This is a genomic window from Pseudomonas sp. P4_C8 (assembly GCF_056401975.1).
On the sequence record NZ_JBFUIH010000038.1, the window covers coordinates 1 to 55,753 of the forward strand.

The window sequence follows — 55,753 nt, forward strand, 5'->3', positions numbered from 1 at the left end:
AAGCTTCACGCGATTTGAGGCGTTCTTCATAAAGCACCTGGCCCAGAGCGTCTTCGCCTGCGACCTGAAAGACCTGCTTGGCAAGATCGACCGCCACTGTCGTACAGGCCGACACATCGGTTGAAGACAGGGACTGTTTAAGCGTCGTATTCTTTTTCATGGACTCGCCCTCGCTGCCGTTGGCTTCTTAGACTGCCACCGTGGCGCATTGACGCCTCGGCGTGGGCGAGTCCATCCAATTACATTGGTTTGGCGGTGGGTCAGTAGCTATCTCAGAAAACCAGACCCATTCGCCGCTCATAACCAATCCGCCCCTTGTACGCTTCACCCCTGTCGACCCAGCCGAACTTTGTGTAAAGCGCGATAGCCGGCTCATTGTCCGCATCCACCGACAATTCCAGCCCCTTTATTTCCGGAAACGCCTGACGCGCGACCTCGGGTAGCGCTTGCAGGCAGGCTTTGCCATACCCTTTGCCTTGAGCGCGTTGGTCGACTTGTAGCGCATGCAGGGTGGCGCTGTGTTCATCGGCCCAGGCCGGCAGCACCGGCGGGCGCTTGAGCAGCAGGAAAGCCACGGGAACGTCCTCGACCAGCAGCGCAAATCCTTTGACACCGGGGCCGGGTTTGGACAACAGGGAGTGCAACGCTCCGTGAATGTCGCCGCTGAATTTTATTTGTTCTTTGTGAACTTCGATGGCCTCGACCTGCTGGCGCTGGCGCGCGTTCAGGCTTTCGTAAGGCACGAGTCGGGTTGTCACTGGAGTGTCCTTTTTCCAACACGAATGAGCCTCGAATTCTAGCGAGTTTGCGTCGATGGATTATTTTTATTTCAGTTGTCGATTTGGTTTTTTGCCGAACGACTAAGGGTGTCTTCACAACAAAAACCACGGAGAACCACCATGAGCGCTACACACGAAATCCAGACCCTGATCGACACCTATCGCCAGGCCGTCATCTCCAAGGATGTCGAAAGAATCATGGCCCTGTACGCCGAGGACATCGTCTCCTACGACGCGGTCAAGGCCTTGCAATTCCGGGGCAAGGCCGCCTACCGCGCGCATTGGCTGGAGTGCATGGAAATGTGCCAGGGCCCGCATAAGTTTGACTTCGACCATATGAACATCGTGGCGGACGAGCACATCGCCTTCGCCCATTGGCTGGCCCATTGCGGTGGCACCAACGACAAGGGCGAAACCCAGGCCTGCTGGATGCGGGTGACCGCCTGCTACCGCCGCGACGCCGGGCAATGGCGCATCGTCCATGAACACTGGTCGGCCCCGTTCGACATGGTCAGCGGTACCACGATCTTCAATCTGGAGCCCTGATCGTCGGGAATTTCGCCAACGCGTCAATCTGCAGCCATAGTTGATTCGTTCGATTCAGGAGAGCCACATGAAATACCTATGCCTGGTCTACAGCAACGAGCACACCTTGCACTCGCTGCCCGAGAGCCCGAACGACGCCGAGTGCATGGCCTACGCTGAGTCGATTCAGAGTGGTGGCCGCATGCTCGCGGCCGAGGCGCTGGAGTCGGTGCAGACCGCCACCACCGTGCGCATGCGTAACGGCAAGATGTCGATCACCGACGGCCCGTTTGCCGAAACCAAGGAGCAATTGGCCGGCTTCTACCTGATCGATGCCAGGGACCTCAATGAAGCGCTCCAGGTCGCCGGCAACATCCCGGCGGCCCGCGTCGGCTGTGTCGAGGTGCGTCCCGTTCGCCAGTTGAATGCTTGAATGACAACGACCAAAAAGGGGGCCTGCATGAGTCCGCAATCGGCTGAAAGAAAGACTGCCAAACTCCAGTTATCCATCAGTCGCTTGATCGAGGAAACACTGGTCACCGAAGGCATGCCGCACTGATGCCTGGCGCCTCGGTGCAGGCCCGGGTCGAGCAGGTTTACCGCGAAGACTCGCGGCGGATTCTCGCGACGCTGATTCGTTTGCTCGGCGATTTTGACCTCGCCGAAGAGGCCCTGCACGAGGCCTTTTTTGTTGCGGTGGAGCGTTGGCAGCGTGACGGCGTGCCGGATAATCCGCGCACCTGGCTGGTGTCCACCGGGCGCTTCAAGGCGATTGATGTGTTGCGCCGGCGCGCGCGATTTGCCGCGTCCCGGCCGCTGCTGATTGCGCAGGCCGAGGCGCTGGAACAGGTCGAATGGAGTGAAGAAGACGTGGAAGACGATCGCCTGCGCCTGATCTTCACCTGCTGTCACCCGGCACTTGCGGCGGACGCTCAAGTGCCACTGACCTTGCGCGAAGTCTGCGACCTGACCACTGAAGAAATCGCCCGGGCGTTTCTCTCGGCGCCCGCCACTATCGCTCAGCGCATCGTGCGGGCGAAGGCGAAAATTCGTGATGCGAAAATCCCTTATCAAGTGCCGACACTGGCGGAATTGCCCGAGCGCCTCGACAGCGTTTTGCGGGTGATTTACCTGGTGTTCAACGAAGGTTACTCGGCGTCCATCGGTGCTGAAGTGACGCGTGAAGATTTGACGCGCGAGGCGATTCGGCTCGGGCGATTGCTGATGGATTTATTGCCGGAATCGGAGGTGAAAGGGCTGCTGGCGTTGATGTTGCTGCATGAGTCTCGGCGCCGGGCGAGGACGTCGCTTGACGGTGAGTTGATTGTATTGGATGAGCAGGACCGTTCGTTGTGGGACGCCGGGATGATTGCCGAAGGGTGTGCGCTGGTGGAATCGGCGCTGACCACTGGACAGTTCGGGCCGTATGGCCTGCAAGCGGCGATTGCGGCCGTGCATGCCGAAGCGCCCTCGGCGGCGGAAACGGACTGGCAGCAGATCGTCGGTTTGTATGACGTGCTGCTGGCGGCAGTGCCTTCGCCGGTGATCGAGTTGAATCGCGCGGCGGCGATCTCCCGAAGGGATGGGCCGTTGGCGGGGCTGACGTTGGTTGAGGCGATTTTGAATCGGGGCGAATTGCTGGAGTACCACTTGGCCCACTCGGCGCGGGCAGAGTTTTGTCGGCAGTTGGGACGGGTGGAGGAAGCGCGGGCGGCGTATGAACGGGCGCTGGAGCTGACGCAGCAAGTGCCGGAGCGGCGGTTTCTCGAAGCACGGATCAAGGCTTTGGAGTGATGTGATCTGACTGGCCTCATCGCGAGCAGGCTCACTCCTACAGGGTTAGCGCCAATCCTGTAGGAGTGAGCCTGCTCGCGATAAGGGCCGAAGGACCTTCATTCCAGCATCTTGCTCAGCAGCCAACTCCCCGCCGGCCCCGGTGGATGCTGGCGCGACCACAGCGCATCGACAAACACCGGTTTCGGCCAGCCGCGCACCTGAAGTTCCTGCAACGAGCCCTTGCCAAACCGCTCCACCAGCCACCGTGGCAACGGCGCCCAGCCGAATCCTCCCTGGGCCATTTCCAGCAACATCAAATAGCTCGGCGCCGACCAGACGCGACCCTTTGCCCGGCTTTCATACGGATTGACGATGGTTGCCAGACGCAGTTCACGGTGCTGTTGCAGTACGTCCTGATCGATATGATCGAGTGTCGCCAATGGATGCGCAGGGGAGGCGAACAGCGCGATGTCCGTGCGTTCGTCGACGGTCGAACTGACCAGATCCGGCGGATAACTGTCCTGCATTTCAGCGAAGGCCACCTGCGCCCGACCCCGTTGCACCAGTGCAATCAAGTCATCGCATTCGGCAATCAGGCATTCGAGTTCCAGGTCCGGGTAGCGTTGCTCGAACGCACCGAGCGCGACTTCGAAGCGATCGGATTGATAGGTGTCGGAAATCGCCACGGTCAGTTTTGGCTCGACGCCTTGTGACAGCTGGCTGGCGGTGATTTCCAGCCGACTGGTGGCGGCCAGAATCTCCTCGGCCCGTTGCAGCATCACATGCCCGGCCGGGGTCAGGCTGGGTTTGCGGCTGCTGCGGTCGAACAGCACAAGGTTCAAATCGATTTCCAGACTGGCCACCGCCGCGCTGATGGTCGACTGGCTGCGCCCCAATTTGCGCGCCGCTGCGGAAAACGAGCCTTGGGTCGCCGCCTGGACAAAGGCCAGCAACACTTCGTGAGAGGCCATGAACTATCGCCTTGATCGATGGTTATTGGTTATGAAGTATCGGTGTGGCGAGGGATCATGGCAACCACAGTCACTCAGAGGAGTCTGGCCATGAGCGTCAAAAAATCCATCACTGAACGTATTTTCCAGGCCGTCGGTTTCGAACTGCTGGCCATCCTGATCTGTACCCCGTTGCTGGCCTGGATCATGGACAAACCGATGCTCGACATGGGCGTCGTCACCATGGCCATCGCGGCCCTGGCCCTGGCCTGGAACGTGGTTTTCAACGGCTTGTTCGACCGCGTGCTCAAGCGCTACGAGATGGCTCACACCGCGTGGGTCCGGGTTATCCATGCGTTGCTGTTTGAGGGTGGTCTGGTCGCGGTCGGTGTGCCGCTGATTGCCTGGTGGCTGAAGATCGGCCTGTGGGAAGCGTTCCTGCTCGACATCGGTGTGCTGCTGTTTTTCCTGCCGTACACGTACATCTACCACTGGGTATACGACGTGGTGCGGGAGCGGATGGTGACGCGCGCTGTTTGCGAAGGATGAACGTGTTGAGCGGGCTGATGATCAGCCCGCGGTTTTCAATTTCCTGTGTCGGGCCGATCAGAACAGTTGGGTGAATAACCAGTACAAGCTGCCCGACAGCAGGATCGCCGCCGGCAAGGTCAGCACCCAGGCCATCAGCAAGTTACGGATGGTCGTCATTTGTAAACCGCCACCGTTGGCAACCATGGTCCCGGCCACACCCGACGACAACACGTGGGTGGTCGACACCGGCAGGCCGAACATATCCGCTGCGCCAATCGTCAACATGGCCACGGTTTCCGCCGAGGCCCCCTGAGCGTAGGTCAGGTGGGATTTGCCAATCTTCTCGCCGACCGTTACCACGATGCGCTTCCAGCCCACCATGGTGCCCAAGCCGAGCGCAATCGCCACGGCGATCTTGACCCACAGCGGAATAAACCGCGTGGAGTTATCGATCTGCTGTTTGAACAATTGCAGCTTGGCACTGGTGTCGGCGTCGAAGTTGCCGACCTTGTTCTTGTCCATCAGGCGAATGGTTTCGCTGGTCAGGTACATGTCGTTACGCACGTTACCCACGGCCTCGGCCGGTACTTGGGACAGCGAGCCGTAACCCTTGACCTGAGCGCCGATGCTACCGGTGAGGGCGGCGAGCGCCGGCACCAGTTGCGGCGTCGCTTCCTTGCTGCGCACGTAGTCAGACAGCACCGGACGCGGGTCGGCCGGGGCCAGTTGCGGCGCAGCCTTGACCAGCGCTTGCTGGGTCACCTCGGCCACCGCCGCAAATTGCAGCGCCTGGTCGGCCGGCATGGCGCGGTTCAGCGCGTAGGCCATGGGCAGTGTGCCGACCAGAATCAACATGATCAGGCCCATGCCTTTCTGGCCATCGTTGGAGCCGTGGGCAAACGACACGCCGGTGCAGGTCACAATCAACATGCCGCGAATCCACCACGGTGGCGGGGTGTTACCTTCGGGGGCCTTGTACAGCGAGCGATTCTTGACGAATGCGCGCAGGGCCAGCAACAGCAAGGCGGCGAAACCAAAACCGACCAGCGGCGAGAGCAGCAACGCATAACCGATCTTGGTTGCCTGTGCCCAGTCCACACCGCTGGTGCCGTCACGGCCGTGCATCAGGGCATTGGCTACGCCGACGCCGATGATCGAGCCGATCAGCGTGTGCGAAGACGAGGCCGGCAAGCCCAGCCACCAGGTGCCGAGGTTCCACAGGATCGCGGCGATCAACAGGGCGAAGATCATGGCGAAACCGGCGGAGGAGCCGACTTGCAGAATCAGTTCCACCGGCAACAGGGCAATGATGCCGAACGCCACCGCGCCGCTGGACAGCAGCACGCCGAGGAAGTTGAAGAACCCGGACCAGGCCACCGCGAAATTCGGCGGCATCGAGTTGGTGTAGATCACCGTCGCCACGGCGTTGGCGGTGTCGTGGAAACCGTTGACGAACTCAAAGCCGAGGGCGATCAGCAGCGCCACGCCCAGCAGCAAATACGGGGTCCAGGTGGTCACCACGGTGCCGATTTCTTTCACGTCGCGCATCAGGCTATAAGCGGTGAACAGCAAGCCGATGGCCAGCACGCCGAAAAAAATCACCAGCGTGAACGCGCTGTGTTTTTTGTCGAACTGTGGCCTGGCGCTGCTGGCGGGTGCCTGAGCTTTGGCGGGGAAGGAAGCAGAAGCCATCACGAACAATCCTGAGGAGGGGGGAATGTCAGTGATGGTCGTTCCTATTTGTTACAGGGGGACTGCTCCAAGTCAGGGTTTTGGGTTTTTCGTTGTCCGCTGATCTGAACCCGGCATCCTTGGGTTGAAATAGGGAGCATCACCTAATGTGGGTGTGCTCAATAATCCTGGCGCTTACGAAAGGCCCAACGTCCCGCAATCACGGTAAACGTTGCGACCAGTGCCACCAGAATCCAGAACCCCTGCGGGTCACCCGACAGCGGCACCCCGCCGACATTCATGCCGAAGAAACCGGCAATGATGTTGATCGGCAGCGCCAACACCGTCACCACCGTCAGGGTGAACAAGGTGCGGTTGCTCTGCTCATTGAGGTTGGCGGCGATTTCTTCCTGCAACAGTTTGATCCGCTCACCCAGCGCCGTGAGGTCGTTGATGATCAACGCAAACTCCTCGGTGGACTTGCGCAGTTCCTTGACGTCCTCCTTCTGCAGCCATTGCGGCGGACGATTGAGCAGGCGCAGCAACGAACCCGGCTCCAGCGCCAATAGGCGTTGCAGACGCACCAGCACTCGACGGTTGGCGCCCAGTTCGGCACGGTTGGTCGACAGTCGCGACGACAACAACTCATCTTCGATCTGATCGACGCTCTGGCTGGTCTTGCGCACGATTTGCGTCAGCACTTCGCCCTGATCGCGTAGCAGATGCACGAGCAACTCCAGCGGCGAGCGAAAACATTCACCGGCCTTCACCGAAGAGCGCAGCTTGTCCACCGAGTGCAGCGGTTGCAGGCGCGCGCTGATGATCAGCCGACTGCGGGCGCACACCCACAGCGTCGAGACATCCGAGGAGATCATGCTGCTGAGGTTGAACACCACATCGTTGACCACCGCCAGCAAGGCCGAATCCACATGCTCGATGCGCGTCGAGCGCGAGCCTTCGTGCAACGCTTCGAAAAACTCGTCCGGCAACTCCAGGTGACTCTTCATCCAGCGCTCGCACGCGGCGTGGGCCAAGTTCAAATGCAGCCAGAGGAATTCGTCGCTGTCGTCGGGTTGTTGCAGGTATTGCAACGCCCTGGCGGAATCAATCTCCCGACCGCGTTCACCGGGGCGAAAAACGAAACCGTACAGCAGGCCAAACAGGTCCGTATCGCGATGGCTTTGGTCGATGCTGTGGTTCATGAGTGCTCGCAAGGGAGGCGCCTGTCGCGGGTTTTACAGGTTCACTTGAGCGGCATCATTGCAAGGATTTTTGACGGTTTTGTGACAGGTTGATGGCGGTGATACAGCGGTTCTACTGACGGCTGCGTGATCCGCTTACTCGGGGCTGCCTGTCATGCGCAGAGAGATGCAAAAAAGCCGCACGATTGGTAAATCGTGCGGCTATTGAGGTGTGTATCAAGTGTCCAGTTTGTTGCTCAGGACTTTGCCTGTAGTGGCATCGAAGTCCACATCAAATTCTTTGCCATCCGGGGTGCGCAGCTCCACTTCATATTCGAAACCGTTGAAGTGGTTGTCCAGATCGGTGTCGGTGATGGTGGCCCCAGGATGCAGTTTCAGCGCTGCCTGGTTCATTTCTTCCAGTGGCTTGATCGTGCCGCTCTTGACCAGCTCAGGGATCTGATCGACGCGAACATCCGCCTGGGCCAGGCCGGCGGTGAGGGTCAGGGCAGCGGCGGTGAACAGGGCAGTCAGGGTTTTCATGAGGTTCTTTCCTTGGATTGATCTGTTTAAGTGGGGCCAGATTAGCGGTGGCAACTTAATTCATCCTTAATTCCCGAAAGCCATCTCTGGCAAGCCCGCTCCTGTAGGAGCATGGCTTGCCAGCGATGGCCGCACCCCGGTCCCGAATCAATACCCATTATTCTGCAGCAACTGCGCAACAGTCCCCGCTGCCGGCCGCTTATAAAACTTCAACAACTCACTGGCCCGATTGGTAAAAATCCCATCCACCCCAGCCTCCATCACCTTCTGGTAATCCACCGCATCATCAATGGTGTACACATGCACCAACAAACCCTGATCGTGGGTGAATTGGTTCATCCACGGTTTCACCAGGTCCGAATAGCTCTGATCGCCGCCCTGGCTCAGCGCGGCGGAAGGGCCGGTGCCGATGGCGCCTTGGGCCTTGGCGTACTCGACCCATTGCTGGAATTCGGCTTTGTCTTTCGGCTCTTGTTTGGCGTAGTAGGTGGCTTTGTCCTTGTCGCCGGACTCGGCGAACGTCACCTTGGATTGCGGCTCAATGCTGCCTTCGCCGACCCACAACAGCAGGACCTTCGGCACTTTCGGCATTTCTTGTTGCAGTAGTTCTAGGCTGCTTTTTTCGAAGGTTTGCAGCACCACTTTGCCTTTGCCCTGACCAACCGCCAGATCACTCTTCGCCAGTTTCGAACCGGCCGGGCTCAGCCAGCCACGGTCCTGCAACTTGTCCTTGAGGTTGCGCTCGATGCCGGGGAATTGCTTCGGCTCCTTGGTCTCGATGTACAAGCCTGGCTTGTGCAGCGGGTTGCCTTGGGCAATGTCGATGATTTCGTCCAGGGTCAGGATTTTCAGACCCGCGTAGGAAGGGCGTGCGCGATCCGGGTAAGCCGTGTTGAACCAACTGCCGGCGTCGAGGGTTTTGAGCTCGGCGATTGTGAATTCGTTGGCCAGGCTGTCCTTGCGATCAGGGAACTTGCTGGCAACGTCGGTTGTGCGTTGCAGGTTGTTGTCGTGCAGGGCAAACAGCACGCCGTCCTTGCTGCGTTGCAAGTCCATCTCCAGATAATCGGCGCCAAGGTCGCGGGCCAGTTTGTAGGCGGCGGCGGTGGATTCCGGTGCATCGAAAGAGGCGCCGCGGTGGGCGATCACCGCCGGGTGCGGAATGCCCAAACGGCTGGCCAGAGCGTTCGGGGCCGGCTCGTTGGCGGCTTGTGCCTGGCCGAGGCCGAGCATCAGGCTCAGCAGCAGGGCGCTTTTGGTGAAGGTAACCGGCATGTCGAGATCCTTTCGCAGAGAGATTTTCAAAGACGTCTCTTTTAACAACTGAGCGTTACCAGCGCTATCGCCAGACCGACATAAACATGTTTAAAGCAGTTTTTTTCAGCGCAGTTGTGCGCTGCTTTGCAGTACTCTTGGTCACGGCAGTTTCCCCGGCAGAGGGAAACCCGCGTCGTTTCCCTTGCGTGTAAACCATCGATCACCGGTCGTTAACGACCTTTTGTGAGGTTTATATGCGCATCACTTCCGAGCTCATCTGCCAGGCCGCCGACCAACTCAACGGCTTTGTCGGCCTCAATCGCAAGACTGGCCATTACATCGTTCGATTCAGCGAAGACGCGTTCGGCATGGACGTGGCCGATGACGGCATTATTCCGGTCAGTGAGTTTGTCTGGGCGCCGGGGCCGGAACAGGCCATGACGCTCAAGCGCGAGATGATTCAGTTGCTGTTGGATCAGAACATTGATGAGCGGATCAACATTACCGAGCCGTTGCGGGTGTATATGCAGCGGCGGGAAGTGCCGGAGATAGCGGCGGTCAGGAGTCTTGTGCGGGGTTGATGGATTTGGGGTGACTGTTTGGCCGCCTTCGCTGGCAAGCCAGCTCCTACATTGGTTTTGTGTACGACGCAGAACCCATGTAGGAGCTGGCTTGCCAGCGAAGGCGGCCGAAAGGACACCGCAATTTTCACAGCTGAAACCGATAATCCCGCTCAACCTTGCAAACCCGCGTATGACACGCCGAATACCAGGTCGAGCGCCCACGCTCACGAATCTCACTGTGCTCGGGATGATGTTTCCACGCCAGAATCGCCGCTTCACTGGCCCAATACGAAACCGTAATCCCGAGCCCATCCTCACCCCGGGCCGACTCCACGCCCAAAAAGCCCGGCTGTTCACGGGCCAGTTCCACCATGCGCGTAGCGGCCTCGGCGTAACCCTGATCACCTTCAGTGCGCAAAGACGTAAAAATCACTGCGTAGTAAGGCGTCGTCGCGATCATGTTGTCTGCCTCACGCAAGCCTTGATGAAGGCGCGGACCAGCGGCGGCAGAATGCCTTTGAGCGCTACGCGTTCCGGCTGGAATAGCGTGGCGACGAAGAACGGATGACCTTTGAGCTCCACCGCCCGCAAATCCCCCTGCGAATCATGGCCAACGGCGCACAGCTGTTGGGTCAATAACTCACGTTTGAACGCGGGGTTCACACCGAAGCGGCAGCGATATCCTTCGCTTATTTCAGTCGTTTCGTACGCGTTGGCGATCAACGAGTCTTCTAGCAGGTGAATGCTGTCGACGGCTTCCACCAGCGAGCAGGCCAGCGGCGTCAGGAGCGCACGCGCGGCATCAGGATGTGTTTCGCCATGTTCGGCATCTTCCCAACCCAAAACATGTCGGGCGAACTCCAATACCGCATGTTGAAACCCGCCACAGGTGCCGAGGAACGGTCGCTGCTGCTCCCGGGAAAAACGGATCGCCCGCAACGCACCGTCCATGTCGCGGTAAGGGCTGGCGGGCACGCACCATAAACCGTCGAAGTCCTCCAGCGCTGCATCCGTGTTGATGTGGTCGGTGGCCAACCATTGGAATTGCACGTTCAGGTTCAGCTGTTCGGCGGCCATGCCGAGGGCGACGGGAATGGCTTGATGGGCGGTGACTTGAGGGTCGAAGTCACCGATCAGGGCGATGCGGATGGCGCTGGTTTCCATGAGTGATCTCGATGCTTGTTGATTCCTGGTACCCACTATAGATTGGCGTTCACGCAATCAATATTGGCGTTATCCCAAGTGATCAATGCAGCTACGCACTATCGGCTCGACTATCCCGACCTGGCCCTGATTCTCGCTTTGGTGCGCGGCGGCTCTCTGGCCCGGGCATCGAGCTTGTTGAAAGTCGACGTTTCCACGGTGTTTCGTGCCGTCCGCCGACTGGAAGCGGCACTGGGTCAGCAACTGTTCGAAAAGAGCCGCGCCGGCTACTTGCCGACCACGCTCGCGCAAACCCTGGCCGAGCAGGCCGAACGCGCGGAACAAGCGTTGGACGCAGCGCGAATTGGTGTGGAACAGGGCGGGGAAGTGATCAGCGGCACCGTGCGCCTGACTTGTACGGACTCGGTCCTGCAAGGCTTACTATTGCCGGCGCTGGCGCAGTTCATGCCGTCATACCCGGCGCTGACCATTGAGTTGAGCACCTCCAACGACTTCGCCAACCTCAGCCGCCGCGATGCCGACATCGCTTTGCGCCTCACTCGTACACCGCCAGAGCACTTGGTCGGTCGACGTCTGGCGGATATTTCCTATCGGGTGTGTGCCAGCGCGGGGTACCTGAACCCTGTTGACCCTGAAGACCTGGCCTCGCTGACCTGGATCGCCCCCGACGATTTTCTCCCCGACCATCCCACCGTCGCCTGGCGGCGTCAGCACTTGCCGGGCGTCACACCGGCCTATCGCTGCAACAGCATGCTGTCGGTGACCGAGCTGGTGCGAGCTGGGTTAGGGGTCGCGGCCTTGCCGGATTTTTTGATCGGCGATACGTTGCAGCCGCTGACCGGTCCGTTGCACGGTTACGACACCGCGCTTTGGTTGCTGACCCGCCCGGACTGCCGTGCGTTGTGTTCGGTGGTGACACTGTTTGATGAGTTGGGGCGGGCACTGCGATTGCCCTGAGCGAATGCTAAGGCTTTGGTGGTTCTTTGCGCACGAAGTGCTGATGCATTTCCGAGGTCAGGTTTTCAATGCGTTCGGTGAGGGTCTTGGTCATCTCGGTGAGCCGGGTGTTCTGTTCGAGCAATTCCATCAGTTGCGCGGTGTTTTTTGCGGCTTCGGCCTGACGTTCGCTGTTGGCCACGGCGATGGCCTCACGGTGCTGCGCATCGGCTTCCGACTGCGCTTTGTCGCGCGCCGCCTGACGGGTCTGGGCCAGCAGAATCAGCGGCGCGGCGTAAGCCGATTGCAGGCTGAACGCCAAGTTGAGCAGGATGAACGGGTAGACGTCGAAATGGGTCACGCCAAAGATATTGAGACACACCCAGAGCACCACGATCAGCGTCTGCGCGCCGAGAAAGGTCGGCGTGCCAAAGAACCGCGCGAAGGCTTCGGCGCGCAGGGCAAATTTGTCGTTGCCGAAGGTGGGTGCCAGGTGGGCGTGAGGGCGGTGAAAGCGCAGGTGGTCGACAGGGGCGGTGGACGTGGTTTCGGTGGTCGGGGTGGTCATGATGCTCTCTGCATGGCGCTGGGACTGAGGCTCACTATAGCCCCAGCGCCAGTTTCATTCTGAAACACATTGCACTGACTTATTCAGAGCTGACCGATGAAGGGTAAGCGGCGGAAATTGTCACTTTTCGCAGACTTGATAACAGGCCAGGAACATATCCAGCGCCGACTCCACCACGGTGGTCTGCATCTCCGGTGACAGGCCCGGCAGCCCCATGGAAATCTGCGGCCAGAACGCAAAGGACTTGAGCATTCCCTGGACCTGTTGGGCGGCAAAGGCGGGATCGACCGGTTTCAATCGACCGTCCAACTGAGCCGCGCGGATCCATACGGTCAGGTCCTCCTCACGCTCGCCCATTCTGGCGACCATGTTCTGCGCGCGCTCGGGAGAATGGATGGTGGCGGCGATGGCCACCCGCGCCAGATCGAGAAAATTGTCATCGCCGAGCATCTGCAATTTCGCCTGAAACATCAGGCGCATCTGATCGCGCAGAGGCAGGTCAGGTCGGTAGGACGTTTCTTGTACTGCCGTCAGCCGTGTCCAAAGTTGATTGAGTATTTCGGCAAACAACTCTTCCTTGCTCGGGAAGTGGTTGTACACCGTGCGCTTCGACACGCCGGCGGTGGCCGCAATCTTGTCCATGCTGGTGATGTCGAAACCGTTGGCACGGAACTCGGCAATCGCCGCTTGAATAATGGCTTCGCGTTTTCGGTCGGTGAGGCGCTGTGGAGCTGTCATAAGTACGCTTCGGCAGGAGGCAGAGGAAAATTACACTCGGTAGTTTACTTGTGATCGGCTTTGATGCAACCTAGAAACTACACTGTGCAGTGTAATGTTATGTTAATCCTGCACAGCGAAAAATAGATCGTCCGGCTGATGCGTGCGTGCTTTGGCCATTTATCGTCCCACCGTGAAAAACCGCAAATTTGCGGTTTTTCTGGAGTCACTCAGTCATGGCCACTTCAACTTCCTCTACGGATAACACCCCTTTGCCTGAAGCTTCCCGTCAGGCAGAAGGGCACTTTCGAAACCATACCCCCGTGCAGCGCGAAGGCGTGCGCAAAATGTTGCGCATCATGTGGAACATGATCTTCCACAAACCACGCAACACCCGCCCGACCGCCCCGGTGCCGGTACAAACACTGACCCAGGCGGCATTGATCGCAGCGCCCAACCACAGCGTTTACCGCCTCGGCCATTCCACCTTACTGCTGAAACTGCGGGACAAATTCTGGATCACCGACCCGGTCTTCGCCGAGCGTGCCTCCCCGGTGCAATGGGCCGGCCCCAAGCGTTTCCACCAGCCGCCGATCAGCCTGGAAGAATTGCCGCCGATTGAAGCGGTGATCCTGTCCCATGATCACTACGACCACCTCGATTATCACGCGGTGCTCAAACTGGCAGACAAGGCCAAGTATTTCCTCACCCCGCTGGGTGTCGGCGACACACTGATCAAGTGGGGCGTCGATGCCAGCAAAGTGCGCCAACTCGATTGGTGGCAGGGCACTGATGTTGATGGCATCCAGTTCATCGCCACCCCGTCGCAACACTTTTCCGGCCGTGGTTTGTTCGACGGCAACAGCACGCTTTGGGCGTCCTGGGTGATGATCGACGGCGACACGCGGATCTTCTTCAGCGGCGACAGTGGCTACTTCGATGGCTTCAAACGCATCGGCGAACAGTACGGCCCCTTCGACCTGACGCTGATGGAAACCGGCGCCTACAACGTTGAGTGGCCCCACGTTCACATGCAGCCGGAGCAAACCCTGCAAGCGCACATCGACCTCAAGGGCCGTTGGTTATTGCCGATTCACAACGGCACCTTCGATTTGTCGATGCACGCCTGGTTCGAGCCCTTCGACCGCATTCTGGCGTTGGCCTGGGAACGCAATGTGTCGATCACCACACCGCAAATGGGTGAGGCGTTCAACGTGATGTACCCGCAACGCGGAAGAGCGTGGTGGCTAGGGATGGAAAGTGAAACCGATCAGGTCACAGCGCAGAACGCTTGATGTCTGATTGCCGGGCCGAAGGAAGCGGCCCGAGCTCTACATCCCGACTAGCTCCGCGTATCGAGCAGCAGACTCAGATATTCCGAGATCTTCGCCACGGTCAAATCGCGAAATTTTCCACGGAGCATTTCATTCAGCTCCTCCTCAGACAGCCCGAGCTTTTGCGCCGCCTCAGTCTTATCCAATCGACCGGTTTCAAGGAGTATCCCAATCTTCATCACGTACTCGGATTTGGCCCGCATTTCACCTGCATCGGGATATCCGAGCGCCTCATAAACGCAGTTGTCACTTCCATCGACATCAATCATCCGCTGACACCTCACTCCACCATCGCATAATCCGCCCGCCCAACCGGGTTCGGCGTCGACCCTTTCACATTCATCCCTCGACCCGGCGCAAACCCCGGGAAAAACACCAACCCCTGCGCCTCAAAGCAATAAGCCAACGCCAACCGGGTGACATCCAGCACATCGCGCTTAGCCTCGAATCGCTCGATGGCCTCTACCGAAACCCCGGATTCCCGAGCCAGCTCATCAACACTCCAGCCCAGCATCGCTCGAGCTTGGGCGCAGTGGGCCGGGGTGAATTGGAAGAGGGCGATACGTTCCAGGGTGATTTTCATCGCATGAGAGGCCATGGTGTTCTCCGGGCTCGAGAGTGCTGATTCAAAATGTACTGTGTTTTTGTACAGTTGTTTTGCGCCCGGATCAAACTCATTTTTTGATTTGTTCTATTTCGAGGCTTGCATCCAGACGGACGGTGGCTGCCCCAGTACGCGACGAAACATGGTCGAGAACGCCGCTGGGCTGACATAACCGAAATCCAGCGCGATGCGCGTTACCGCAGTCCCCGACGCCAACCGCGCCAGGGCCAGCACCACGCACGCTCGCTGCCGCCATTGGCTGAAACTCAGGTCGGTTTGTTGTCGAAACAATCGATTAAACGTTCGCAAGCTGATGTGCAATTGATCGGCCCAGTCCTGCGGCGGCTGGTGAGCATTCGGTTGCCGGAGAAACGCCTGACACAACCCCAGCAACCGCGTATCCACGGGCAGCGGAATGTGCAACGGCAGGTGAGTGCTGCGCGCCAGTTCGTGCAGCAGCAAATCGATCAGGGCACCGTCACGCCCGGCCTCGTCATACGCCAGCGGGATCTCCACCGCCTCCATCAACAAATGCCGCATCAACGGCGACACACTGATCACTTGGCAGCGATCCCCCAGATCAACCGCCGCCGGTTCGATATACACACTGCGCGTACTCACCCCGAGCATCAGCACCTCATGCGCCATGCCCGGCGGAATCCACACCGCCCGCTGTGGCGGCACCACCCAATTGCCGTCATGCGTGCTGACCTGCATCACCCCGGTGGCGCCATACAACAACTGCGCCCGCCGGTGTGTATGACGAGGCAACAAATGGCCGTGGGAATAATCCGTCCCGATCGCCACCACCGGGCGAGGCGTGTCATCCAGCAGATCAATCGGAACATTGCGCATATGGCGGCTTCCAGCAGTTGGCGTAAACGCGAACATTATTGGCTGAGTTGCTGAAGCAGGCCAAGACGCATCGCTCTATCGTCGACCGCTCCCAACCAATGGACGACACGCAATGTTCTATTTCCTGCTGGCACTCTTTGGCTGCATGACCGGTATCACGGCGGTGCTGTTTGGCTTCGGCGGCGGCTTCGTCGTCGTGCCATTGCTCTACCGCATGCTCACCGCCAGCCATGGCGTCGATGACCCCGTCGGGCAAGCGGCGATGCACATTGCGGTGGCGACTTCGACCTGCGTGATGATCGTCAACGCGCTGATCGCCACCGGCAAACACCGGCGTGCCGGGAACCTCATTCGCCATTACCTGTGGCCGTTGGGCGGGTTTATCGGGGTGGGCGCTATCGTCGGTGCCATGGCGGCGATGTGGGTGAGTGGCGAGGTGATTCGTTATGCGTTCATCGCGTACCTGGGCGTGACCATTGTGGATTGCCTGTTCCGGCGTGGTTTTCTTACGCAGTCTGACGCTGGAGTCCCACGCCGATTGGGGAGGGCGGAAGTGTCTGGTGGTGGCGTAGGAATTGGCGCTATCGCGACGTTTCTCGGCGTGGGTGGCAGCGTCATGACTGTGCCGCTGTTGCGGCGTTGCGGGTTGAGCATGAGTCAGGCGACGTCCATGGCCAATCCGTTGAGCTTGCCGGTCGCGGTGGCCGGGACGGTGACTTACGTGGCCATGGCGGGATTCAGCGAATTTGACTTGGGGGCGTGGTTTATCGGCTATGTGGATCTGCTGGCGTTTGCGGTTTTGACGATGGGATCGTTGCTGGGGATTCGATTGGCCACACCTTGGATCGGGCGGATTCCGGATCGATTACACGCTGGGATCTATATTGGATTGTTGGTTATCGTGATGCTGAGCCTATCGTTGCCGTAAGTTGTCGCACGGCATTGCTCAAAATCTAGTACAGGAGGGGGCCATGTCGATATCCGAAAGTGACTGGAAGAAATACAAAGAACTCTACGAACTGGCGCTGGATCGCTTCTGCCAAGGCGTTCTTGTTGATGCCCAGACTATCGCGCAAAACGATGCTCTATCAGCTCATGCGCGATATCTTACGCTCTACCGCCTCATGCGAAATCGGGACAAGGACCTAGCGATGGCATTCGACGGACTTCGACGCTCAGAAGCATCGTTATCTTTAAGGTTGATGATTGCGTATGACTTGCTCAGTGATGAGGAATTGTCGGGGTTGAGTGAGGAGTTCCGTGAAAGAGTTTCTGACGCCGTTCGCCAGCCTTATGAAATTGAATGGGTTAAGGACTGAAAGCATTTTTCTAGCATCTAAACAGAGAATCAGGATGTTGATCTTTAACTGCACCGAAGCGGCCAGCAACTTCTTCAGCCGTGTGCACAAGGGTAAGAAAATCACTCCGGTGGAAAAACCGCCATCACCGGTTATCGAGGATGATGAGGCAGTCGAGTTCACCGAACAGTGGCTGGTCCACGCCATCACCGTCCAACGCAAGCACGTGTTATTTGTCATCCATGTGCAAACCCGTTATTGCATGATTTTCGCGGACGCGAAAAAAGCGGATATCGAAGGTTTCGTTCAACGTTTTACCGAACGCTGGATAAACGGCTTGATCCGCCATGCAGGGCAGCACGACATCCTTCGCTGGATCGATGACGAGCCGATGATGGACCGTTTCCAGGAGAGTTGCCGCGAATACGTGTTTTACAAACGCGGTCATCGCGGAGCGCAAAAACACCTCAATGACATCGCCTGGGTATTTGAGGACTGTGCCGCCGAATGGGGCACTTTGCCCTCGGACGAGTTCTCGGCTGCGCGCTTCGATGGCGATATGAACGACACCCCGAGGAGTAGCAAAGGGCACAAGGACTATTACTACCCCGACGAGGAAATGATTGCTCACTGGTTGCGCCGTTATGGTGGCTTGGATGAGCCGGCAGTCGAGGCGGCCTGTGAGCGGCGCATGGAAGTGAAACGGGAGATATGGGCACTCGAAACGCAGCTTAATGCCGAAGCGCAATGAGCCGTCGCAGTAGCACCGTGGCCCGGTCTACTAACCCTGCAACCCCGGCGCTTCTCGAATAATGAAGTGATCCAGGTTCTCGATATTCGCACTGAACACCCCGAACGTCTGCTCGGGGTTTTTCTTGCTCGGCACCTGCTTCAACTCCGGCGTCACGCCATAAAAGAAGCAATACAAATTCTTCCCGCTCTCGATGGCGTGCTTGATCTCTTCCAGAAACGCTTTGCGCTTGCGGTAGTTGTCGATCAGTTTCTTGCTCAAGTAAACATTGACCGAATAAGGCTTCTTCTTCGCCTCATCCGCCTGCTTGAACCAGACCTTCTGTTCGAAATCGATGCGAAAGCTCTGGGTGTAATCCTTGATCTCCTTGATCTTGCCCCAGTAAATCAGCCCCTTGTTGTCTTGCAAGTACTCGATCTTCTTGAAGAACGACCCGTACGGCGCCGTGTGCTCACCAATCTTCAGCGGCATGCGCTTGAGCAGCTCCTTGTCCTCGAAGTTCGACACAAAACACTCCACAGGATGGGCGAAGACGCTGGTCTTGTCCGGCGCTGATTCTTGGCTCGTGTGCTCTGCCTGGCTGTCCGCCGGCGTTGTTTTTGGGACATCCTGCATTACATCCGCTGCGACCTCAGGGTTCGACGCCTTACGCACATACTGACGCCGAGTCAGCAACAACTCCGACGGGAAGTGCTCCTCGCGGCTGTCATCCGTTTCCGCACCATCCGCGTCCACACCGGACACCGACGCCTTGAGGCTGACATAAGGACAATCCGCCACATGCCGGGTGCTGGGCGTGTTCTTGAAGTGCGGGGTGCGGACGTAATTTACGTTTTTGGCGTTGAACGTCGTCAACACATTCGCCGCATCGAACGCTAAACGGCAGGCGTCGTTGGGGCACTGGAAGTGCTCTTTGGCGGAATCGAACGCCATGGTTTCGTCGAAATTCAAATCGCGTACGTCATAGATCGACAGCTTGTCGTCGAGGCTGAGGCAGTAGGCGAGGTCGAATTTCATGACGGGCTCGGGTCCTTGAGTGGGGAAGGGTATTAATAGCGGGAGGCGGGGCGGGTTGCACTGACTGTTTTCAACACACCGAAAAATCTGCGGCAACACACCAAACCTTGTAGGAGTGAGCCTGCTCGCGATTCCCAGCACCAACTCGGTCTAAATTCCTCGTGCTGACCCAGTGGCAACACAACTCACCGTGGCGAGGGAGCTTGCTCCCGCTGGGCTGCGCAGCAGCCCCAAAACAGGCAAACGCGGTCAGTCGGACAGATCGCAGAGGTGGTGACGAAAGATTTACTCCTCTTCTAGCCGTGCCACTTTCTTATAAAGCGAAGCAGTGAATTCCACCCTGTCGCTCGAGTGGTGACAACGTTGATGACAGTTTGGACACAGCGCCACAACATTGGACGGAAGATCCGAACCATCTTGCGACAGATGCTTTACGTGATGCACTTCAAGAAAGGGGTGACCATCCTTTTCAAACGGAGCGGGGTTGCCACAGCCTTCGCATTTGCCTTCAGCCTGCTGACGAACCCAAGCCCTCAACTCGGGATCACGAAAGTAAGACTTTCTGTTGGACTCAGTCTGTATGGGATTTTTTATCCCTTTGGGGACATAAAGAAATGGTTGCCGCTCAAGTTTGGCCGCTCGTTTCTCCAGTGTTGCTTCGTCCGCTGTCGGAACAAAATCCTCAGGTGTCAAAATGCTGGAAGCGTCGAGCGCCCTACGAATGCTACGTGCAACATTAGCGCCGACATTTTTGGCAGGTTTGTATCCTTCAATGCGATTTCGACTCAGTTCGACCAGAACGGTAGATATGTTCTGCATCCGAAATTCGACAGAGCCTTTAGTCCGACCGGCTAAGGGGCCCTCTCGCAGGATACGATTCTCCTCAGTCTTGACGAATTTTTGACCGGCCTGCTCGCGTGACAGCATATTGAGATAGGCGTCGACCGCAGCCTGAATCTCCGCATCACTCCAATCGCTGTTGCTTTTTTTCGTGTCCATACAATCGCCGAGGGTTGAAAACCCTCGGACGATACTGAGTGGCCATTACCGATGTCTACGAAAACTCCTACAAAAAATAGCGACGAATCTCGCAATCGATCCTACAAGCGAGTCAACTAACCCATCGAGTGATTCGACGACTGAAACACCTGCGCCACTCTTCGCCACCAAGGCTTAACCACTGTCGTCCGTCGTTGCGGCTGATCGTGCAGCAGGTAAGGCATGTCCCGGAGCCGAATCCAACCTTCATCCTGCCACTGCAGCAAACTCAACGACATTTCCGGCCAATCCAACAAACTCAGCATAGGGCGATCTGAATGTCCCGAATGTTCTGCGTCGCGCAAGGCCGGCACCACCTGATGAGTCAACCACTCACGCAACAATCGATTCCCCGGAACGTAGTGATACACCAGCAATGCATACACGCCGGATTCGCTGAGCATCAGTTGCTTGTCGGGTTGCCGGAAATACTCAATCCCCAAAACGCGACGCTGATCCTTGTCGAGTTTGTTGACCATGCGTTCGCTCAGATGGATACCCATCAAACGACCGATATCGCGGGCGCAAAACCAGGGCTGGTTTTCAAGAAGGAGGGCGTGGAGAGGGAGATTGTGACGAGAGAAAACTGTTACAGAAAAAGGATCGGACATAACCATGACCTCTACGTTTAGATTTTGGAGGGCCTGACCCCAACGTAGAGTGGACTTAAGAAATCCCAACGAGCAGTGCAATCACTCAGACGATCTATGAATCACCAAGGGTAATTCCGAGTCTATGTAATCGACCATGCTTTCTACGTTGGGTGTTTCTTAGGCACCTGCCGTAAAGATTAGAGGCACCGGTGGTGGGCTTCAATGCAGAAGCGGCTGTAAGTGCTGTAGGAGATTTAGCGTTGTCGCGTAGGGATGGAAAAGGACTACTCATCGTCCAACAAAAAAGCCCCGATCAGATCGGGGCTTTTGCTTTTTCGACTCAACGACTCAGACTGCAATCGTCAAATTGCGGCGAGCTCGGAAATCAATCCCAGCTCAACGCCCCACCAGTCTGATACTCAATAACCCGCGTCTCAAAGAAATTCTTCTCTTTCTTCAAGTCCATAATCTCGCTCATCCAAGGGAACGGGTTCGTAGTCCCTGGATACTCTTCCTTCAACCCAATCTGCGACAGACGACGGTTAGCAATAAACTTGAGGTAATCCTCCATCATCGCCGCATTCATCCCCAGCACCCCACGAGGCATGGTATCCCGAGCGTATTCAATCTCCAGCTGAGTGCCCTGCAGAATCATCTGCGAAGCTTCTTCCTTCATCTCAGCATCCCACAAGTGCGGGTTTTCGATTTTGATCTGGTTGATCACGTCGATGCCGAAGTTCAGGTGCATGGATTCGTCGCGCAGGATGTACTGGAACTGCTCGGCGACGCCGGTCATTTTGTTGCGGCGGCCCATGGAGAGGATCTGGGTGAAGCCGCAGTAGAAGAAGATGCCTTCCAGAACGCAGTAGTAGGCGATCAGGTTGCGCAGCAATTCTTTGTCGGTTTCGACGGTGCCGGTTTCGAACTTCGGATCGGAGATCGAACGGGTGTATTTGAGGCCCCAGGTGGCTTTTTTCGCGACCGATGGGATCTCGTGGTACATGTTGAAGATCTCGCCTTCATCCATGGCCAACGATTCGATGCAGTACTGGTAGGCGTGGGTGTGGATCGCCTCTTCGAACGCCTGGCGCAGGATGTACTGGCGGCATTCCGGGTTGGTGATCAGGCGGTACACGGCCAGGACCAGGTTGTTGGCAACCAGGGAGTCGGCGGTGGAGAAGAAGCCGAGGTTGCGCATGACGATGCGGCGCTCGTCGTCGGTCAGGCCTTCCGGGTCTTTCCAGAGGGCGATGTCGGCGGTCATGTTGACTTCTTGCGGCATCCAGTGGTTTGCGCAACCGTCCAGGTACTTCTGCCAGGCCCAGTCGTACTTGAATGGCACGAGTTGGTTGAGGTCGGCGCGGCAGTTGATCATGCGCTTTTCGTCGACAGCGACGCGGGCGGAGGCGCCTTCGAGTTCGGCGAGGCCTTCGGCGACGTCGAGGGTGTCCAGGGCAGCTTTGGCACGGGCGATTGCGGCAGAGTCGTTCGCGGTAACGGCGCGAGCTTCTTGAGCGGCGACACCACCAGCGGTGTCGAGTCGGTCCATGTTGGCTTCGGTCGCGTGGCCGGCGTTAGCGCCTTTTACCACGGCTTCGCCGCTGTCTTCTTTGTCGAATTCGTCCCAGCTCAGCATGACGTGTCGTCTCCTGCGTGAGGGCCAGATGCCCGTGTGATGGTTGTTCACACGGTCGCTCTGACCGCGTTGGATCTAAAGGAATCGTTTTTTGCAGCCGAGGCAGGCAATAAAACAGAATTTTGTACGGGGTTCCGAGAGCCACTGATGGGCGCAACCAGCGTTAAACGCTACTGCGGGGCTTCAGACTGGCGTTCCATCCCTGTAAGGGAATATTGCAGGCCCGTTAAGGCGGCATTATAGGGAAATTTTCACCGGCGTGGTGCGGCGAATCGGCTCATGGAATGGCCGGAAGGGCGGGTTTTTCGGGCAAACCGAGGGAATACAGGGCTTTGGCCGGTGTAGATTTTTTTTCGTAAATTTTGACGCTGGATTGTTTCTGCTCAAAAAATAGCCAAAAAGGCTGTTTTTCACTACATGTTGTGTTTCGTAGCGGTTTTCGCCGTCTGCAAACACAACTGAGCCCGACCGGAGCCGGGCTGGAATAGACCTTCAACGATCAGCTGAAATGATCCGATTCGGTACAGTCGAGATCAGCCGTTAGAGCAGCCGTTACCCATCACGCTGTAGTTAAGAATATGGCGTTGGCCCTTGGAGTCTTCGTATTCCATTTTCATCGGGACAACTTCACACACGTTCGGTACTTCGCTCATGGAAACAACTTTGGCGATGTCCAGGTGAGTGGCGTAAGTGTATTGCTCAACGGCCGGTTGTTGCTGTGCGACATCAGTCGGGGCCTCGTCTGCCATGGCGGTTGCGCACAAGCTGCTGAGGGCCAGAACTAATAAAGCTTTCATTTCAGATTTACCTTTTAGAGGTCGAATGGGGTCACGCAACCTTTGTGGGGTTGCGTGTGGAGCTTGGGTGTCGGGGTATTTGATTAACTGCCTTCGTGGGGGCTGCAACTCGGTTAATCAGGTTGCCTTGTTGGCGGGGCAGATTTTAGGCGTGGAGTTTTCATTCATATAGGCGTGGTTTTGATAAACACCTTTGACGGAATTCGTAACAATCTTCGATTAACGTTGTAAGAGGCGGTTGGCTGGCGATCTTGGTGATGGAGTTACTTCAGGTGGACCGCGTTATCGTTCTTCGCGGGCAAGCCTCGCTCCTACAGGGGGGCGGTGTGTTTGGGACGTGTGTTCCAAGCTTGTTTTGGGCTTTTCAGGGCATTTTGTAGGGGCTTGTTACTACCATCGTCGAATGGTTCTATAGGGCCGGCCCGGCTAAAACGGTGTCATACAAAAACAACTATTCCACCGAGGTAAGAAAGATGAGTGCGGCTTCTCTGTATCCCGTTCGTCCCGAGGTCCTGGCTAACACGCTGACTGACGAGGCGACCTACAAGGCCATGTACCAGCAGTCGGTCGTCAACCCGGACGGCTTCTGGCGCGAGCAAGCCAAGCGCCTCGACTGGATCAAGCCTTTCACCACGGTGAAACAGACGTCTTTCGACGATCACCATGTCGACATCAAATGGTTCGCCGACGGCACGCTGAACGTTTCCTACAACTGCCTCGACCGTCATCTGGCCGAGCGCGGCGATCAAATCGCGATCATTTGGGAAGGGGATGATCCTTCCGAAAGCCGCAACATCACCTACCGTGAGCTGCACGAGCAAGTCTGCAAGTTCGCCAACGCCTTGCGCGGCCAGGATGTGCACCGCGGCGACGTGGTGACTATCTATATGCCGATGATCCCCGAAGCCGTGGTCGCCATGCTGGCGTGCACCCGGATCGGTGCGATTCACTCGGTGGTGTTCGGTGGTTTCTCGCCGGAAGCCCTGGCAGGTCGCATCATCGACTGCAAATCCAAAGTGGTGATCACCGCGGACGAAGGTATTCGTGCCGGCAAGAAGATTCCGCTCAAGGCCAACGTCGACGACGCGCTGACCAACCCGGAAACCAGCAGCATTCAGAAAGTCATCGTGTGCCAACGCACCGGTGGCGAGATCAAGTGGAACCAGCATCGCGACATCTGGTACGAAGACCTGATGAAAGTGGCCGGCACTGTCTGCGCGCCGAAAGAGATGGGCGCCGAAGAAGCGCTGTTCATCCTTTACACCTCCGGTTCGACCGGCAAGCCGAAGGGCGTGCAGCACACCACCGGCGGTTACCTGCTGTATGCGGCCATGACCCATGAGCGCGTGTTCGACTACCGCCCGGGCGAAATCTACTGGTGCACCGCCGACGTCGGTTGGGTCACCGGCCACACTTATATCGTCTACGGCCCGTTGGCCAATGGCGCGACCACGCTGCTGTTCGAAGGCGTACCGAACTATCCGGACATCACCCGGGTGGCGAAGATCGTCGACAAGCACAAGGTCAACATCCTCTACACCGCTCCGACCGCGATCCGCGCGATGATGGCATCGGGCACCGCTGCCGTTGAAGGCGCGGATGGCAGCAGCCTGCGTCTGTTGGGTTCGGTCGGTGAGCCGATCAACCCGGAAGCGTGGGATTGGTACTACAAGAACGTCGGCCAATCCCGTTGCCCGATTGTCGATACCTGGTGGCAGACCGAAACCGGCGCAACCTTGATGAGCCCGTTGCCGGGGGCTCATGGCCTCAAGCCGGGTTCGGCGGCGCGTCCGTTCTTCGGCGTGGTGCCGGCCTTGGTCGACAACCTGGGCAACATCATCGAAGGCGTTGCCGAGGGCAACCTGGTGATTCTCGATTCGTGGCCAGGTCAGGCGCGCACGCTGTACGGTGACCATGACCGCTTCGTCGATACCTATTTCAAGACGTTCCGCGGCATGTATTTCACCGGTGACGGTGCGCGTCGTGATGCGGATGGCTACTACTGGATCACCGGTCGCGTGGATGACGTGCTCAACGTCTCCGGCCACCGCATGGGCACCGCCGAAATTGAAAGCGCGATGGTCGCTCACCCGAAAGTCGCCGAAGCGGCGGTGGTCGGTGTGCCGCACGACATCAAGGGGCAGGGCATTTATGTCTACGTCACCCTGAACGGCGGCGAAGAGCCGAGCGAGCAACTGCGCCTGGAACTGAAAAACTGGGTGCGTAAGGAGATCGGCCCGATTGCTTCGCCGGATGTGATCCAGTGGGCGCCGGGGCTGCCGAAAACCCGTTCGGGCAAGATCATGCGCCGGATTCTGCGCAAGATTGCGACGGCTGAATACGATGGGTTGGGGGATATCTCCACCCTGGCCGATCCGGGTGTGGTGCAGCATTTGATTGATACGCACAAGACCATGAACGTTGCTTAAGTAGCGGTTCTTGAGTCATCGAAACCCTGCCAGGTGTTGAGCCTGGTGGGGTTTTTTTGTGCTCTGGGTTTTTGTGTGGGCAGTTCGGGCTTCTTCGCGGGCAAGCCTTGCTCCTACAGGATTTGGGTAGATCGCCACATTTGCGGATGACCTCGATCCGTAGGAGCAAGGCTTGCCCGCGATGACAATCTGTCAGACACCTCATAAACAACGGCCAATAAATATCGACTCTGTTCGTAGTCCGCTTCCCACTGTTACCCATCACCTTTCAAGTAACTGAATGTGTAACCGCCCGCGCCGATCCGGGGCATTGGGAAACGCCAAACCCCATTACCGGGCCTACTCAGTCCCCCTGAAAAATAAGACATAACGCCAAGCTTGCCGGATTAGAAGGGTTTGCCAATAATAGGCCCGCAATTTGCAATATAGATCGGTTCACTGTCTTTTGCTCCCGCATGAATTTGCAGGGCTGTCAACGCGCTCAGGCGGCTTTCTCGGTGCTTCTGTAATTAGTTGTCGCATTGAAGAAATATCGGCTTCGGGCCTGTCGTTAGAATGCCGATCACTCGCTCGTTGTGGCTCGCGTTGAAAAAAGCGCGCGATTCCTACAGCGCAGCATCGCTTTGTGGTTCTACTCACTCGCATATTGGGCTGTCGCTCACTCTGCCGTTTTTGCCCTTTACCGATGGAGTCCCAAGATGAAGAAACTCGTGCTGCTTGGCGCCCTGGCACTGTCCGTGCTGTCCTTGCCAACCTTCGCCGATGAAAAGCCTCTGAAAATTGGCATCGAAGCGGCTTACCCTCCGTTCGCTTCGAAAGCGCCGGACGGCAGCATCGTGGGTTTCGACTATGACATCGGCAACGCCCTGTGCGAGCAGATGCAGGTCAAGTGCGTGTGGGTCGAGCAAGAGTTCGACGGTCTGATCCCGGCACTGAAAGTGCGCAAGATCGACGCGATCCTGTCGTCGATGTCGATCACTGAAGATCGCAAGAAGTCGGTCGACTTCACCAACAAGTACTACAACACTCCGGCGCGCCTGGTCATGAAGGCTGGCACTCAAGTCAGCGAAGGCCTGACTGAATTGAAGGGCAAGAACATCGGCGTGCAACGTGGTTCGATCCACGAGCGTTTCGCCCGCGAAGTCCTGGCCCCGCTGGGTGCCGAGGTCAAGCCTTACGGTTCGCAGAACGAAATTTACCTCGATGTGGCCGCTGGCCGCCTCGATGGCACCGTGGCAGACGCTACGCTGTTGAATGACGGCTTCTTGAAAACCGACGCAGGCAAAGGTTTCGCGTTCGTGGGCCCGGCCTTCACCGACATCAAATACTTCGGCGACGGCGTAGGTATTGCTGTTCGCAAAGGTGACACGGCTGAGCTGGAGAAGCTCAACGCAGCCATCGCCGCCATTCGTGAGAACGGCAAGTACAAGCAAATCCAGGACAAGTACTTCGACTTCGACATTTACGGCAAGTAAATACGTCGCAACGAAAAGTCCGAAATGGCGCAAGCAACAGGATCTCTGAGGTTTGCGCCATTTTTTCATCCCAACTTTCGAGGACCTGAATCATGTTGAAAGGCTACGGGGCTGTCATCCTCGATGGCGCATGGCTGACGCTTCAGCTCGCCTTGTCGTCCATGGTCCTGGCCATCGTTCTGGGGCTGATCGGCGTGGCGCTGCGTCTGTCGCCGATTCGCTGGCTGGCCTGGCTGGGCGATCTGTATTCCACGGTGATCCGCGGTATTCCCGATCTGGTGCTGATCCTGCTGATTTTCTACGGCGGCCAGGACCTGCTCAACCGCGTCGCACCGCTGCTCGGTTTTGACGACTACATCGACCTGAACCCGTTGGCCGCCGGTATCGGCACCCTGGGTTTTATCTTCGGTGCGTACCTGTCGGAAACTTTCCGTGGCGCCTTTATGGCGATTCCGAAAGGGCAGGCAGAGGCCGGCATGGCGTACGGCATGAGCAGCTTTCAGGTGTTCTTCCGGGTATTGGTGCCTCAGATGATTCGCTTGGCGATTCCGGGCTTTACCAACAACTGGCTGGTGTTGACCAAAGCTACTGCGCTGATTTCGGTAGTGGGGCTGCAAGACATGATGTTCAAGGCCAAGCAGGCGGCAGATGCCACCCGCGAGCCTTTCACCTTCTTCCTCGCGGTGGCGGCAATGTACCTGGTGATCACCAGTGTCTCGTTGCTGGCATTGCGTCACCTTGAGAAGCGCTACTCGGTAGGCGTAAGGGCGGCTGATCTATGATCTTCGACTACAACGTCATTTGGGAGGCCTTGCCGCTGTACCTCGGCGGCTTGGTGACTACCCTCAAATTGCTCGCGCTGTCGCTGTTTTTCGGCCTGTTGTGCGCATTGCCACTAGGCCTGATGCGTGTCTCGAAGAACGCGGCCGTAAACATGTCCGCCTGGCTCTACACCTACGTGATCCGCGGCACGCCGATGCTGGTGCAGCTGTTTTTGATCTACTACGGGTTGGCGCAATTCGAAGCGGTACGTGAAAGCTTCCTCTGGCCGTGGCTGTCCAGTGCAACGTTCTGTGCGTGCCTGGCCTTTGCGATCAACACCAGCGCCTACACCGCCGAGATCATCGCCGGCAGCCTGCGTGCCACGCCGAACGGCGAGATCGAAGCCGCCAAGGCGATGGGCATGTCGCGCTACAAATTGTACAAGCGCATCCTGCTGCCATCGGCCCTGCGCCGGGCGCTGCCGCAGTACAGCAACGAAGTGATCATGATGCTGCAAACCACCAGTCTGGCGTCCATCGTGACCCTGATCGACATCACCGGTGCCGCGCGCACGGTCAACGCCCAGTTCTACCTGCCGTTCGAGGCCTACATCACCGCCGGCGTGTTCTACCTGTGCCTGACCTTCATTCTGGTGAAGCTGTTCAAAATGGCCGAGCGTCGCTGGCTGGGCTATCTGGCCCCGCGGAAGCACTGATATGGAACGCATCGATCATGCATTGCCGTGGAGCCACCTGGGCAGCGAACGCCAGATTTCGGTGTTCCGCTTCGGTAGTGGCGAGCGCAAGGCCTACATTCAGGCCAGCCTGCACGCCGATGAGCTGCCGGGGATGCGCACGGCTTGGGAGCTGAAAAAGCGCCTGGCCGAGCTCGAAGCCCAAGGCTTGCTCAACGGTGTGATCGAGTTGGTGCCGGTGGCCAACCCGATGGGCCTCGGTCAACTGCTTCAAGGCAATCATCAAGGGCGTTTCGAGGCGGGCAGCGGCAAGAATTTCAATCGCGATTTCGTCGAGCTGAGCGCGCCGGTTGCGGCTGCGTTGGCAGAAAGCCTGGGTGACGATCCGCACGCCAATATTCGCCTGATCCGTCAGGCAATGGCTGATCATCTGGCCGTATTGCCAGAGGCGAGTAGCCAGTTGCAAGGCATGCAGCGCATCTTGCTCAGCCACGCCTGCACCGCCGATGTTGTGCTGGATTTGCACTGCGATGCTGAAGCGGCGCTGCACATGTACGCCTTGCCGCAACACTGGCCGCAGTGGCGTTCGTTGGCCGCGCACTTGAATGTGCGGGTCGGTCTGCTGGCGGAAGATTCCGGCGGCAGTTCTTTTGACGAAGCCTGCTCGCTGCCATGGCTGCGTCTGTCGCGCCTGTTCCCTGATGCACAGATTCCGCTGGCCTGTCTGGCGACTACCATTGAATTAGGTGGTCAGGCCGATACCGGTCGTCTTGAGTCTGAGGCTCACGCCGAAGGCATTCTGGCGTTCCTCGCCGAGCAAGGCTTGATCAGCGGCGAATGGCCCAAACCTGCGCAAGAAGCGTGCGAAGGCCTGCCGTTCGACGGCACCGAATTGCTGTTTGCACCGCACCCTGGTGTGGTGAGTTTTCTGCGTAAACCCGGTGAGTGGATCGAAGCCGGTGACGAGATTTTTGAAGTGATCGATCCGTTGTCGGATCGGGTCAGCACGGTGTGTGCTGGTACGTCCGGGGTGCTGTTTGCCATTGAACGGCTGCGTTATGCCCAACCCGGTTTCTGGCTGGCCAAGGTGGCGGGGCGCGAAGCGCTGCGTCACGGGCGCTTGCTCAACGACTGACTGACTGTTTTTGTGAGAACCGACCGCATGTACAAACTTGAAGTCCAAGACCTGCATAAACGCTATGGCAGTCACGAAGTGCTCAAGGGCGTGTCCCTGAAAGCGGCGGCTGGCGATGTGATCAGCATCATCGGCTCCAGTGGCTCCGGCAAAAGTACCTTCCTGCGCTGCATAAACCTGCTGGAGCAGCCGCACGCGGGCAAGATCCTGCTCAACAACGAAGAGCTGAAACTGGTCGCCAACAAGGACGGCGCGCTGAAGGCGGCCGACCCGAAACAGCTGCAACGCATGCGTTCGCGCCTGTCGATGGTGTTCCAGCATTTCAACCTGTGGTCGCACATGACCGCGCTGGAAAACATCATGGAAGCACCGGTTCACGTACTGGGCATGTCCAAGGCCGAAGCCCGCGAAAAAGCCGAGCACTACCTGAATAAAGTAGGCGTGGGCCACCGTAAAGACGCCTACCCTGGCCACATGTCCGGCGGCGAGCAGCAGCGTGTGGCCATTGCCCGTGCGCTGGCGATGGAACCCGAGGTAATGCTGTTTGACGAACCGACGTCGGCACTCGACCCGGAACTGGTCGGCGACGTGCTGAAAGTCATGCAGGCCCTGGCCCAGGAAGGCCGGACCATGGTGGTGGTGACGCACGAAATGGGCTTTGCTCGTGAAGTGTCGAACCAGTTGGTATTCCTGCACAAAGGTGTCGTTGAAGAAAGTGGCAACCCGCGTGAAGTGCTGGTTAATCCGCAGTCTGAACGTTTGCAACAATTCCTCTCGGGCAGCCTCAAGTAATAGCTCCCGTTACGCACCAAATTAGGTCATGCTGCGCACCGCGCGCCAGATGGTCTAATTTGGTTGCAGCCGCTTTCGGCTTCTAACACTGTTCTCGTTTCGGATTGCCCGCCATGACTGCCCATCGAATTGGTTTCCTGATTTGGCCCAGCACTAAAGCCCTGACGCTTGCGCTGGCTGAGGAGGCCTTGCGTGTTGCCCAGCGTGTGCATCCGGATGTGGTTTACGAACTGTCGTTTTTGCAGGCCGAACCGCCGACCGAAGGCGCCTGGCAATTGCCGGGTGAACCGTGGGTCGGCAAGCTCGAAAACTTCCAGAAACTGTTTCTGCTCGCCGATGAGCCGCCGACCGCACTCGCGCCGGCGCTCAGCAGTGCGTTGAAACAATTGGTCCGGGCCGGTTGTGTGATTGGCGGCTTGTCGGCCGGTGTGTACCCGCTGGCGCAATTGGGTTTGCTCGACGGCTATCGCGCTGCCGTGCATTGGCGCTGGCAGGACGATTTCGCCGAACGCTTCCCGAAAGTCATCGCCACTAGTCACCTGTTCGATTGGGATCGCGATCGACTGACCGCGTGTGGCGGCCTGTCGGTACTCGATTTGCTGTTGGCAGTATTGGCCCGTGATCACGGCGCAGAACTGGCCGGTGCCGTGTCCGAAGAACTGGTGGTCGAACGTATCCGCGAGGGCGGCGAGCGTCAACGTATCCCGCTGCAAAACCGTCTCGGTTCCAGCCATCCGAAGCTCACCCAAGCGGTGTTGCTGATGGAAGCCAACATCGAAGAGCCGCTGACCACCGACGAAATCGCCCAGCATGTGTGCGTGTCCCGTCGGCAGTTGGAGCGGATCTTCAAGCAATACCTCAATCGTGTGCCGAGCCAGTACTACCTGGAATTACGCCTGAACAAGGCCCGGCAAATGTTGATGCAAACCAGCAAGTCGATCATCCAGATCGGCTTGTCGTGTGGCTTCTCTTCGGGGCCGCATTTCTCCAGCGCCTACCGCAATTTCTTCGGTGCCACACCGCGGGAAGATCGCAACCAGCGGCGCAGCAGCAGTCCGTTCGAGTTGTCGTCGGTGCCGTCCGAGCGCGGCTGAGTTACTCGTCGACCTCGGAGCCTTCAGAGGTGGACATTTGCACTTCACCTCGATCGATGACTTCGTCCACGCCGAAATCTGCTCCCGTGCGTTCGTAGTAACTGATCAGCCGTAACAGGCTTTCCTCCGACAACGGGTTGCCTCGCAACGTAATGTTCTCTGCCGTTTCCACTGGCAGTTCCATCAAGTCGCTGGGCAGTTCGGTGATCGCATTGGCGCTCAGGTCTACCCAGTCCAGATCGGTCAGATGAAGCAGGCCGTTTGGTATTTCGGTGATGCCAGTGTTGTCGAGCAGGAGGGTCGACAGGTCCGGCATCTGGCTGAGATCAACGGTTTGTCCCAGTGGGTTGGAGCCTAGGTCTAGGTAATCGAGCTGTTCCATTCCGGCCAATGCGTTCGCTGACTCTACTGACAGTCTGACGCGGCAAGCGGGAAGTGAAAGGGATCGCAATTGGCCCATGTTGAACACGGCTTCTGGAATGTTGCCCAGCGTGCAGTCGCGCAGCCGCAGGCTTTTGAGGCTGGGGAAGGACTCCAGGAAGCGACCGATATATGTCACGCCACTGGCACTCTGAATCTCCAGCGCTGAAACATGGCTGAAGTCTGCATTCAGTGTAGGTAATTGTCCGTTGATGACCGAGCGGACAGTAAGTTCGTAGGTGGGCGTTATACCGTCGTTGAAATCATCCAGTTCGGATTCATGCTGCCAGCATTGCTCCAGCGCCTGCTTGAGCTCGTCACGGTTGGCTTGTTCGACAAAGAGTTCGGCGGCGGTGAAAGGCTGACCCGTCAGCGGGTGTCGAGCGGGAAGGTCGGCGGTCCAGGTAGACAGATCAGTTCTCAAACGAGTCAGCTCCGCTTCCAGGCGCGTCAGTTCTGCCCGACCATCCTCCAGCGTGCCCGGCAACTCGTAGACAAACTCGCTCGCTTGCTCGACCTCCATGCCTGGGTACAGCGTTTTAACGCGATCAATGTCCGCCTCGGGTGCATAGACGCCCATGTCGTAGGCACTGTCGAAGTGATGTTGTTTGACGAGTTCCCGTGAACGGTTGGAAATCGGGTTGTGCGTCAGGTGCACACCGCGCTTGTCGTACAGTGAGCTCTCGAATAACTCGACAGGTAATTCACTGATCTTGTTGTTCATCAGCAGGAGTGTGTCGAGCTTTGGATGTTGCAGGGCTCCGGTCGGAATATCGGTCAGATTGGTGTCGCTTAGATCAAGGTGAACCAGCTCATTCATCGAGTCGATGCGAGGTACGATTTCGAACGGGTTTTTGTACAGGTCCAGCATGACCAGTTTGTCTAATGCAGTCACTTTCGACCACGTGGCTGTGTTCATCCTGATACCGCAATTACTTAACACCAGCGCATCGAGGTTCGGCATTCGGGTGATGGCCTCGGGGAGGGTGGTCAAGGCGAAACGGCGCAGCTCCAGGCGACGAAGCCCACTAAATCGGTTCAGGAACTCCGACACACCCTGCGCAGCATGATTGCCTTCCAGAGAAAGCAGCGACACATGACTGAAGCCAGCGGTCAGCGACGGCAAGTCGCCCAGGATCGGTTCTGCAAACCTCAGTACATACTGCTCGCTGCCATCGGGCGCATCGAAATCGCGCTCGGATTGGCGGCGCCAGCTGCGCTGGATTTCCTGGGCAAGCTGGGTGCGATTGCGACGCGCGATCTCGCGGTCCAGGTCGCTCAATGCAAGTCGGGTTTGCGGGTGGACGGTCGGGGCGTCGTTTATCCAGCGCCCCAGATCCTGGTGCAGACGGGCCAACTCGTTTGCCAGCCGTGAAAGTTCTACACGGGCGCCACTGGGATGACGCTGCAGCATGAGAACCATGGACTGGATTTCGTCCTCGGAGAGGCTTGGGTAAACCTCGCGCACCCTTTCGTTGAGCGTTGGAGTTGCGGGACCAATGTGCGGGTAACCTTCCGTACCTCCGGGCAGGCGCATGGTCGTTGGGTCATAGAAGGGTTTTCGATGGGGGTTTTTCGCAAAGAGTGCACGTAGCTTTGGGTGGTCCAGAGCCTGCTCGGCAATGCGTTGTTTGAGCATTTGTCCTTCCCCAATGGAAAAGCCCAATGTGGTGCGCTCGGTATCCGGCAGTGCTTGAAGGATGGCCTGATAAAAATCGCCCGAGAACTGCTGAGTTTGCTTGTCATCAAGTACTTGATAAGCGCCGTCTTCACTGCGCACCAGCGTTTTTCGGATCGATGCGTCGACTGGGCCAATGCTGTTGCGCACGGTCCCGTCATGGGCAAAGTCCCTCACCTCGATGCGCACGTTGGCAGGCCATCCGGGTAGCAAATCCAGGCTGTGCAAGGCGAGCGTGTGGGTGTCTGCGGTCACCAGGGCGTCAGAAAAGAGGCCTTCATAAGCTCGGGATGCGCGCACAGCCTCCAGGGCTTTCCTTGCGACGTCTTTCAGGCGTTGAGGTGTGGCCCCGTTGTGCAATTGCCTCAGTTCGTTGCCCGACGCATTGCTCACTAGCTCTTGAGCGATATCGGTGGGTAATCCCTCAAAGTCGGCAAGCAGCTGTTGGGTAGCTGGATCGGCAGTCATTTCCTGTTCGCGATAGCGAAGCTCGAACAGCGACTTGCGGTAGTTTCGGGCGATATCCGCGGTCTGCTTTCGCAAGGCTGGTGTCTGGGCTCCCGGTTCCGGCAGGGCAGTATCGACAGGCCATGAGTCGAATCGGGTCAGCAACTGATGCTGCATGAGCGGATCAGCCTTGCGGTATTGCTCAGACTGGTCGCTGCCAATCTGTTCGATAAACGTCTGAATATCCCGGTCGATCCTGAAACGCTTGATCGTGTCGGTCAGCAGCGATGGCGGGCGATGGTTTTCGACATGGGTTTCTCGCAGCACGTTGTCGTGAAAACCACTGATTCGCAGAATCTGTTCACGCTCGGCGCTGGAAAACGATTCGACACTGTGCCCTAGACGCCGCATGACGGTTTCCCGGTCCCAATGCAGGGGTTGCTCCAGTTCTGTTTGCCAGGCGCCATGACCGTTGTGCTGCAATGACGGCTTATAACTGTCGACGCGGCTTGGGTGTTCAATCTGAAACTGACCGGTATCGCGAGTTGGCCGTACGGCATACAGCTTTCCTTCAAGGGGCAGAAGCATTTTGCCCTCGTGGCGGTACAGGCCCAGGAGATCGGGGTTTTTCTCTGCCGGCAGTTCGATGGTTTGTTCGTACGGCGCCAGATCCGGCTTCCAGTATTTGGTTTTGCCCTCTGGTGTGGGTACGGGTTTTAGCGGCGCGATCAGTGCCGCCGTTTCGCGGGATAGGAGGCGACTGAAGGTGCCGGCGGCGATGGCGCCGCCCACCGCGAAGGTTCCCACTTGCACCGCCGTTTCGACGATGCCGATCAAGTGCTCGAACGCTTGTTTTTTCAGCCCTTGCGCCCAGTCAATGATCCCTTCAAAGGTCTCGTCGAGGAGCTGGTAGGCCATATAGGCCAGCATCAACTCGCCCAGAAACGGCACAAAGGGCAGGGCAACAAACGTCGCTACTTCAAGGATCGTGGAGGCAATTTTGCTGAACGCGTCCCACAGCGCCCATCGCGCAGTTTGATCGGCACGAGCGGTGGAGACGGCGAGTGTGCTCGCGTCATTGATGATTTTGTTTAGTTGTCGCTGGTACAGGTGATTCCACAGGCCCGCTCTGAACGGCGTCATCGAAAATTGCAGGTTAGGCTTGTCGATGGGCGTTTCGCGCCAGCTTGGCAGTGGATCGCCGTGAGTGTGTTGATGCCATGTCACTGTTCGCAAGCGACTGTTGAGGTCGGCAAAAAAATGCCCTCGTTCCGCGTGATCGACGAAGCGGCTGAAGAAGGTTTGATAAGCGGGCGAACGCAGCTTGCGGGTCAGTTCGGTCATGAACGCCACTGTGTCGGCGTACAGCTTGAGCGGATGCTGCGGGTCATCCGGAATGTAGGCAATGATGCGGGTAGCCTTGGTTGCCCGGCTCGATTTTGCACCAAAAATCACAATGCCGGTCAGCGATGAAGACATCATCGTCAGGTCGTGACAATGCAGGGGGTGGCCATCCCAAAGCATCGCCGAGCGTCCTTCCAGTACGCGGTAGATCGCGTTAAAGGCGTCGCTATCAATGTCCTGGCGCGTGTGGGCCAGGTGCAACGCCGAGCGCAGTGCCGCTTTGTTCGCGCTCATGACATTCGGTTTCAAGACGGCCCCGGCCACCGGGTTGGTCAACCCCAGGTTTTCTTTAAGGTAGGCGTTGTACTGGCCGCCGATGTCCAGCTCCCGGCACAACCGGATAAAACCCTGAATCGTGATTTTCCGGGTGACCTGCGGCAGGGTATCGAACTGCCCTATAGGCGACGGTTCGGTGATAAAGGTCGACGCCGGCTCGTAGGCATCCGCTTCAGTCTCTGACGCCTGGAAGTTGTGTAGCGCGGCATCAAGCAGCGATACCGTCCATGTGCGGGCGGCGCCGGTCTTGATCGCGAAAAAGGGCGTGGCCTGAGGGATGTACAGACGCAGGAATGTGGTTTTTACGTCTATGTCCAGGTCGAAACGGGCTTTCAGGGCCGGACCCAGTATCGATTCGGCAAAATCCCGGGCGTTTTGCAGTTTTGCCAGCATCGAGCCCAGTCGGTTTCGCTGGGCCAAGTGAGTCTGGCCTGAGGCTTTCAGCACCTGATGTTGCAGTCGAGTCGCGGTGCGGTGCCAGTGTGGCACCTCAAGGTTGGCGTTCTTCAGGGCGCTGCGGGTTTCGACTGAAGACTCCAATACCCACGAGGGCAGGTTTCGGTAAGCGTGATGAAAGTGGGTGTCCGGTTGTGTGCCGAACTCAAAATCGTCTTGGTTCATGCGCTATTCCCTTAGCGTTTGGTTTGAGCCCAAGCAAAACAGACGACGATGCACAGCGTGCGGTACATATTTACCGCACCGTTCATCAAGCCTGCCTATAACCTGTGCCGGCGGTTTAAACTGCGCCTTTGCGACGCTATATGTCGCATTGCCGTAAACCCGGCTGAAACCGGGGTTTGCGCTATAAGAAGTTGTCGCTTGGCGGCAAGGCCGGGCTGAAAACTGTCCTTACAATCCCCCCATCGCTCGCCAGTTTCAGGCGAGTGTTTTCTCTTCAGGAGACTCCGATGTCCGTTGAGCACGCTGCGGTACAACGCGCCGATTTCGATCAGGTAATGGTTCCCAACTACGCGCCTGCCGCATTCATCCCTGTGCGCGGTGCCGGTTCCCGCGTTTGGGACCAGTCTGGCCGCGAGCTGATCGACTTCGCTGGCGGGATTGCCGTTAACGTATTGGGCCACGCACACCCTGCGCTGGTCGGTGCCTTGACCGAGCAGGCGAACAAGTTGTGGCACGTGTCCAACGTGTTCACCAATGAGCCGGCCTTGCGCCTGGCGCATAAGCTGATCGACGCCACCTTTGCCGACCGCGCCTTCTTCTGTAACTCCGGCGCCGAAGCCAACGAGGCCGCCTTCAAGTTGGCCCGTCGTGTCGGTTTCGACCGTTTCGGCAGCGAGAAGTACGAAATCATCGCCGCGCTCAACAGCTTCCACGGCCGTACCCTGTTCACCGTCAACGTCGGTGGCCAGTCGAAGTACTCCGACGGCTTCGGTCCGAAAATCACCGGTATCACCCACGTGCCGTACAACGATCTGGCCGCGCTGAAAGCCGCCATTTCCGACAAGACTTGCGCAGTGGTGCTGGAGCCGATTCAGGGCGAAAGCGGTGTGATCCCGGCCGAACTCGAATACCTGCAAGGCGCCCGCGAACTTTGCACCGCGCACAACGCGCTGCTGATCTTCGACGAAGTGCAAACCGGCATGGGCCGTACCGGCCATCTGTTTGCCTACCAGCATTACGGCGTGATCCCGGACATCCTGACCAGCGCCAAGAGCCTGGGCGGCGGTTTCCCGATCGCGGCGATGCTGACCACCGAAGACCTGGCCAAACACCTGGTCGTCGGTACCCACGGCACCACCTATGGCGGCAACCCGCTGGCGTGTGCGGTCGCGGAAGCGGTGATCGACGTGGTCAACACTCCTGAAGTGCTGGCTGGCGTCAACGCCAAGCACGACAAGTTCAAGGCGCGCCTTGAGCAGATCGGCGAGAAGTACGGCCTGTTCACCAAGGTCCGTGGCATGGGCCTGTTGATCGGCTGCGTGCTGAGCGATGCCTGGAAAGGCAAGGCCAAGGACATTTTCAACGCCGCCGAACGTGAAGGCCTGATGATTCTGCAAGCCGGCCCGGACGTGGTGCGTTTTGCGCCTAGCCTGGTGGTTGAAGATGCGGACATCGATGCCGGCCTGGACCGTTTCGAACGTGCTGCTGCAAAACTGACGCAAGCCTGATAGGCCCTTCGGCGCCTGAGTTTCAGGCGTCGAACCCAATTTTTATGCTGGGCCTGCCTGAAGCGTTTACCCATTGTAGGAGCTGGCTTGCCAGCGAAGAGGCCCGAAAGCCTTGCGGCGATCAACCGGCCGTCTTCGCTGGCAAGCCAGCTCCTACAGGGACACGATGCCTTGCAATCCCGGTATTTTTTTCCTGTCGATCATTCGGGTCGACCTGTTTCTTGATTAAGGAGTGACACCATGCTGGTGATGCGCCCCGCGCAAATGGCTGATCTGGGCGAGGTACAGCGTCTGGCTGCGGATAGCCCGATTGGTGTCACTTCCTTGCCGGATGACGTTGAACGCCTGAGCGACAAGATCGCCGCAAGCGAAGCCTCGTTTGCTGCCGAAGTCAGCTTCAATGGTGAAGAGAGCTATTTCTTCGTCCTCGAAGACACGACCACCGGCAAACTGGCCGGTTGCTCGGCCATCGTGGCCTCGGCGGGTTATTCCGAGCCGTTCTACAGCTTCCGTAATGAAACCTTCGTGCACGCTTCTCGCGAGCTGAAGATTCATAACAAGATCCACGTGCTCTCCCAGTGCCACGACCTGACCGGCAACAGTTTGCTGACCAGTTTCTACGTACAGCGCGAGCTGGTGGGGTCGCCTTGGGCCGAGCTCAATTCCCGTGGTCGCTTGCTGTTCGTGGCCAGCCATCCGGAGCGCTTTGCCGATTCCGTGGTGACCGAGATCGTGGGCTACAGCGATGAAAACGGTGACTCGCCATTCTGGGATGCCATCGGCCGCAACTTTTTCGACCTCAACTACGCTGAAGCCGAACGTCTGTGCGGTCTGAAGAGCCGCACGTTCCTGGCCGAACTGATGCCGCATTACCCGATTTATGTGCCGCTGCTGCCGGACTCTGCTCAAGAGGCGATGGGCCAGGTGCACCCACGGGCGCAGATCACTTTCGACATCCTGATGCGCGAAGGTTTTGAAACCGATCACTACATCGACATTTTCGACGGCGGCCCGACCTTGCACGCACGTGTGACGGGGATCCGCTCGATCGCCCAGAGCCGCGTTGTGCCGGTGAAAATCGGTGAGCCGGTCAAAGGTGCCGGTCGTCAGTACCTGGTGGCCAATGCCCAGTTGCAGGATTACCGCGCCGTGTTGCTTGAGCTCGATTATGCGCCAGGCAAACCAGTGACCCTGGATCTGGAAGCGGCCGAAGCCTTGGGCGTCGGTGAAGGTGCCAGCGTGCGCCTGGTGGCGGTTTAACGCCGGCTTCGATTTCCAGAAAGAAATGCCTGGAAAGCAGCGAAATTTCACGGGTGGCGCAAGCGACCCGTTTGAGGAGATAGCATGATCGTTCGTCCCGTACGCAGCAGCGATTTACCCGCTCTGATCGACCTGGCCCGCAGCACTGGCACCGGCCTGACCACTTTGCCGGCCAACGAAGAACGTCTGGCCCATCGGGTCGGCTGGGCCGAGAAGACCTTTCGCGGCGAAGCCGGGCGCGCTGATGCGGACTACCTGTTCGTACTCGAAGACGACACGGGTCGTGTGGTGGGCATTTCCGCCATCGCCGGTGCGGTCGGCCTGCGCGAGCCCTGGTACAACTTCCGGGTCGGCCTGACGGTCAGCGCTTCGCAAGAGCTGAACATCTACCGCGAGATCCCGACGCTGTTCCTGGCCAATGACCTGACCGGTAACTCGGAATTGTGCTCGTTGTTCCTGCACGCCGATTACCGCACCGGCCTTAATGGCCGCATGCTGGCCAAGGCGCGGATGCTGTTCATTGCCGAGTTCCCGCAACTATTCGGCAACAAGATCATAGCCGAGATGCGCGGTGTGTCCGACGAAGCCGGGCGCTCGCCGTTCTGGGAAAGCCTGGGCCGTCACTTCTTCAAGATGGAATTCAGCCAGGCCGATTACCTGACCGGCGTGGGCAACAAGGCGTTCATCGCCGAACTGATGCCGAAGTTTCCGCTGTACACCTGCTTCCTGTCGCCAGACGCGCGCAACGTCATCGGCCAGGTGCACCCGGACACCGAGCCGGCGCTGGCCATGCTCAAGAGCGAAGGTTTCAGCTACCAGGGTTACGTCGACATCTTCGACGCCGGCCCGGCCGTCGAGTGCGAAACCAGCAAGATCCGCGCGGTACGTGACAGCGAGGCGCTGGTGTTGGCCATCGGCACGCCAGGTGACGACGCGACGCCTTTCCTGATTCACAACCGCAAGCGCGAAGACTGCCGGATGACTGCCGCGCCAGCACGCCTCGCCGCCGGCACGCTTGTGGTTGATCCGCTGACCGCTAAACGCCTTCAACTCAACGCTGGTGATCAAGTGCGCGCCGTTCCGTTGTCCGCTGCTCGGGAGTCGAAATAATGAATTCGCTATACATCGCAGGTGAATGGCTGGCCGGCCAGGGTGAATCCTTCCAGTCGCTGAACCCGGTGACCCAGCAAGTGCTATGGTCCGGCGAAGGCGCTACGGCTGCTCAGGTTGAATCCGCCGTGCAAGCCGCGCGTCAGGCATTCCCCGGCTGGGCCCGTCGTACGCTGGACGAGCGCATTGCCGTGCTTGAGGCCTTTGCTGCGGCACTGAAAAGCAAGGCTGACGAGCTGGCGCACTGCATCGGTGAGGAAACCGGCAAACCACTGTGGGAGTCGGCGACTGAAGTGACCAGCATGGTCAACAAGATCGCGATTTCGGTGCAGAGCTACCGCGAACGTACCGGCGAGAAGAGCGGCCCTCTGGGCGACGCCACTGCGGTACTGCGTCACAAGCCTCATGGCGTAGTGGCGGTGTTTGGTCCTTACAATTTCCCTGGCCACTTGCCAAACGGTCACATCGTGCCAGCGCTGCTGGCCGGTAATAGTGTGTTGTTCAAGCCGAGCGAACTGACTCCGAAAGTCGCCGAGCTGACGGTTAAATGCTGGATCGAAGCCGGTCTGCCAGCAGGTGTATTGAACCTGCTGCAAGGCGCTCGCGAAACCGGTATCGCCCTGGCGGCGAACCCGGGCATCGACGGCCTGTTTTTCACCGGTTCCAGCCGCACGGGCAACCATTTGCATCAGCAATTCGCTGGTCGTCCAGACAAGATCCTTGCGCTGGAAATGGGCGGCAACAACCCGCTGGTGGTCGACGAAGTGGCGGACCTCGATGCCGCCGTTTACACCATCATTCAGTCGGCTTTCATTTCTGCCGGTCAGCGTTGCACCTGTGCTCGCCGTCTGCTGGTGCCGCAGGGTGCCTGGGGCGACACGCTGCTGGCGCGTCTGGTGGCGGTCTGCGCGACGATCGAAGTCGGTGCATTTGATCAACAACCGGCACCGTTCATGGGTTCGGTCATCTCCCTCGGTGCTGCGAAAGCGCTGATGGATGCGCAAGAACACTTGCTGGCCAATGGCGCAGTGGCCTTGCTGGAAATGACCCAGCCGCAGGCGCAAGCCGCGTTGCTGACCCCAGGTATTCTGGACGTGACAGCCGTGGCTGATCGTCCTGACGAAGAGTTGTTCGGCCCGTTGCTGCAAGTGATCCGCTACGCTGATTTTGAAGCCGCGATCGCCGAAGCCAACGACACCGACTATGGCCTGGCGGCAGGTCTGCTGTCGGATTCCGAAGCGCGTTATCAGCAGTTCTGGCTGGAAAGCCGTGCCGGTATCGTCAACTGGAACAAGCAACTGACCGGTGCGGCAAGCAGCGCGCCATTCGGCGGTGTCGGCGCCTCGGGCAACCATCGCGCAAGCGCCTACTACGCAGCAGATTACTGCGCGTATCCGGTGGCGTCGCTGGAAACCCCGAGCCTGGTGTTGCCTGCGGCCCTGACACCAGGCGTGAAGATGGCGTGATGCCCATCGCCAGCAGGCTGGCTCCCACAGGTTCGGTGGTGTTCACACATTTTGTGTACGGCTCAATCACTGTGGGAGCCAGCCTGCTGGCGATGGCCGCGCCTCGGTCTAAAAGAACAGTTACTTGAAGCCTATAACAACAGATTCTCGTGGAGCCTCGCTATGAAATCCTATGAAGTCAATTTTGACGGTCTAGTGGGGCCGACCCATAACTACGGCGGTTTGTCCTACGGTAACGTCGCGTCCCAGAGCAACAGCCAGCAGTCCTCGAACCCGAAGGAAGCCGCGCTGCAAGGCCTGGCGAAGATGAAAGCGTTGATGGAAATGGGCTTTCAGCAGGGCGTGCTGGCGCCGCAAGAGCGCCCGGACGTAGCCGCACTGCGCCGTTTGGGTTTCAGCGGTACCGATGCTCAAGTGATCGAGCAAGCAGCTAAAGACGCTATGCCGTTGCTGGTCGCCAGTTGCTCGGCGTCGAGCATGTGGGTGGCTAACGCCGCCACAGTCAGCCCAAGTGCCGACACGGCGGATGGCCGCGTGCATTTCACCGCTGCCAACCTCAACTGCAAATACCACCGCAGCATCGAACACCCGACCACCAGTCGCGTGCTGGGCGCCATGTTCGCCGATCAGAAGCACTTTGCTCACCACGCCGCGCTGCCGGCCGTGGCGCAGTTCGGTGACGAAGGCGCCGCCAACCACACCCGTTTCTGCCGTGAATACGGTGAAGCGGGCGTCGAGTTCTTCGTTTTCGGTCGCAGCGCCTTCGACACCCGTTACCCCGCACCGCAGAAATACCCGGCGCGCCAGACACTGGAAGCGTCCCAGGCCGTTGTCCGCCTGCACGGTTTGAGCGAAGACGGCGTGGTCTACGCGCAGCAAAATCCGTCGGTGATCGATCAGGGCGTATTCCACAACGACGTGATCGCAGTGGGTAACGGTGAGGTGTTGTTCTATCACGAGGACGCCTTCCTCGACACCGAACAGATGCTCGCCGAACTGCAAAGCAAACTTGCCAAAGTCGGCGGGAAATTTCAGTCGGTCTGCGTACCGCGTTCCGCAGTAACCGTGGAAGACGCCGTTCGTTCCTACTTGTTCAATAGCCAACTACTGTCGCGTCCTGACGGCTCGATGCTGTTGATCGTGCCGGAAGAGTGCCGTGGCAATGAGCGTGTCTGGCAATACCTGCAAGGTTTGACCAGCTCCGGCGGCCTGATCCGCGAAGTGAAAGTGTTCGATCTGAAACAAAGTATGCAGAACGGTGGTGGCCCGGCTTGCCTGCGGCTGCGCGTCGCACTGAATGAAACCGAACTGGCAGCCGTCAATCCAGGGGTTATCATGACGGCACCGTTGTACGGCACGTTGACCGAATGGGTCGACAAGCACTACCGCGACCGCATGACTGAAAACGATCTTGCGGACCCGCAATTGCTGCTTGAGTGCCGGACGGCACTGGATGAACTGACGCAAATCCTTAAACTGGGCGCGGTTTATCCATTCCAGATCAATTGAAAGTCTCAAACGAGAGCGTAAAAAACATGAGCGATACCCTGCAGCTGATCCTTGAAGACACCGACGGCACGCAACTGGAAACTTCCTGCACCCGCGTCGCGGTCATGTGGCAAGGCAAAGAGCTGTGGATCCAGCACGATGGCCGCGGCCAACTGCTGATCGGTGTGGACGTTGAAGAAGGCGATGCTGAATACGCTAACCTGCTGCTGCGCCCATTGGCGACTAATCTGGTAAGTCTGCAACTGGAAATGGAACCGGCTGAAGTCGGTGACGAAGACCACGAGCACGGCCCGGATTGCGCACACGACCACTAAGGAAACCGCTCTATGCTCGCCCTCGGCAAACTGCTTGAACTGACCCTCGCCGGCCGCGAACCGGCGGAGAAGACTCAACTGACTGTCGAAGGCGTGCGGATGCGCTGGTTGAGCGAAGGTGCGCTGGAAGTCCGGCCACCTGAAGCTCGCGACAATGGCCTGGACCTGCTGCTGTCGGCCGGTATCCACGGCAACGAAACAGCGCCGATCGAGTTGCTTGATCGCCTGTTGCATGACATCGCTCGTGGCGACTTGAAGCCACGCGCACGAATTCTGTTTCTGTTCGGTAACCCCGACGCGATCCGTAAAGGCGAGCGCTTCATCGAACAGGACGTCAATCGGCTGTTCAATGGCCGGCACGAACAGAGCAGCGGCTCAGAAGCCTTGCGCGCTTGTGAGCTGGAGCGGCTGGCGGCGGTTTTCTTCAGCCTGCCGGATCGCCAGCGTCTGCACTACGACCTGCACACCGCGATTCGCGGCTCGAAAATCGAGCAGTTCGCCTTGTACCCCTGGAAGGAAGGTCGCCAGCATTCGCGTCAGGAACTGGCGCGCCTGCGTGCTGCCGGCATGGAGGCGGTGCTGTTGCAGAACAAGCCATCCATCGTCTTCAGTTCCTACACCTACGACAAGCTGGGCGCCGAGTCCTTCACCCTCGAACTGGGCAAGGCGCGGCCGTTCGGGCAAAACGCCGGGGTCAATGTTTCCCTGCTGGAAACCCGCCTGAAACAGATCATCGAAGGCACCGAACCGGAACTGACCGAATCGGCGCTGGACGGTTTGCAGCTGTACAGCGTGGCGCGGGAAATCATCAAGCACAGCGATAGCTTCCGCTTGAACCTTCCGGCGGACATCGAGAACTTTTCTGAGTTGGACGTGGGTTACCTGCTGGCGGAAGACATCGCCAATACCCGATGGATCATCGAAGAAGAGGGCGCCCGGATCATCTTCCCGAACCCCAAGGTGAAGAATGGCTTGCGCGCCGGCATCCTGGTCGTGCCAGCCACCGACGAAAACCTGGCCTGACAAACAATCTCTGTAGGAGCCGGCTTGCCGGCGAAGGCGGAGTGTCAGTCACATCAATGCTGGATGTTCCGCCGTCTTCGCTGGCAAGCCAGCTCCTACAGGGTTTGCGTTAAACGGCCACTGCGCGCGGCTCACTACGACGCAACGCCCGCATCTTGTGCAGCGTATCCGCGCACGTTTTCGCCGCTTCCTGACCTTTATGCACAAAATGCTCGAAGAAGAATTTCTGATGTTCTTCGCCGGCATGGAAGTGGTGCGGGGTCAAAACCACCGAGAACACTGGCACTTCGGTTTCCAGCTGGACCTGCATCAGGCCGCTGATCACCGACTGCGCCACGAATTCGTGACGGTAGATCCCGCCATCGACCACCAGGCCTGCGGCGACGATACCGGCGTAACGACCGGACTTGGCCAGCAGCTTGGCGTGCAACGGGATTTCAAAGGCGCCGCCGACTTCGAAGAAATCGATTTCCGATTCCTGATAACCCTGAGCAATCATTTCGGCCACGAAGCCTTTGCGGCTCTGGTCGACGATTTCTTTGTGCCAGCAGGCCTGGATGAACGCAACGCGCTCGCCCTGATGGTTTTTGCTTTTGCTATCGATTGCGGTGGGTTGCATGTTCTGACTCCTGTTTATGTATAAAACAGGGCATATGAATCGAATGGGATTTCAGGGTGCGCACGCTTGCACGAATGCTTGCGTACGGCCCTTTGGCGTCAATCCCGTTCTCTCTTCATCCGGACTATGACCGTCGGCCCCGGGATCACACCGGGTCTGCTGACCTTGTCGTCATACACAGCCATTTGCCGTGCCTGTCGCCAAGCGCTCGCGGGCTATGCGCGTTGCGCGCAATTACCGCCGGTGGGGAGTTGCACCCCGCCCTGAGAACGTTTTGCCGTCAGAATGTCTGGCAGCGCAGCGTTTTTAACACATATTTCAGAGCCGCGCATCGCTGCTATCCGATGATTGCAATCGACTTTTTCGCTGGCTTGAGAGGCCTTTTCCCGCTCAAGGGTTGATTATTCGTTGCCATGCCCGCAGTAATTCCTACCTGGAAGGGATATCCCCTGCTTACCGAGGCCAGATTCATGAGTGTTATCGATCTTCGCAGCGACACCGTCACCCAACCCTCTGTCGGGATGCTCGACGCGATGGCCAAAGCGGCCACCGGTGATGACGTTTATGGTGAGGACCCAACGGTCAACGGTCTGGAAGCCGAACTGGCAAAACGCCTTGGTTTCGCCGCAGCGCTGTTCGTACCGACGGGAACCATGAGCAACTTGCTGGGTTTGATGGCGCATTGCGAACGCGGTGATGAATATATTGTTGGCCAGCAGGCTCACACCTATAAGTACGAAGGCGGTGGGGCGGCGGTGCTTGGTTCGATCCAGCCGCAGCCGCTGGAAGTGCAGGCCGACGGCTCGCTGGACTTGGCTCATGTTGCCGCCGCGATTAAACCGGACGATTTCCACTTTGCCCGTACCCGTTTGCTGGCGCTGGAAAACACCATGCAAGGCAAAGTGCTGCCGCTTGAGTATCTGGCGCGGGCCCGAAGCTTTACTCGTGAACATGGGTTGCAGCTGCACCTGGACGGCGCGCGGCTATACAACGCAGCCGTCAAACTGGGGGTTGATGCCAGGGAAATCACACAGCACTTCGATTCCGTTTCGGTCTGCCTGTCCAAAGGCCTGGGCGCGCCAGTCGGTTCAGTGTTGTGCGGCTCTGCCGAGTTGATCGGCAAGGCGCGCCGTTTGCGCAAAATGGTCGGGGGCGGCATGCGACAGGCCGGGCTTCTGGCCGCGGCGGGTTTGTATGCCCTGAACAACAACGTCCAGCGTCTGGCCGATGACCATGCCAATGCACAATTCCTGGCCGAAGGCTTGCGTGCGGCGGGTTACGACGTCGAGCCGGTGCAGACCAACATGGTTTACGTGCAGATGGGCGAAAAGGCTGAAGCAATCAAGACATTCGCCGCCGAGCGCGGGATCAAGTTGAGCGCGGCGGGGCGTCTGCGTATGGTCACGCACATGGACGTCAGTCGTGAGCAAATCGAGCAGGTCGTCGCGGCATTCGTCGACTTTTCGCGCAAGTGATAGCGTTAGCGCTCCAATTGACTGTTTCTATCGTATAAACACGCTGTACCCCGCGCGCAGGGCCGATATAATGCGGCCCTTTGCCGTCGCTTCGTCTGTTGACGTTTCGAACAGGCCTTTGGCCGCAGCCTCCGTGGAAGAACCTAATGAAAAGCGCAGAAATCCGTGAAGCCTTCCTTCGCTTCTTCGAAGAGCAAGGCCACACCCGTGTAGCCTCCAGCTCTTTGATTCCGGGCAACGACCCAACCCTGCTGTTCACTAACGCGGGGATGAACCAGTTCAAGGACTGCTTCCTGGGCCAGGAAAAACGCGCGTACACCCGCGCGGTCAGCAGCCAGAAATGCGTGCGCGCCGGCGGCAAGCACAACGACCTGGAAAACGTCGGTTATACCGCCCGTCACCACACCTTCTTCGAAATGCTGGGCAACTTCAGCTTCGGTGATTATTTCAAGCGTGACGCCATCACCTACGCCTGGAACTTCTTGACGTCCGACCAGTGGCTGAACCTGCCAAAGGAAAAGCTCTGGGTCACTGTCTACGCCAGCGATGACGAGGCGTACGACATCTGGACCAAGGAAATCGGTGTGCCAGCCGAGCGTATGGTTCGTATCGGCGACAACAAAGGCGCGCCGTACGCGTCCGACAACTTCTGGACCATGGGCGATACCGGCCCGTGCGGCCCTTGCACCGAGATTTTCTACGATCACGGCGCCGACATCTGGGGCGGCCCACCGGGTTCGCCGGAAGAAGACGGTGACCGTTACATCGAAATCTGGAACAACGTGTTCATGCAGTTCAACCGCACCGCCGATGGCGTGTTGCACCCGCTGCCAGCACCGTCGGTCGACACCGGCATGGGCCTGGAGCGGATCAGTGCAGTGCTGCAGCACGTTCACTCGAACTATGAAATCGACCTGTTCCAGAGCCTGCTGATCGCTTCGGCCAAGGCCATCGGTTGCACCAACGATGCTCAGGCTTCCCTGAAAGTCGTGGCGGACCACATCCGCTCCTGCGGCTTCCTGATTGCCGACGGTGTGCTGCCGTCCAACGAAGGTCGCGGCTATGTACTGCGCCGGATCATTCGTCGCGCTTGCCGTCACGGCAACAAGCTGGGGGCCAAGGGCAGCTTCTTCTACCAGATCGTTGCGGCCCTGGTCGCCGAGATGGGCGAAGCCTTCCCGGAACTGAAATCCCAGCAGGCGCATATTGAACGCGTTCTGAAAGCCGAAGAAGAGCAGTTCGCCAAAACCCTGGAGCAGGGCCTGAAAATCCTCGAGCAGGATCTGGCTGATCTCAAAGGCGACGTGGTGCCGGGCGACGTAGTGTTCAAACTCTACGACACCTACGGCTTTCCGATGGACCTGACCGGCGACATCGCTCGCGAGCGCAGCCTGACCATCGACGAAGAAGGTTTTGAACGTGAAATGGAAGCCCAGCGCGTCCGTGCCCGTTCTGCCAGCTCCTTCGGCATGGACTACAACAGCCTGGTCAAGGTTGATGTGGCCACCGAATTTACCGGTTACAAAGCGACCAGCGGTTCGGCGAAAGTGGTTGGTCTGTATAAAGATGGTCAAGCGGTCGACGTATTGAGTGAAGGTGAAGAGGGCGTGATCGTCCTGAACCAGACACCTTTCTACGCTGAGTCGGGTGGTCAGGTCGGTGACTGCGGTTACTTGCAGGCCGGCGCTTCGCGTTTCGACGTGCGTGACACCACCAAGACTGGTGGCGCGTTCCTGCACCACGGCGTGCAGGCTTCGGGCAGCTTGTTGATCGGCGCTCCAGTGGAAGCTCACGTTGAAGCCGACGTGCGGCACGCGACTTCGCTGAACCACTCGGCGACTCACTTGCTGCACGCTGCATTGCGTCAGGTGCTGGGCGATCACGTTCAGCAGAAAGGCTCGTTGGTCGACAGTCAGCGCCTGCGCTTTGACTTCAGCCACTTCGAAGCCATCAAGCCTGAGCAGTTGAAGGCGCTGGAAGACATCGTCAACGCAGAGATTCGCAAGAACTCCACCGTTGAAACCGAGGAAACCGACATCGAGACCGCCAAGAAAAAAGGCGCCATGGCGCTGTTCGGCGAGAAGTACGGCGACAGCGTGCGCGTGCTGAGCATGGGCGGTGATTTCTCGGTTGAGCTGTGTGGTGGTATCCACGTCAACCGTACCGGCGACATCGGCCTGCTGAAAATCATCAGCGAAGGCGGTGTGGCGTCGGGCGTACGTCGTATTGAGGCAGTCACCGGTGCGCAAGCGCTGGCCTACTTGAACGCTGCTGAAGAACAACTCAAGGAAGCGGCCAACCTGGTAAAAGGTAGCCGCGACAACCTGATCGACAAGCTGTCGGCTGTGCTGGAGCGCAACCGTCTGCTGGAGAAGCAACTCGAGCAGTTGCAAGCCAAGGCTGCCAGTGCGGCGGGCGACGATTTGTCGGCCTCTGCGCTGGACGTCAAAGGCGTGAAAGTGCTGGCCGTGCGTCTGGACGGTCAGGATGGCAAGGCGCTGCTGGCGCTGGTCGATCAACTGAAAAACAAACTCGGCCGCGCAGTGATCCTGCTCGGCAGTGTCCATGAGGAAAAGGTCGTGCTGGTTGCAGGCGTGACCAAAGACCTGACTGGCCAACTCAAAGCCGGTGATTTGATGAAGCAAGCCGCTGCGGCAGTGGGCGGGAAGGGCGGTGGTCGTCCAGACATGGCGCAGGGCGGCGGTACAGACGCCGGCGCTCTGGATGCAGCATTGGCCCTGACCGTTCCATTTGTAGAGCAGGGTTTATAAGGCAGTGCTTCTGGCCCGCGGTCTAGTCGCGGGCCAGAACGCTGTTTGAGTGATAATTTGGGCGCCCTTCATGGGCAGAGGCGGCTTTGAAATGGCTTTGATCGTACAGAAATTTGGAGGCACCTCGGTCGGCACTGTCGAGAGAATCGAGCAGGTCGCCGACAAGGTTAAGAAATTCCGCGATGCCGGCGATGACCTGGTGGTTGTGCTGTCTGCAATGAGCGGCGAAACCAACCGTCTGATCGATCTGGCCAAGCAAATCAGTGGCGGCGACCAGCCGGTTCCTCGCGAGCTGGATGTGATCGTCTCCACCGGTGAGCAGGTGACGATTGCGCTGTTGGCCATGGCGCTGATCAAGCGCGGCGTGCCAGCGGTGTCCTACACCGGTAATCAGGTACGGATTCTGACGGACAGCGCGCACAATAAAGCGCGTATCTTGCAGATTGATGACCAGAAGATTCGTGGTGATCTGAAAGCTGGTCGCGTGGTGGTTGTCGCCGGTTTCCAGGGCGTCGACGAGCACGGCAACATTACCACCCTCGGTCGTGGTGGTTCCGATACTACCGGCGTGGCGCTGGCAGCAGCCTTGAAGGCTGATGAATGCCAGATCTACACCGACGTCGATGGTGTCTACACCACCGACCCGCGTGTGGTGTCCGTGGCCCAGCGCCTGGACAAGATTACCTTTGAAGAGATGCTGGAAATGGCCAGCCTCGGTTCCAAGGTATTGCAGATCCGTGCGGTCGAGTTCGCCGGCAAGTACAACGTTCCGCTGCGCGTACTGCACAGCTTCAAGGAGGGTCCGGGCACCCTCATTACTATTGATGAAGAGGAAACCATGGAACAGCCGATCATTTCCGGTATCGCTTTCAACCGCGATGAAGCCAAGCTGACCATCCGTGGCGTGCCAGACATCCCGGGCGTTGCCTTCAAGATTCTCGGCCCGATCAGTGCCGCGAACATCGAAGTCGACATGATCGTGCAGAACGTTGCGCACGATAACACCACCGACTTCACCTTCACCGTGCACCGCAACGACTACCAGGCGGCGCAAACCGTGCTGGAAAAAACCGCTGGCGAGCTGGGTGCCCGTGAAGTCATCGGCGACACCAAGATCGCCAAGGTATCGATTGTCGGCGTTGGTATGCGCTCCCACGCAGGCGTCGCCAGCCGCATGTTCGAAGCACTGGCCAAGGAAACCATCAACATCCAGATGATCTCGACGTCGGAAATCAAAGTCTCCGTCGTGATCGAAGAGAAGTACCTGGAACTGGCTGTGCGCGCTCTGCACACGGCTTTCGAACTGGACGCGCCGGCCCGACAGGGCGAGTGATGCGTTTGCCGAAGGGCGCGGTCTGACCGCGCCTTTTGTTTTTTGAATAGCGCGACCCAAGACTGTTCTTTTGCTCGCGCTGGTCAATACTCAGGCATGTAGGGCTGCGATCATTCTGGTTGTGGGTCGAGTGCCCTTTTTTTTGCAGACTGTTGTCCCTGAAATGAAATGCGTTAGGAGAAAGGTATGCTGATTCTGACCCGGCGGTGCGCTGAAAGCCTGATTATTGGTGATGGCGAAATCACCGTGACCGTGCTCGGCGTCAAAGGAAATCAAGTGCGTATCGGTGTCAACGCCCCGAAAGAGGTTGCTGTGCACCGTGAAGAAATTTACCTGCGTATAAAGAAAGAGAAGGACGAAGAACCAAGCCATTAATTTTTATCGTTTTTTATGTTTGCAAACGGGGAAAAGGTTGGTTAAGATACGCCCCGTGTTGCGGAGAGCTGGCCGAGTGGCCGAAGGCGCTCCCCTGCTAAGGGAGTACACCTCAAAAGGGTGTCGGGGGTTCGAATCCCCCGTTCTCCGCCATTATTTGCGTAGTACGTTGTAATCTGGCTTCTTCGGTAAGTTGTTGAAATTACTAGAAAAAGTGTTTGACATAGAGATTAGACGGCCTATAATGCGCGGCAACAAATGCACTCGTAGCTCAGCTGGATAGAGTACTCGGCTACGAACCGAGCGGTCACAGGTTCGAATCCTGTCGAGTGCACCATTTAAGAGTTGTTTGCAGTGATGCGAGCAACTTTGCTTCAGCCAGTTGTGGTCTGGTTTAAAAACACAAAATGCACTCGTAGCTCAGCTGGATAGAGTACTCGGCTACGAACCGAGCGGTCACAGGTTCGAATCCTGTCGAGTGCACCAAACACCAAAAAGCCCGCGTTTAACGCGGGCTTTTTGCCGTCTGGGATTTGGCTTTTCCTTTCGTACATCCTTTCTCATCAAATTCGACATGTGCGCTACGGCCTCGCTTGGCGTCGTAGCGGTAACTCGTTGATGAATTCCTGATACTGATCTTGTCTGGCTTGCCAAGGGCACTCTCGACGTCCTGCTGGCTCATGCCGGCGACGACACGTTGATTGATGATCGCTGTGCGTCGCTCCTTGGCGTTGATCAGATTCCCGCATTTGTCCTCGGCCTGACCCACGATGGTCGGCGCTCTCCTTTGGTTTTTTATACCTGATGTTTCGCCAATGTTGGCTTCTGGCATGAGCGCCATCGTGCTGCCGGGTGTGAACGTGTGTACATCCTGCAAAGACAGGCGCTCTCCGGCCGTGCAGCTCAAGGTGGTGAAGGTGACCTGTCCGTTGGGGGCTTCGCATCGGTGAACAGTCCCTGCCTGCAGTCGAGGCGGCAGGCAGAGCAGGGCGGTCAGCAAAAAATAGCGCGCAATCGATGGCATTTGACGTCCTCCATGACGGTCGATATCAAGGGTAGCTGCTACATTTTTTGAGGGTGGTGTGTTTTCTTTTCAGAATGAGTCGTCGCAATTGGATAGATAGGGTGGCGCTCAGGTTTGTCTTGCAAGCGCTTGTTTCAGCCACGATTTTTTAACGTTTAAAACCGTTGGGCGGTGTATCATTGCGCCCGTCAGCCCCGCCGGGGCTTGTGGAATACCTCCATGGACTTACCCAGTAGTTACTCAGTACCCCGTTTTACCAATCATGAATTGACTGATTGATCCTTCCGGCGTGCCCCGCTGCTGGGAGTGGAGTTCGCCTATGTCTGAAGTTGAAGTAAAGAAAACGCAAGAAAGCCTGCAGGACCGCCTCGCTCAAGTTGTTGAGCTGTTGCAGCGTCAGCGGGTCATCGAAGACCTGACTCATCGCCAGGAAGGTCCGCATCACGACCGGGTCGAGAACCTGGTTCACCGGCAAAATCTCGTCGAGCTGCAACGCAAGCTCGATGATCTGCACTCCGCAGACGTCGCCTACATACTTGAAGCGCTGCCGCTGCACGATCGTCTGACGCTTTGGCAATTGGTCAAGGCGGATCGCGACGGCGACATCCTGCTTGAAGTATCCGATTCGGTCCGCGAAACCCTGATCGCCGACATGGACGATCACGAGCTCCTGGCTGCGGCCAAGGACATGGACGCTGACGAACTGGCTGACCTGGCTTCCGAGTTGCCGCGAGACGTCGTCCACGAGCTGATGGAAACCCTCGATGGTCAACAGCGTGAGCGCGTTCGCTCTGCGTTGTCCTATGACGAGGAGCAGGTCGGTGCGCTGATGGACTTCGAGATGGTGACCATCCGTGAGGATGTCAGTCTCGAAGTGGTTCTGCGTTACCTGCGTCGCCTCAAGGAGTTGCCGAGCCATACCGACAAATTGTTTGTGGTCGACTATGACGGCGTGCTCAAGGGTGTGCTGCCGATCAAGCGCCTGCTGGTCAACGATCCGGAAAAACAGGTTTCGGAGGTCATGGCCAGTGATCCGGTGAGTTTTCACCCGGACGAGGACGCCTATGACGCTGCTCAGGCGTTCGAACGTTACGACTTGATCTCGGCGCCCGTGGTCGACAAAAACGGCAAGCTGATCGGTCGTCTGACCATCGATGAAATGGTCGACCTGATTCGTGAAGAGAGCGAAAACGAAGTTCTCAACATGGCAGGTCTGCGCGAAGAGGAAGATATTTTTGCGTCAGTCTGGAAATCCCTGCGCAACCGTTGGGCCTGGCTGGCGGTAAACCTGATTACCGCGTTTATTGCCTCCCGAGTGATCGGCCTGTTTGAAGGCTCCATCGAAAAACTGGTCGCACTGGCGGCGTTGATGCCGATCGTGGCCGGTATCGGTGGCAACTCCGGTAACCAGACCATCACCATGATTGTTCGAGCCATGGCGCTGGATCAGGTGAGTACCGGTAATACTTCGCGACTGATGCGCAAAGAGTTGGCGGTCGGTTTGATCAATGGTCTGGTCTGGGGTGGGGTGATTGGGGCGGTGGCCTACATGCTGTACGGCAGTTGGTCCCTTGGCGTGGTCATGACTGCCGCCATGACGCTCAACCTGTTGCTGGCGGCATTGATGGGCGTGTTGATTCCGATGACCCTGGCGCGGCTTGGACGCGATCCGGCGATGGGCGCGAGTGTGATGATCACCGCCATGACCGACAGCGGCGGCTTCTTCATCTTCCTCGGGCTGGCGACGATTTTCCTGCTCTGAATTGCCCGCTGTTAGAAACCCGCCATCGGCGGGTTTTTTTTCGCCAAATTTCAGGCAAAAAAAAGCCAGCGATTATGCTGGCTTGAGCTTTCGGGGTGAATCAGGAAGCGTCTGCGGTCAATTCAGCGTCATGGGCGATCAGCGAAACAAGTGCGTTTTGCTGACGGTGGGAGAGTTGACGGAAACGTTGCAGTAATTCGCGTTCGTGCAATGACAGCTCCGGGCTGTCCAGGCGCATGCTCAGCTCTTCGCCCAGAGCGCCTTCCTGAATAAGGCTCTGCTCAAGGCGCGCAATGATTTCGGAGTTCATGCTGCGATGATGATTGCGAGCCACTTCGGCAATGCGTTCACGCATTCCGTCTGGCAGACGTACGACGAACTTGTCAGCCGTACGGCTGGAATAAATTGCCTGTTTCAATGGGCGCATATATTTAACCGGGTTAGTTCAGGGGAGCGGTTCTCGGGATTGGCCGCAGGATGTCTGTTAGGACAAGCGCTCTGGCCAAATGTTCAACCTGAATTGAAGAGGCGCGCATCATGCCTCAAAGCAGCCAGATCATTGGCGTCAATTCTGTGACAAATATTGAACCGGGTAACGGCGTTATGCCAGCACCTGTATTCAGAAATGCGGACTGGTTGGAAAAGTTTGTCCATTGCCATATCTATGACCGCGCCGTCTGCCCAGCAGGTGATGTCTCAAGTCGCCCGAAGGTGCATGCTATGCGGATTCGATCTTTGATCCTTATCTGATACAGGATAGTGGCAAATGGCCGATTTACTAGGGGCGGACACGCAGTGGGGGATGATTCAAGATGGATGGCAGGCTGATTTATTTGATGGGGCCTTCCGGATCCGGTAAAGACAGCCTCATCGAAGCGGCTCGAGAACCTTTACGCTCCATGAACGGGGAAGTGGTGCGGCGAGTCATCACGCGCTCCGCAGAAAGTGTGGGCGAGGATGCCATCGGTGTATCCCGCGAAGATTTCCAGCGTCGCAAAGAAGAGGGTGAATTCGCATTGTCCTGGCATGCTAATGGTCTGGATTATGGTATTCCGATTCAAATTGATCAGTGGCTCAAGGACGGCCGACCTGTATTGATCAACGGTTCTCGCGGTCATCTTGCCGAGGCCCTGCATCGCTACCCGGCGCTTTTGCCGGTACTGTTGACCGTCAAGGATGAAGTGTTGCGTGAACGCTTGGTGCGGCGGGGCCGTGAGAGTCTTGCGGAGATTGAAGCGCGACTGAGCCGCAATGGGCAATTCACCGCGGGCGATTTGCCTGGTGATAGGCAGATCCAGCGACTCGATAACTCCGGCGAGCTCGCCGTAACCGTTGCCCATCTACTCAATCTGCTGAAACTTAACGCAGAACCGGATCAAACTTGATTTTTCGCCTGGCAATCAGCGCAAACACAAAAAACACGCCAAAAACGCCGCAAGCAATCAGGGGCAGGGTGATAACTGCCTCCTGCACCAACGCCACATGAAGAATGCCGCTCAGTAAGGCAAGGATCAAAAATCCTGCAGCTGATTTGGACATGCTGTGCTCCTGATAGGGGGTAATTCAAAATACCAAGCGTTCTGAAGACTGCGACTCCGGTCTTACTTCCTGGCGAATCAAGCCGCGCTGATCGTTCATGACCGCCAATTGCGGGGCTTTTTGCAGTTGAAGGTAATGCGGTATGCGTTGAGCGACCTGCACCGCGCTGCTCTCGGGGGCAAAATGAAAACCCGCCAGGACTGCAAGGGCGATCGCATTCGAGAGTAAAAAGGCGCGGTTCATGAGGCTCACCTCAGTTGTTCTGAGAACAGCTGAAGCAGCCCGCGCGCCAAGAGTTTAACGGCTATTAATTCCTTTAAAAACAACGAATTACCTTATATTTGGCAAAGCTCT

54 protein-coding genes, 3 tRNA genes, 1 pseudogene and 1 riboswitch are annotated in these 55,753 nt (G+C 57.9%); of the genes and pseudogenes, 33 read left to right on the forward strand and 25 right to left on the reverse strand.

Annotation, left to right across the window (positions count from 1 at the left end):
• Both AC1DWM_RS22165 and AC1DWM_RS22170 read right to left on the reverse strand, forming a co-directional pair.
• Positions 1-115, reverse strand: a pseudogene (locus AC1DWM_RS22165) (IS110 family transposase); the annotation flags it as partial.
• Between the two features lie 157 nt (positions 116-272).
• Positions 273-758 carry a GNAT family N-acetyltransferase gene (locus AC1DWM_RS22170; protein WP_223519453.1) on the reverse strand — a complete coding sequence of 162 codons (486 nt, stop codon included), beginning with the start codon at positions 756-758 and terminating at the stop codon, positions 273-275.
• 141 nt (positions 759-899) lie between these two features.
• On the opposite strand from AC1DWM_RS22170, the gene AC1DWM_RS22175 reads away from it, so the two are divergent.
• The 3 genes from AC1DWM_RS22175 (at position 900) to AC1DWM_RS22185 (ending at position 3,098) form a co-directional block, all read left to right on the forward strand.
• Positions 900-1,325, forward strand: a complete 426-nt coding sequence (locus tag AC1DWM_RS22175; protein WP_477796111.1) for a YybH family protein — start codon at positions 900-902, stop codon at positions 1,323-1,325.
• A gap of 67 nt (positions 1,326-1,392) precedes the next feature.
• On the forward strand, positions 1,393-1,737 hold the full coding sequence (locus AC1DWM_RS22180; protein WP_007945386.1) for a YciI family protein: 345 nt from the start codon (positions 1,393-1,395) through the stop codon (positions 1,735-1,737).
• Positions 1,738-1,862: 125 nt separating this feature from the next.
• Complete coding sequence (locus AC1DWM_RS22185; protein WP_477796112.1) at positions 1,863-3,098, forward strand: RNA polymerase sigma factor; 1,236 nt, start codon at positions 1,863-1,865, stop codon at positions 3,096-3,098.
• Positions 3,099-3,196: 98 nt separating this feature from the next.
• Here AC1DWM_RS22185 and AC1DWM_RS22190 read toward each other — a convergent pair whose 3' ends face one another.
• Positions 3,197-4,051 carry a LysR family transcriptional regulator gene (locus AC1DWM_RS22190; protein ID WP_223519459.1) on the reverse strand — a complete coding sequence of 285 codons (855 nt, stop codon included), beginning with the start codon at positions 4,049-4,051 and terminating at the stop codon, positions 3,197-3,199.
• 90 nt (positions 4,052-4,141) lie between these two features.
• Here AC1DWM_RS22190 and AC1DWM_RS22195 point away from each other — a divergent pair, with 90 nt between their 5' ends.
• Positions 4,142-4,579: a multidrug/biocide efflux PACE transporter gene (locus tag AC1DWM_RS22195; RefSeq protein ID WP_477796113.1), complete on the forward strand. Its 438-nt coding sequence runs from the start codon at positions 4,142-4,144 to the stop codon at positions 4,577-4,579.
• Positions 4,580-4,636: 57 nt separating this feature from the next.
• On the opposite strand, the gene AC1DWM_RS22200 is transcribed toward AC1DWM_RS22195, so the two are convergent.
• From AC1DWM_RS22200 to AC1DWM_RS22215, 4 genes are all read right to left on the reverse strand, one after another.
• A complete protein-coding gene (locus AC1DWM_RS22200; protein ID WP_477796114.1) occupies positions 4,637-6,253 on the reverse strand; it encodes an inorganic phosphate transporter in 1,617 nt (538 codons plus the stop codon).
• 158 nt (positions 6,254-6,411) lie between these two features.
• A complete protein-coding gene (locus AC1DWM_RS22205; RefSeq protein ID WP_477796115.1) occupies positions 6,412-7,434 on the reverse strand; it encodes a transporter in 1,023 nt (340 codons plus the stop codon).
• A gap of 216 nt (positions 7,435-7,650) precedes the next feature.
• On the reverse strand, positions 7,651-7,956 hold the full coding sequence (locus tag AC1DWM_RS22210; RefSeq protein ID WP_477796116.1) for a PepSY domain-containing protein: 306 nt from the start codon (positions 7,954-7,956) through the stop codon (positions 7,651-7,653).
• A gap of 147 nt (positions 7,957-8,103) precedes the next feature.
• Positions 8,104-9,231, reverse strand: coding sequence for a glycerophosphodiester phosphodiesterase (locus AC1DWM_RS22215; protein ID WP_477796117.1), 1,128 nt, complete (start codon positions 9,229-9,231; stop codon positions 8,104-8,106).
• 236 nt (positions 9,232-9,467) lie between these two features.
• Between AC1DWM_RS22215 and AC1DWM_RS22220 the strand changes: the two genes are divergently transcribed.
• The gene (locus tag AC1DWM_RS22220; protein WP_477796118.1) at positions 9,468-9,794 is read left to right on the forward strand and encodes a DUF2025 family protein; all 327 of its coding nucleotides are present in this window, start codon (positions 9,468-9,470) and stop codon (positions 9,792-9,794) included.
• 127 nt (positions 9,795-9,921) lie between these two features.
• On the opposite strand, the gene AC1DWM_RS22225 is transcribed toward AC1DWM_RS22220, so the two are convergent.
• Both AC1DWM_RS22225 and AC1DWM_RS22230 read right to left on the reverse strand, forming a co-directional pair.
• Positions 9,922-10,236, reverse strand: coding sequence for an antibiotic biosynthesis monooxygenase family protein (locus tag AC1DWM_RS22225; protein WP_477796119.1), 315 nt, complete (start codon positions 10,234-10,236; stop codon positions 9,922-9,924).
• Positions 10,233-10,940, reverse strand: a complete 708-nt coding sequence (locus tag AC1DWM_RS22230) for a CTP synthase C-terminal region-related (seleno)protein (protein ID WP_477796120.1) — start codon at positions 10,938-10,940, stop codon at positions 10,233-10,235. The genes AC1DWM_RS22225 and AC1DWM_RS22230 overlap by 4 nt, the downstream gene beginning before the upstream one ends.
• Before the next feature lie 15 nt (positions 10,941-10,955).
• Between AC1DWM_RS22230 and AC1DWM_RS22235 the strand changes: the two genes are divergently transcribed.
• Positions 10,956-11,897 carry a LysR family transcriptional regulator gene (locus AC1DWM_RS22235; RefSeq protein ID WP_477796121.1) on the forward strand — a complete coding sequence of 314 codons (942 nt, stop codon included), beginning with the start codon at positions 10,956-10,958 and terminating at the stop codon, positions 11,895-11,897.
• 7 nt (positions 11,898-11,904) lie between these two features.
• On the opposite strand, the gene AC1DWM_RS22240 is transcribed toward AC1DWM_RS22235, so the two are convergent.
• Both AC1DWM_RS22240 and AC1DWM_RS22245 read right to left on the reverse strand, forming a co-directional pair.
• The gene (locus AC1DWM_RS22240) at positions 11,905-12,444 is read right to left on the reverse strand and encodes a DUF1003 domain-containing protein (protein ID WP_477796122.1); all 540 of its coding nucleotides are present in this window, start codon (positions 12,442-12,444) and stop codon (positions 11,905-11,907) included.
• A 120-nt stretch (positions 12,445-12,564) separates the two neighbouring features.
• Positions 12,565-13,182: a TetR/AcrR family transcriptional regulator gene (locus AC1DWM_RS22245; RefSeq protein WP_223519480.1), complete on the reverse strand. Its 618-nt coding sequence runs from the start codon at positions 13,180-13,182 to the stop codon at positions 12,565-12,567.
• A gap of 215 nt (positions 13,183-13,397) precedes the next feature.
• Here AC1DWM_RS22245 and AC1DWM_RS22250 point away from each other — a divergent pair, with 215 nt between their 5' ends.
• Positions 13,398-14,456: an MBL fold metallo-hydrolase gene (locus tag AC1DWM_RS22250; RefSeq protein ID WP_223519482.1), complete on the forward strand. Its 1,059-nt coding sequence runs from the start codon at positions 13,398-13,400 to the stop codon at positions 14,454-14,456.
• Positions 14,457-14,503: 47 nt separating this feature from the next.
• Here the strand turns inward: AC1DWM_RS22250 and AC1DWM_RS22255 are convergent, their stop codons facing one another.
• The 3 genes from AC1DWM_RS22255 to AC1DWM_RS22265 all read right to left on the reverse strand — a co-directional run bounded on the left by AC1DWM_RS22255 (position 14,504) and on the right by AC1DWM_RS22265 (position 15,954).
• Positions 14,504-14,764 carry an XRE family transcriptional regulator gene (locus AC1DWM_RS22255; RefSeq protein WP_223519484.1) on the reverse strand — a complete coding sequence of 87 codons (261 nt, stop codon included), beginning with the start codon at positions 14,762-14,764 and terminating at the stop codon, positions 14,504-14,506.
• Between the two features lie 11 nt (positions 14,765-14,775).
• The gene (locus tag AC1DWM_RS22260) at positions 14,776-15,093 is read right to left on the reverse strand and encodes a helix-turn-helix domain-containing protein (RefSeq protein WP_007946091.1); all 318 of its coding nucleotides are present in this window, start codon (positions 15,091-15,093) and stop codon (positions 14,776-14,778) included.
• A 93-nt stretch (positions 15,094-15,186) separates the two neighbouring features.
• The gene (locus AC1DWM_RS22265; protein WP_477796123.1) at positions 15,187-15,954 is read right to left on the reverse strand and encodes an AraC family transcriptional regulator; all 768 of its coding nucleotides are present in this window, start codon (positions 15,952-15,954) and stop codon (positions 15,187-15,189) included.
• A gap of 112 nt (positions 15,955-16,066) precedes the next feature.
• Here AC1DWM_RS22265 and AC1DWM_RS22270 point away from each other — a divergent pair, with 112 nt between their 5' ends.
• From AC1DWM_RS22270 to AC1DWM_RS22280, 3 genes are read left to right on the forward strand one after another with little or no spacing between them, the layout of a single operon-like run.
• Positions 16,067-16,882: a sulfite exporter TauE/SafE family protein gene (locus AC1DWM_RS22270; protein ID WP_477796124.1), complete on the forward strand. Its 816-nt coding sequence runs from the start codon at positions 16,067-16,069 to the stop codon at positions 16,880-16,882.
• A gap of 43 nt (positions 16,883-16,925) precedes the next feature.
• Positions 16,926-17,273: a hypothetical protein gene (locus AC1DWM_RS22275; protein WP_223519490.1), complete on the forward strand. Its 348-nt coding sequence runs from the start codon at positions 16,926-16,928 to the stop codon at positions 17,271-17,273.
• Between the two features lie 34 nt (positions 17,274-17,307).
• On the forward strand, positions 17,308-18,003 hold the full coding sequence (locus AC1DWM_RS22280) for a DUF6933 domain-containing protein (protein ID WP_223519498.1): 696 nt from the start codon (positions 17,308-17,310) through the stop codon (positions 18,001-18,003).
• A 30-nt stretch (positions 18,004-18,033) separates the two neighbouring features.
• Here AC1DWM_RS22280 and AC1DWM_RS22285 read toward each other — a convergent pair whose 3' ends face one another.
• From AC1DWM_RS22285 to AC1DWM_RS22305, 5 genes are all read right to left on the reverse strand, one after another.
• Positions 18,034-19,020, reverse strand: coding sequence for a hypothetical protein (locus tag AC1DWM_RS22285; protein WP_223519492.1), 987 nt, complete (start codon positions 19,018-19,020; stop codon positions 18,034-18,036).
• Positions 19,021-19,305: 285 nt separating this feature from the next.
• Complete coding sequence (locus tag AC1DWM_RS22290; RefSeq protein WP_223519494.1) at positions 19,306-20,019, reverse strand: HNH endonuclease; 714 nt, start codon at positions 20,017-20,019, stop codon at positions 19,306-19,308.
• 116 nt (positions 20,020-20,135) lie between these two features.
• Positions 20,136-20,669: a BRO-N domain-containing protein gene (locus AC1DWM_RS22295; RefSeq protein WP_223519496.1), complete on the reverse strand. Its 534-nt coding sequence runs from the start codon at positions 20,667-20,669 to the stop codon at positions 20,136-20,138.
• A 367-nt stretch (positions 20,670-21,036) separates the two neighbouring features.
• Positions 21,037-22,287, reverse strand: coding sequence for a ribonucleotide-diphosphate reductase subunit beta (locus AC1DWM_RS22300; RefSeq protein WP_007943877.1), 1,251 nt, complete (start codon positions 22,285-22,287; stop codon positions 21,037-21,039).
• 533 nt (positions 22,288-22,820) lie between these two features.
• Entirely contained in the window at positions 22,821-23,084 is a 264-nt protein-coding gene (locus AC1DWM_RS22305; protein WP_223516130.1) for a DUF2790 domain-containing protein, read from the reverse strand.
• A gap of 473 nt (positions 23,085-23,557) precedes the next feature.
• On the opposite strand from AC1DWM_RS22305, the gene acs reads away from it, so the two are divergent.
• The 7 genes from acs to argR all read left to right on the forward strand — a co-directional run bounded on the left by acs (position 23,558) and on the right by argR (position 31,465).
• Positions 23,558-25,513, forward strand: coding sequence for an acetate--CoA ligase (gene acs / locus AC1DWM_RS22310; RefSeq protein ID WP_477796125.1), 1,956 nt, complete (start codon positions 23,558-23,560; stop codon positions 25,511-25,513).
• Between the two features lie 698 nt (positions 25,514-26,211).
• Positions 26,212-26,988, forward strand: a complete 777-nt coding sequence (locus AC1DWM_RS22315) for an ABC transporter substrate-binding protein (RefSeq protein ID WP_477796126.1) — start codon at positions 26,212-26,214, stop codon at positions 26,986-26,988.
• Between the two features lie 92 nt (positions 26,989-27,080).
• Complete coding sequence (locus AC1DWM_RS22320) at positions 27,081-27,770, forward strand: ABC transporter permease (protein ID WP_007943881.1); 690 nt, start codon at positions 27,081-27,083, stop codon at positions 27,768-27,770.
• Positions 27,767-28,465, forward strand: coding sequence for an ABC transporter permease (locus AC1DWM_RS22325; RefSeq protein ID WP_223516136.1), 699 nt, complete (start codon positions 27,767-27,769; stop codon positions 28,463-28,465). The genes AC1DWM_RS22320 and AC1DWM_RS22325 overlap by 4 nt, the downstream gene beginning before the upstream one ends.
• Before the next feature lies 1 nt (position 28,466).
• Positions 28,467-29,579: a M14 family metallopeptidase gene (locus tag AC1DWM_RS22330; protein ID WP_477796127.1), complete on the forward strand. Its 1,113-nt coding sequence runs from the start codon at positions 28,467-28,469 to the stop codon at positions 29,577-29,579.
• A gap of 27 nt (positions 29,580-29,606) precedes the next feature.
• On the forward strand, positions 29,607-30,371 hold the full coding sequence (locus AC1DWM_RS22335; RefSeq protein WP_007943885.1) for an ABC transporter ATP-binding protein: 765 nt from the start codon (positions 29,607-29,609) through the stop codon (positions 30,369-30,371).
• Between the two features lie 113 nt (positions 30,372-30,484).
• Positions 30,485-31,465: a transcriptional regulator ArgR gene (gene argR, locus AC1DWM_RS22340; protein ID WP_223516140.1), complete on the forward strand. Its 981-nt coding sequence runs from the start codon at positions 30,485-30,487 to the stop codon at positions 31,463-31,465.
• 1 nt (position 31,466) lies between these two features.
• On the opposite strand, the gene AC1DWM_RS22345 is transcribed toward argR, so the two are convergent.
• Positions 31,467-36,311: a dermonecrotic toxin domain-containing protein gene (locus tag AC1DWM_RS22345; RefSeq protein WP_477796128.1), complete on the reverse strand. Its 4,845-nt coding sequence runs from the start codon at positions 36,309-36,311 to the stop codon at positions 31,467-31,469.
• Between the two features lie 287 nt (positions 36,312-36,598).
• Here AC1DWM_RS22345 and AC1DWM_RS22350 point away from each other — a divergent pair, with 287 nt between their 5' ends.
• From AC1DWM_RS22350 to astE, 7 genes are all read left to right on the forward strand, one after another.
• Positions 36,599-37,819 carry an aspartate aminotransferase family protein gene (locus tag AC1DWM_RS22350; protein WP_223516143.1) on the forward strand — a complete coding sequence of 407 codons (1,221 nt, stop codon included), beginning with the start codon at positions 36,599-36,601 and terminating at the stop codon, positions 37,817-37,819.
• Between the two features lie 240 nt (positions 37,820-38,059).
• Positions 38,060-39,079, forward strand: a complete 1,020-nt coding sequence (aruF, locus tag AC1DWM_RS22355; RefSeq protein WP_150779065.1) for an arginine/ornithine succinyltransferase subunit alpha — start codon at positions 38,060-38,062, stop codon at positions 39,077-39,079.
• A gap of 84 nt (positions 39,080-39,163) precedes the next feature.
• Entirely contained in the window at positions 39,164-40,189 is a 1,026-nt protein-coding gene (gene astA, locus AC1DWM_RS22360) for an arginine N-succinyltransferase (RefSeq protein WP_223516145.1), read from the forward strand.
• Complete coding sequence (gene astD, locus AC1DWM_RS22365) at positions 40,186-41,655, forward strand: succinylglutamate-semialdehyde dehydrogenase (RefSeq protein WP_477796145.1); 1,470 nt, start codon at positions 40,186-40,188, stop codon at positions 41,653-41,655. Before astA ends, astD begins: the two co-directional genes overlap by 4 nt.
• Positions 41,656-41,817: 162 nt before the next feature.
• Positions 41,818-43,164 carry an N-succinylarginine dihydrolase gene (gene astB / locus AC1DWM_RS22370; RefSeq protein ID WP_223516147.1) on the forward strand — a complete coding sequence of 449 codons (1,347 nt, stop codon included), beginning with the start codon at positions 41,818-41,820 and terminating at the stop codon, positions 43,162-43,164.
• A gap of 26 nt (positions 43,165-43,190) precedes the next feature.
• Entirely contained in the window at positions 43,191-43,478 is a 288-nt protein-coding gene (locus tag AC1DWM_RS22375) for a topoisomerase II (protein WP_223516149.1), read from the forward strand.
• A 12-nt stretch (positions 43,479-43,490) separates the two neighbouring features.
• Positions 43,491-44,501, forward strand: coding sequence for a succinylglutamate desuccinylase (gene astE, locus AC1DWM_RS22380; protein WP_223516151.1), 1,011 nt, complete (start codon positions 43,491-43,493; stop codon positions 44,499-44,501).
• Between the two features lie 109 nt (positions 44,502-44,610).
• On the opposite strand, the gene AC1DWM_RS22385 is transcribed toward astE, so the two are convergent.
• Positions 44,611-45,120, reverse strand: coding sequence for a 6,7-dimethyl-8-ribityllumazine synthase (locus tag AC1DWM_RS22385; protein ID WP_007943897.1), 510 nt, complete (start codon positions 45,118-45,120; stop codon positions 44,611-44,613).
• 102 nt (positions 45,121-45,222) lie between these two features.
• A riboswitch (FMN riboswitch) is annotated at positions 45,223-45,395 on the reverse strand.
• Positions 45,396-45,590: 195 nt separating this feature from the next.
• Here AC1DWM_RS22385 and ltaE point away from each other — a divergent pair.
• The 7 genes from ltaE (at position 45,591) to AC1DWM_RS22420 (ending at position 51,560) form a co-directional block, all read left to right on the forward strand.
• Entirely contained in the window at positions 45,591-46,595 is a 1,005-nt protein-coding gene (gene ltaE, locus AC1DWM_RS22390) for a low-specificity L-threonine aldolase (protein WP_477796129.1), read from the forward strand.
• A gap of 146 nt (positions 46,596-46,741) precedes the next feature.
• A complete protein-coding gene (gene alaS, locus AC1DWM_RS22395; protein WP_477796130.1) occupies positions 46,742-49,366 on the forward strand; it encodes an alanine--tRNA ligase in 2,625 nt (874 codons plus the stop codon).
• Positions 49,367-49,457: 91 nt separating this feature from the next.
• Complete coding sequence (locus AC1DWM_RS22400) at positions 49,458-50,699, forward strand: aspartate kinase (RefSeq protein WP_007943901.1); 1,242 nt, start codon at positions 49,458-49,460, stop codon at positions 50,697-50,699.
• Between the two features lie 186 nt (positions 50,700-50,885).
• Positions 50,886-51,074, forward strand: a complete 189-nt coding sequence (gene csrA, locus AC1DWM_RS22405; RefSeq protein WP_002554426.1) for a carbon storage regulator CsrA — start codon at positions 50,886-50,888, stop codon at positions 51,072-51,074.
• Between the two features lie 62 nt (positions 51,075-51,136).
• A tRNA-Ser gene (locus tag AC1DWM_RS22410) sits at positions 51,137-51,227 on the forward strand.
• A 107-nt stretch (positions 51,228-51,334) separates the two neighbouring features.
• Positions 51,335-51,411: transfer RNA gene (locus AC1DWM_RS22415), tRNA-Arg, on the forward strand.
• 72 nt (positions 51,412-51,483) lie between these two features.
• Positions 51,484-51,560: transfer RNA gene (locus AC1DWM_RS22420), tRNA-Arg, on the forward strand.
• A gap of 19 nt (positions 51,561-51,579) precedes the next feature.
• Here AC1DWM_RS22420 and AC1DWM_RS22425 read toward each other — a convergent pair.
• Complete coding sequence (locus AC1DWM_RS22425) at positions 51,580-52,098, reverse strand: cell envelope protein SmpA (protein ID WP_477796131.1); 519 nt, start codon at positions 52,096-52,098, stop codon at positions 51,580-51,582.
• A gap of 319 nt (positions 52,099-52,417) precedes the next feature.
• On the opposite strand from AC1DWM_RS22425, the gene mgtE reads away from it, so the two are divergent.
• A complete protein-coding gene (gene mgtE / locus AC1DWM_RS22430) occupies positions 52,418-53,860 on the forward strand; it encodes a magnesium transporter (protein ID WP_223516159.1) in 1,443 nt (480 codons plus the stop codon).
• Between the two features lie 100 nt (positions 53,861-53,960).
• On the opposite strand, the gene AC1DWM_RS22435 is transcribed toward mgtE, so the two are convergent.
• A complete protein-coding gene (locus AC1DWM_RS22435; RefSeq protein ID WP_007943904.1) occupies positions 53,961-54,287 on the reverse strand; it encodes an Arc family DNA-binding protein in 327 nt (108 codons plus the stop codon).
• 385 nt (positions 54,288-54,672) lie between these two features.
• Between AC1DWM_RS22435 and phnN the strand changes: the two genes are divergently transcribed.
• Entirely contained in the window at positions 54,673-55,245 is a 573-nt protein-coding gene (gene phnN, locus AC1DWM_RS22440; protein ID WP_477796132.1) for a phosphonate metabolism protein/1,5-bisphosphokinase (PRPP-forming) PhnN, read from the forward strand.
• Here the strand turns inward: phnN and AC1DWM_RS22445 are convergent.
• Both AC1DWM_RS22445 and AC1DWM_RS22450 read right to left on the reverse strand, forming a co-directional pair.
• Positions 55,220-55,399, reverse strand: a complete 180-nt coding sequence (locus tag AC1DWM_RS22445; protein ID WP_477796133.1) for a PA3371 family protein — start codon at positions 55,397-55,399, stop codon at positions 55,220-55,222. The two genes, phnN and AC1DWM_RS22445, sit on opposite strands and share 26 nt — an antisense overlap.
• A gap of 24 nt (positions 55,400-55,423) precedes the next feature.
• Positions 55,424-55,642, reverse strand: a complete 219-nt coding sequence (locus AC1DWM_RS22450) for a hypothetical protein (RefSeq protein WP_477796134.1) — start codon at positions 55,640-55,642, stop codon at positions 55,424-55,426.
• Positions 55,643-55,753: the final 111 nt, after the last annotated feature.

Coding starts and splice junctions, on each gene's coding strand:
- AC1DWM_RS22330 (WP_477796127.1), top strand. CDS start 28,467: ATGGAACGCATCGATCATGCATTGCCGTGGAGCCACCTGGGCAGCGAA.
- AC1DWM_RS22245 (WP_223519480.1), bottom strand. CDS start 13,182: ATGACAGCTCCACAGCGCCTCACCGACCGAAAACGCGAAGCCATTATT.
- AC1DWM_RS22200 (WP_477796114.1), bottom strand. CDS start 6,253: ATGGCTTCTGCTTCCTTCCCCGCCAAAGCTCAGGCACCCGCCAGCAGC.
- AC1DWM_RS22205 (WP_477796115.1), bottom strand. CDS start 7,434: ATGAACCACAGCATCGACCAAAGCCATCGCGATACGGACCTGTTTGGC.
- AC1DWM_RS22280 (WP_223519498.1), top strand. CDS start 17,308: ATGTTGATCTTTAACTGCACCGAAGCGGCCAGCAACTTCTTCAGCCGT.
- AC1DWM_RS22315 (WP_477796126.1), top strand. CDS start 26,212: ATGAAGAAACTCGTGCTGCTTGGCGCCCTGGCACTGTCCGTGCTGTCC.
- AC1DWM_RS22290 (WP_223519494.1), bottom strand. CDS start 20,019: ATGGACACGAAAAAAAGCAACAGCGATTGGAGTGATGCGGAGATTCAG.
- AC1DWM_RS22345 (WP_477796128.1), bottom strand. CDS start 36,311: ATGAACCAAGACGATTTTGAGTTCGGCACACAACCGGACACCCACTTT.
- aruF (WP_150779065.1), top strand. CDS start 38,060: ATGCTGGTGATGCGCCCCGCGCAAATGGCTGATCTGGGCGAGGTACAG.
- AC1DWM_RS22320 (WP_007943881.1), top strand. CDS start 27,081: ATGTTGAAAGGCTACGGGGCTGTCATCCTCGATGGCGCATGGCTGACG.
- acs (WP_477796125.1), top strand. CDS start 23,558: ATGAGTGCGGCTTCTCTGTATCCCGTTCGTCCCGAGGTCCTGGCTAAC.
- astA (WP_223516145.1), top strand. CDS start 39,164: ATGATCGTTCGTCCCGTACGCAGCAGCGATTTACCCGCTCTGATCGAC.
- AC1DWM_RS22240 (WP_477796122.1), bottom strand. CDS start 12,444: ATGACCACCCCGACCACCGAAACCACGTCCACCGCCCCTGTCGACCAC.
- AC1DWM_RS22385 (WP_007943897.1), bottom strand. CDS start 45,120: ATGCAACCCACCGCAATCGATAGCAAAAGCAAAAACCATCAGGGCGAG.
- AC1DWM_RS22275 (WP_223519490.1), top strand. CDS start 16,926: ATGTCGATATCCGAAAGTGACTGGAAGAAATACAAAGAACTCTACGAA.
- AC1DWM_RS22265 (WP_477796123.1), bottom strand. CDS start 15,954: ATGCGCAATGTTCCGATTGATCTGCTGGATGACACGCCTCGCCCGGTG.
- mgtE (WP_223516159.1), top strand. CDS start 52,418: ATGTCTGAAGTTGAAGTAAAGAAAACGCAAGAAAGCCTGCAGGACCGC.
- ltaE (WP_477796129.1), top strand. CDS start 45,591: ATGAGTGTTATCGATCTTCGCAGCGACACCGTCACCCAACCCTCTGTC.
- csrA (WP_002554426.1), top strand. CDS start 50,886: ATGCTGATTCTGACCCGGCGGTGCGCTGAAAGCCTGATTATTGGTGAT.
- AC1DWM_RS22230 (WP_477796120.1), bottom strand. CDS start 10,940: ATGGAAACCAGCGCCATCCGCATCGCCCTGATCGGTGACTTCGACCCT.
- AC1DWM_RS22180 (WP_007945386.1), top strand. CDS start 1,393: ATGAAATACCTATGCCTGGTCTACAGCAACGAGCACACCTTGCACTCG.
- AC1DWM_RS22175 (WP_477796111.1), top strand. CDS start 900: ATGAGCGCTACACACGAAATCCAGACCCTGATCGACACCTATCGCCAG.
- AC1DWM_RS22300 (WP_007943877.1), bottom strand. CDS start 22,287: ATGCTGAGCTGGGACGAATTCGACAAAGAAGACAGCGGCGAAGCCGTG.
- AC1DWM_RS22295 (WP_223519496.1), bottom strand. CDS start 20,669: ATGTCCGATCCTTTTTCTGTAACAGTTTTCTCTCGTCACAATCTCCCT.
- astB (WP_223516147.1), top strand. CDS start 41,818: ATGAAATCCTATGAAGTCAATTTTGACGGTCTAGTGGGGCCGACCCAT.
- argR (WP_223516140.1), top strand. CDS start 30,485: ATGACTGCCCATCGAATTGGTTTCCTGATTTGGCCCAGCACTAAAGCC.
- AC1DWM_RS22250 (WP_223519482.1), top strand. CDS start 13,398: ATGGCCACTTCAACTTCCTCTACGGATAACACCCCTTTGCCTGAAGCT.
- AC1DWM_RS22445 (WP_477796133.1), bottom strand. CDS start 55,399: ATGTCCAAATCAGCTGCAGGATTTTTGATCCTTGCCTTACTGAGCGGC.
- AC1DWM_RS22215 (WP_477796117.1), bottom strand. CDS start 9,231: ATGCCGGTTACCTTCACCAAAAGCGCCCTGCTGCTGAGCCTGATGCTC.
- AC1DWM_RS22255 (WP_223519484.1), bottom strand. CDS start 14,764: ATGATTGATGTCGATGGAAGTGACAACTGCGTTTATGAGGCGCTCGGA.
- AC1DWM_RS22225 (WP_477796119.1), bottom strand. CDS start 10,236: ATGATCGCGACGACGCCTTACTACGCAGTGATTTTTACGTCTTTGCGC.
- AC1DWM_RS22285 (WP_223519492.1), bottom strand. CDS start 19,020: ATGAAATTCGACCTCGCCTACTGCCTCAGCCTCGACGACAAGCTGTCG.
- AC1DWM_RS22195 (WP_477796113.1), top strand. CDS start 4,142: ATGAGCGTCAAAAAATCCATCACTGAACGTATTTTCCAGGCCGTCGGT.
- astE (WP_223516151.1), top strand. CDS start 43,491: ATGCTCGCCCTCGGCAAACTGCTTGAACTGACCCTCGCCGGCCGCGAA.
- AC1DWM_RS22350 (WP_223516143.1), top strand. CDS start 36,599: ATGTCCGTTGAGCACGCTGCGGTACAACGCGCCGATTTCGATCAGGTA.
- phnN (WP_477796132.1), top strand. CDS start 54,673: ATGGATGGCAGGCTGATTTATTTGATGGGGCCTTCCGGATCCGGTAAA.
- AC1DWM_RS22220 (WP_477796118.1), top strand. CDS start 9,468: ATGCGCATCACTTCCGAGCTCATCTGCCAGGCCGCCGACCAACTCAAC.
- AC1DWM_RS22450 (WP_477796134.1), bottom strand. CDS start 55,642: ATGAACCGCGCCTTTTTACTCTCGAATGCGATCGCCCTTGCAGTCCTG.
- AC1DWM_RS22335 (WP_007943885.1), top strand. CDS start 29,607: ATGTACAAACTTGAAGTCCAAGACCTGCATAAACGCTATGGCAGTCAC.
- AC1DWM_RS22325 (WP_223516136.1), top strand. CDS start 27,767: ATGATCTTCGACTACAACGTCATTTGGGAGGCCTTGCCGCTGTACCTC.
- AC1DWM_RS22375 (WP_223516149.1), top strand. CDS start 43,191: ATGAGCGATACCCTGCAGCTGATCCTTGAAGACACCGACGGCACGCAA.
- AC1DWM_RS22270 (WP_477796124.1), top strand. CDS start 16,067: ATGTTCTATTTCCTGCTGGCACTCTTTGGCTGCATGACCGGTATCACG.
- AC1DWM_RS22400 (WP_007943901.1), top strand. CDS start 49,458: ATGGCTTTGATCGTACAGAAATTTGGAGGCACCTCGGTCGGCACTGTC.
- alaS (WP_477796130.1), top strand. CDS start 46,742: ATGAAAAGCGCAGAAATCCGTGAAGCCTTCCTTCGCTTCTTCGAAGAG.
- AC1DWM_RS22185 (WP_477796112.1), top strand. CDS start 1,863: ATGCCTGGCGCCTCGGTGCAGGCCCGGGTCGAGCAGGTTTACCGCGAA.
- AC1DWM_RS22425 (WP_477796131.1), bottom strand. CDS start 52,098: ATGCCATCGATTGCGCGCTATTTTTTGCTGACCGCCCTGCTCTGCCTG.
- AC1DWM_RS22210 (WP_477796116.1), bottom strand. CDS start 7,956: ATGAAAACCCTGACTGCCCTGTTCACCGCCGCTGCCCTGACCCTCACC.
- AC1DWM_RS22435 (WP_007943904.1), bottom strand. CDS start 54,287: ATGCGCCCATTGAAACAGGCAATTTATTCCAGCCGTACGGCTGACAAG.
- AC1DWM_RS22190 (WP_223519459.1), bottom strand. CDS start 4,051: ATGGCCTCTCACGAAGTGTTGCTGGCCTTTGTCCAGGCGGCGACCCAA.
- AC1DWM_RS22260 (WP_007946091.1), bottom strand. CDS start 15,093: ATGGCCTCTCATGCGATGAAAATCACCCTGGAACGTATCGCCCTCTTC.
- AC1DWM_RS22305 (WP_223516130.1), bottom strand. CDS start 23,084: ATGAAAGCTTTATTAGTTCTGGCCCTCAGCAGCTTGTGCGCAACCGCC.